Raw genomic sequence first — 55,693 nt, forward strand, 5'->3', positions numbered from 1 at the left:
CTACGCACGCAGCAATCCCGGTAGTGCCGGCCGCTGGCCGGCTCCCGACCCACCCGCACCACGCGATTGCCGGCCAGCGGCCGGCACTACCGAGTTCCGCTTATGCGTCACCGCCTTCCGCTTACGCCTCAGGTTCCCGCGGGGCGGTGGGGTCGCGCACCAAATGGATATCGGTCGGCGAGGACAACGCGATCCCGCCAGCGGCGAATTTCTGCAGCATCGTGAAGTAAAGATCACTGCGCACGCCATACACCGCGCGCGGGCCGGACACGTAGGCGAAGCTGTTGATCGCGATCTGCCCGTTGGCAATCGAATCGATGAACACCGACGGGGCCGGGTCGGACAGCACCGCCACGTGCTCGGCATAGCTGTCCAGCAGGATCTGCCGCACGGCAGCCACGTCGGTACTCAGCGGCAGCGAGAACTGGATCTGGATGCGGCCCTGCGCATTGCCCATCGTCATGTTGCGGATGGTCTTGGTGATCAGTTCGGAGTTGGGCACGATCAGCGTCGACTTGTCGCCCACCTGGATTTCGGTAGAGCGCACGCTGATGCGTTTGATGTCGCCTTCCTGGTCACCCAGCTTGACCCAGTCGCCGATCTTCACCGGCCGCTCGGCCAGCAGGATCAGGCCGGAGACGAAGTTCTGGGTGATCGCCTGCAGACCGAAGCCGATACCCACCGACAACGCGCTGACCACCAGCGCCAGCTTCTCAAAGCCGATGCCCAGGGCGGTCAGGCCCCACAGCACGGCGGTGATGATGCCGAGGTAGCGGGTGACGGTGCTGATCGAATTGCGCGCGCCGGCGTCCAGTTCGGTCTTGGGCAGGTAGGTCTCGGTGAGCCAGTTCTGGAAGGCCTGCATGACCGCCCACACCACCAGGAACGCCAGCACCGCGTAGAGCACGCTGCTGGGCTTGAGCGTGGTGGTGCCGATGGTCAACCCGTTGGACAGCGAATCCAGCCCGCCATAGAACGCATTGAGGTTGCCGAACGGCGCAGCCAGCGCCAGCACCGCCAGCACGATCACGCCGATGCGCAGCACCGCCGACAGCAGCACGCCGGCCTGTTCGACGCGCGCCTCGGTCAGCCCGGTGGTGAGCACGATGCTCTGCCCGACCCGGCTGGTGGGCGACAGTGCCCAGGTGGCCAGGTCGTCGGCGAATTTCAGCAGCAGCGAGGCGGCCAGCAGCACCACCGCGCCCCAGACCAGTTGCTGGGCCACGAACAGCGCGAAATTGAGATAGCCCAGCAGGGTGGCAATGACCGCTGCGGCCACCACCACATGCCCGGCCAGCCGCGCGATCACGATCCAGCCGCTGCGACGCGGCGGCGCCTTCGGTTTGGCGCCCGACTCGGCCTGCGCATCCAGCTTGGCCTGGGCTTCGTCGGTCTGGCGCCGATGCAGGCGCGCCAGCGACACCAGGATGGCGATGATCAACGCCATGTAGGTGATCGCGATCAGCCCGTCCACCGCCACCGTGGTGATGGCACTGGTGCGCGAGGCGCGGTTGATCTCCACCAGCAGGATACTCAGCCAGGTCAGGCCGGCCGCGCCCCAGGCGTACTTGCGCAGGCGCCACGCCGCCGTGTCATCCAGGGTCAGCAGGCGCCACGAGGGCCGACTGGGCACCAGCAGGCACGCGCTGAGCGCGGCGATGAACGCCGCCACGAAGGTGGCCACCTGGAAATGCTGCGCCAACTGCTCCAGCCGCGGCGGGATCGCCCCGATGGATTCCAGCGCGGCCACCAGCACCACGGCCGCGAAACCGGGCAGCAGTGTCCCGACCGCCAGCAGCCATACCGCCAGCCCGGACCGACGCAGGCGGCCGTCCGGCGCGCGCTCGGACGCGGCATAACGGCGCCCGGCCGCGCGCAGCCACAAGCGCAACGGGAAGAACATCAACAGCGCCACACCCAGCCCGGTCAGCGGCGCCGCCCAGCCATGCTCGGCGATCGCCTTGCGCGCGGTGCTTTCCCCCTGCCGATATAGCGACACCAGCCGCCCATAGTCGGCCGGCACATGGGTGGCGAACTGTTTCCACAAGGACGGCGACAGCGGCGAATTGACCTTGCGCGCCAGTTCTTCGCTGAACTGGCTGACGCGCATCTTCTCGATATCCGTGCCCAGCTGCCTGGCATCGCCAGCCAGCAGCTTGGCCCGCGCGATCGCCGAGGCGATGTCGCTGCGCTGCTGGTTCAGGGCCTTGCGCTGCAACGCGATGTCGCGTGCTTCGACGGTGCCTTCGGGCACAACGCCAAGCTGGGCAACGCGCGCGTCCATCTGGTCCAGCTGCGGCTGCAGCGCGTTGCGTGCGGCATCGGCGTCGCGCTGCACGGCCAGCGCACGGTCGGACAGGGTCTTGAGCGTGTCGCGGGTATCGGCATCGTCCAGCGAGGCCTGGATCTGCTTGAGGTCCTTGTCGGCCTGGGCCAGCTGGGCGATGGGATCGGCATCGGTGGCATCATCGGCCTGGGCCATGGCCAGCGGCGCCGTGCCCAGCCAGGCACACAACATCAGCCAGGCCAATGGCCGCCGCAACGATCGGAAAAGACGGGAAGACAAGCCGGTGCACCGCAAGGTTCGCGCGGACCACCGCGCCTGCGCGAACTATAAACCGCGCCCTGTTCACAGCGGGTAGAGGCCCCGCCGGGCCGCCGCCGTCAGTACTTCAGGCGCAGCTCTTTGACCTGTGGCTGCAGCTGGGTGTACCAGTCCTGGAACTCCTCTTCGCTGATTTCCTCCGGTGCATACACCGCCACCGGGTCCCACGCGTGGTCGGTGGGCAACGGCTGGCGCGGGCCGGCGCGCAGCGAGTAGGTCACGCCTTCATGGTCGACCACATCGTCGACCGCTTCCCGGTGCCCGCGCGAAAAACTGCTGTCGCTCTTGAGCAGGATCACCTGATACATCCGCACCTCCCATGCATGGAAAACCGGCGTTGTGCCGACCCACACCATAGCGCCGTCGCCCGTAGCAATGCATGACGCAATGGCAACGCAGCGTTCTCCACGGCGCATTCGCCCGGGCTTCACCCGGCCGTGGCAGCGGACCCGGCATCGTGGCGGCGACCTTCACAAGCTGCCTTCGATGAACACTCACGCCGACCTCAAGACCGTCCCTGACCTCAAGCTGCCGCGCTACCTCGGCACCTGGTACGAAATCGCCCGCCTGCCGATGAAGCATGAGCCGGAGGACTGCACCGATGTTTCGGCGCATTACAGCCTGAAGGAAAACGGTCACGTCGCCGTACTCAACCGTTGCCGGCTCGGCGACGAGATCGAGGAAGCCGAGGGCGAGGCCTGCCCGGTCGACAACGACAGCGCGCGGCTGGAAGTGAGCTTCCTGCCCAAGGGCCTGCGCTGGATCCCCTTCACCAAGGGCGACTACTGGGTGATCCAGGTCGCGCCCGATTACAGCGTGGCGCTGGTCGGCAGCCCGGACCGCAAGTTCCTGTGGTTGCTTGCGCGTACGCCTACGCTGGATACCACCACCCAGGAACATTACCTGGCCCAGGCGCGCCAGCAGGGTTTCGACCTCGCCCCGCTGATCCACACCCCGCACACCGGCCGACCGACGGCCTGAGCGCATGGATCTCAAGAGCGGGTACCCCTTCTGGGCGGTCCGTAACGGGCTGATGCACGCCTTCCCGCCGCTGGAGCAGGACCTGACGTGTGAGGTCCTGGTGGTGGGTGGCGGCATCAGCGGTGCGCTGATCGCCGATGAGCTGTGCGCGAACGGCCACGACGTGGCCGTGATCGAGCAGCGCGACGTCGGCTGGGGCAGCACTGCGGCCAGTACCGCACTGCTGCAGTACGAGATCGACACCCACATGGTCGACCTTGCCGAGCAGTACGGCGAGAAGGCGGCGGTGCTGGCCTACCAGGCCTGCGCCGATGCGATCCCGGCACTGCGCGAGGTGGCCGGTGCGTTCACCGGTGTCGACTGCCATCGCATGCAGAGCCTTTACTACGCCAGCAAGCGGCGCCACCACGCGGTGCTGCACGAGGAATACCTGCTGCGCAAAAAGCATGGCTTCGAGGTGCGCTGGCTGGAAAAGGACGCGGTGGGGCATGAGTTCGGTATCAACGCGCCCGGCGCCATCCTCAGTGCGTTGGCCGCGCGCGTGGACCCGTACCGGCTCGCCTACCGGCTGTTGATGCGGCTGCAGAAGCGCGGCTGCGGGGTGTACGACCGTACCGTGCTGGAGACGCTCACTCCCACCAGCCGCGGGGTCACCGCGCGCACCGCCGACGGCATGCAGATCCACTGCAGGCACGTGGTGATGGCCGCCGGTTACGCCAGCCAGCATTGGCTCAAGCCATCGGTGGCGCGCAACCGCAGCAGCTACGCCTTCATCACCGACCCGATCGACCCGGCGCTGCTCGGGCCGCTGGCCCAGACCATGGTCTGGGAGTCGGCACGGCCCTACCTGTATCTGCGTACTACCGGCGACCATCGGCTGCTGATCGGCGGGGAAGACGATGCCATCGACATCCCGGCCCGGCGCGATCGGCGTGTCCAGTCCAAGACCGGCACCCTGCTCAAGCAGGTGGCCAAGCTGTTCCCGCACCTGCCGCTGCAACCGGCGTTCTCCTGGGGCGGCACCTTCGCCGAGACCAAGGACGGGCTGCCGTTCTTCGGCGCGCACCCACAGTGGGGGCCGCGGGTCCTGTTCGCCATGGCTTACGGCGGCAACGGCATCACCTACTCGATGATCGGCGCCGGCCTGCTCCGCGCCCGGATCGAGCGCCGTCGGCACCCGCTGGCCGCGCTGTTCGGGTTCGGACGGCTGGAGTAAAGTTCCCGGGCAGCCGGTGCCATGACAGGCATCGTTCAAGCAGCCGGTGCTAGCGTCAGCGCTGTCGGCGGCCTGCCTGCTGCCCGCCCGTTCCGGAGCCCCACCATGATCCGCTCGCTATCGCTGCTGCTGTGCCTGCTTGCCCCCGGCGTCGTCCTGGCCCAGTCCGCGGCAGGAGCGACCGGCCCGCAGTCGGCCACCGACCTCAACCTGGCCGTGCCGTCCGCGCCGATGCAGTACCTGGGCGACGGCTCGCTGCGCGGCGACCCGCCCGGCACTTTCTACGGCGACAAGAGCGGCCGCCGCCTGAGCGATCCCGGCGCCGGCAATGGCATCGCCAACGTCACCGATGACAAGCTGCGGGTCAACGGCAGCGTCACCACCGGCATCGGCTATTCCAAGGAGGGCGGCAACTCGCATTACAACGCGGCCGAGTTGAACCTCAACAAAAACTACACCACCGATGAGGGCAAGACCCACAACATGAACCTCAACATCCGGGTCAGCGAAGGCAAGGGTCCCGGGTTCTATGGTCCCTACGGTGGATATGGCGGCTATGGCTACGGCCCGGGCCCGGGCTACTGGGATTACCCGCCGCGCGGCGGCTGGTAAGCGCCCGCGTCACGGGCATGCCGAAACGGCCGGGCAACCGGCCGTTTGCATATCCGCCACCGGCATGACGGGGACTCAGTCCCACCAGCCGTCGCGCTTGCTCGACAGCACCCGGCCGTCATGGCCGCTCATGCGCACGTCAACGCGCTGGTTGCGTGCGTTGCGGGCTTCCAGCTTCCAGGTGGCGCCATCGCGTTCGAACGACTCGATCCGGGTGAAACCGGCCTTGCCGGCCAGGTCCAGGATCTGCCCGGCGTCGAGCAGCGCGCGGCTGCCGCGCGGGTCGAAGATCTCGCCGGTGGCCGGGTCCACGATCACTTCTTCAAAGGTGCCATCGGCTCGGGTCACGTCCGCTTCCCACAGGCCGTCATCGCGCTCCAGTTCGTGCACCTGGGTGTAGCCGGCCGCACGCAGCTTGGCCTGCACATCGGCAGCGGTAAGTTCGGCGGCCATGGCCGGGGTGGACACCAGCGCGGTGGCCAGGGCGGCGGCGAGGATCAGCTTGTTCATCGGGGACTCCAGAAGGGCGCCGGTCGATTCCGGCACCGCCAGTCTGGCAAGCGCGCTTAAGCGGACCATGAGCCCGGCTGTTAGACAATGTTTAGACACGCCGCGTATACCGTTGCCATGACCCTGGCCACCTCCCTCTTGTTTCCCGTGCTGCTGGCGCTCGCCCCGCAGGACCCCGAGCGCGTCCTCGACGGTGGCAGCCACCAGCAGGACGCCGTGCGCCAAGCGGTCCGCCAGGGCCGGCTGGTGCCGTTGCAGCAGGTGGTGGCCGACGCGCTGCGCCGCTACCCGGGCAAGCTGGTGGAGGTGGAGCTGGACGACGGCAAGTACGAGATCGAGATCCTGGGCGCCAACGGCGTGGTGATGGAGCTGGATTACGATGCAGCCACCGGCCGCCTGCTGAAGATGGAAGAAGATTGATGCGGATCCTGCTTGCCGAAGACGATGCGCTGCTCGCCAGCCGCCTGCAGACCCTGCTGGAAGAGGCCGGCTATGTGGTGCTGCACTGCGCCGAAGGCCGCGCCGCCGAGGAACTGGGCCAGATCGAAGACGTCGCTGCGGCGGTGGTGGATCTGGGCCTGCCCGGGCTGGACGGGCTCAGCATCATCGAGCGCTGGCGCCAGGCCGGGCGCGGCTTTCCGGTGCTGGTGCTGACCGCCCGCGCACGCTGGCACGACAAGCTCGCCGGTTTCGATGCCGGCGCCGACGATTACCTCACCAAGCCCTTCCAGCCCGAAGAACTGCTGCTGCGCCTGCGCGCGTTGATCCGGCGCAGCGCCGGCCATGCCAGCCCCCGCCTGCAGTGCGGGCCGCTGCTGCTGGACGTCAACGCCGGCCGCCTGGAACTGGATGGCGAATTGCTGCACCTGAGCCCGCAGGAGTACCGCATCCTCAGCTACTTCATGCATCACCCGGACATCGTGATCAGCCGCTCGCGCCTGGGCGAACATGTCTACGAGGCCGGTTTCGATCCGGACTCCAACACGCTGGACGTGCTGATCGGCCGGATCCGCCGCAAACTCGGCAGCGACCTCATCCACACCCATCGCGGGCAGGGCTTCCGCCTGTCGGCGCAGCCATGAACACCGGCTCGCTGCGCACCCGCCTGCTGCTCGCCGGTGGCGTCGGGCTGGTGCTGGTCTCGGCACTGGCGACCTGGTGGCTGGGCGCGATGTACGAGCGCTCCGCACGTGCGGCGATGGACCAGCGTCTGGGCAATGAACTGATCGCGGTGCTGGCGCTGGCCGAAAGCGATGCGCAGGGCCGCCTGCAGCTGCGCCGGGAATTGTTCGACGAGCGCTACCAGCGCGTGTTCTCCGGCACGTACTGGCAAGTGCAGGACGCCCGCGGGCAGGCGCTGGGGCAATCGCGTTCGTTGTGGGATGAGACCTTGCCCGCCCCGGCGTCGCTGCGCACCGGACCCGCCCAGGCCTTCGACACCACCGGCCCGCTGCATATGCCGCTGCGTGCGCTGGCCCAGCAGGTGACGTTGCCGCGCGTGCCTACGCCGTTGCGGGTCGTAGTGGCCACCGACCGCAGCGACCTGGACGCCCAGGTCAGCGCGTTCCGCCAGCGCACCGCGCTCGGGTTGGCGGTGCTGATCGCATTGTGGTTCGCCGTGCTGGCCACCCAGGTGCATTATGGCCTGCGCCCGCTGGCCGAGCTGGGCCGCATCGCGGGCCAGGTCCGCAACGGCCAGGACGTGCGCTTCCCGCAGCGCGGCCTGGTCAAGGAAGTCGCGCCGCTGGCCGCGCAGCTCAACGACCTGCTCGACCATCACCAGCGCATGGTGGTGCGCGCGCGCCGCAGCGCCGAAGACCTGGCCCATGCGCTGAAGACACCGCTGACCGTACTGGTGACCGAGGCCGAAGGCGATGGCAGCGACTGGCGCCAGACCCTGCGCAGCGAAACCGCGCGCATGCAGCTCAGCATCGACCGCTACCTCGCCGCCGGCATCGGTGCCGACAGCCAACAGCGCACCGTGGTGGCGCCGGTGATCGATGCGCTGTGCACGCTGATGCAGCGCGTGCACAACGAGCGTGGCCTGGTGTTCGACCAGGACCCGGACGCGCATGGCCTGTTTGCCGGCGCCCGCGAAGACCTGGAGGAGATGCTGGGCAACCTGCTCGACAATGCCGGCAAGTGGGCCGCGCACCGCGTGGCGATCCGCCTGCGGCACATCGACAGCACGCTGCGGATCGAGGTGGTGGACGATGGCCCGGGGCTGCCCGAGGCGGACCTGCAGCGCGTGCTGGAACGCGGCGTGCGGCTGGACCAGCGCGCGGCCGGCAGTGGGCTGGGGTTGGCGATCGTGGCCGATATCGCCGAGAGCTACGGCGGCACGTTGGTGCTGGCCAATGCCGGTCCGGGTTTGAGGGCGACGTTGACGTTGCCGGCGGGATGACAAACGCCCGGTAGAGCCGACCGTTGGTCGGCTGGCACGCGCAGCGTGTGTGGTTTTTCGCCAACGGCAGCCGACCAACGGTCGGCTTTACGGGGAGCCAATGGCAGCCGACCGACGGTCGGCTCTACCGGGCGTGGTGCATCCACCAGCAATCGATCGCATCCAGCGCGATGTGGACCATCAACCCGATACCGAACAACCGTGTCTTCTTCGGCACGCACAGTCCCGCATACACGGCGATCGCCGGCGCGGTATGCAGCGGGTGGAACCCGATGCTGCAGCGGTTGGGGACATAGATCGGGTCGGCCAGCAGATGGTCCAGATCGATGATCCAGCCCAGCAGCAGCACCCCCCACGCCGACAGGAACCGCTTGCGCCAGAACAGCCATGCCAGCAGCGCCGGCACCGCCGCATGCAACACGAGATGGAAAATGGCCCGCGCGCTCATGCCAACGGCCAACGCCGAGGCACAACCGCCCGGTAGTGCCGAGCCATGCTCGGCACCGCACTGCACGCCACGCCCAACAAGACGTCGGGCCACAAGGGATGCCCCTCCTTCAAGCGGGCGGCCTCCGCGACACGGCAGGCAGCGTCGGCAACGGCACCCGCCGTCGCCTCCGTCACCTGCCCGCCCCTCACGCCAGCGGCTCGTCGGACAGGTAGGTGTACCCGGTCAACCCCGCTTCCAGCGCCTCGGACAACTCCTGCGCACGCGCCGGCGACAGATCGGCTGCCGCCACGCGCTCGGCGTAGCTGGCACGCAGATCGGCCAGGCTGTAACCCACGTAGTCGAGCATCACATCGGTGGTGTCACCGCGACGCTGCTGGGTGATGGCATAACCATCGGCACCGGCCAGCACTTCCACCGCGTCGGTATCGCCGAACAGGTTGTGGATGTCGCCCAGGATCTCCTGGTACGCACCCACCATGAAGAAACCAATGCGGTAGCTCTCGCCGTGGTTGAGCGCATGCAGCGGCAGCGAGCTGTCCAGGCTTTCGTTTTCGACATACGTCTTGACCATGCCGTCCGAATCGCAGGTCATGTCGGCGATGATGCCGCGACGCTCCGGCTGCTCGTTCAGCCGCTCGATCGGCACGATCGGGAACACCTGGTCGATCGCCCAGGCATCGGGGATCGATTCGAACACGCTGAAGTTGACGAAGTACTTGTCCACCAGCCGCTCGTTCAATTCATCCAGCGCCGGGCGATGGCTCTTCTCGTCGTAGCTCAGGCGCGCACGCACGGCATGGGCGATGGCGTAGAACAGATCGTCGATGCGCGCACGCTGCGGCAGGTCGATCTGGCCGAGCGCGTAGCTGGACAGGCCTTCGGCATGGAAATGCTGCGCTTCCTGGAACAGCTCCACCGCCGGGCGCTCGTCCAGCTCGGCATGGATCTCGCGCAGGTGGCGGATCGCCGCCGGCTCGTCGTCATGCTGGTCGGGCACGCGGCCTTCCTGCGCCTGCTCCACCTCGGACACGTTGGCGATCAGCACCGCGTGGTGGGCGGTCATCGCGCGGCCGCACTCGGTAACGATGCGTGGCGGGGTCAACCCGTGTTCTTCACAGGCGTTGGCCAGCGGCTGCACGATGTTGCTGGCGTAGGAGGCCAACCCGTAGTTGATCGAGCAGAAACTGCGCGAACGGGTGCCTTCGTAATCCACGCCCAGGCCACCGCCCACGTCGACGTGGGTGATCTTCGCGCCCAGCTGGGACAGCTCCACGAAGTAACGCGTGGCCTCGCGCATGCCGTTGGCGATGTCGCGTACGTTGGAGATCTGCGAGCCCATGTGGAAATGCAGCAGGCTCAGGCAGTCGGCGTACTCGGTGTCGCGCAGCGACTTCCACAGGTCCAGCAGCTGGCGCGGGGACAGGCCGAACTTGGCCTTGTCGCCGCCGCTGTTCTGCCACTTGCCCGCGCCCAGCGAGGCCAGGCGCATGCGCACGCCCAGGCCGGGCTTGACGTCCAGCGCCTTGGATTCTTCCAGCACCAGCTTCAGCTCGGAGGGCTTCTCGATGACGATGAAGGTCTGCAGGCCCAGCTTGCGGCCGATCAGGGCCAGGCGGATGTACTCGCGGTCCTTGTAACCATTGCAGACGATCAGCCCGCCCGGGCGCGACAGCGCAAGCACCGCCATCAGTTCGGGCTTGCTGCCCGCTTCCAGGCCGAAGCCTTCGCCGTGGTGGCTGGCCAGGGTGCCGGCCACGCCGCGATGCTGGTTGACCTTGATCGGGTACACGGCGGTGTAGCCGCCCGGATAGTCCCAGTCGGTCTGCGCCTGCGCGAACGCGGCCTGCAGCTTGCCCAGGCGCTGGCCCAGGATGTCCGGGAAGCGCACCAGCAGCGGCAGCTTGGCGCCGGCCGCGCGGGCGGCGTCGACGATCTTGGGCAAGGACACCACCGGGCCGTCCTGGCCAGTCGGTCTCACCACCATGTGTCCTGCCTGATCCACGTCGAAGTAGCCATCCGCCCAATGCGGAATCGAGTAGGTCTTGCGGGCTTGGTCGAGGGACCAATCGGTCATTTCAGTGGGCCTGGTTGGTAAAAAAGGGGGTGCATGATAACGCCTATGTGGCGACAGCTCCGTTATCATGCGCGCCCGCGCCCGTGCTCAGGCTTGAAACCTGAACGGGCCAACCCGTCCGGACGTGGCTTGCGCCACGCGGCACCGCCGCCAGCCCGGCTCCAACACCCTCCGAACAGGATTGCTATTCCATGACTGACAACAACAAGTGGTACATCGAGCATTTCGAGCGCACCGGCTCGGCCATCGGCTACCGCCTGAAGGGCAAGCTCGATGAAGTGCAGTCGCCGTTCCAGAAGATCGAGATCTTCGCGACCACCGATTGGGGCAACCTGATGACCATCGATGGCGCCATCATGCTGACCAGCAAGGACAACTTCTTCTATCACGAGATGATCAGCCACCCGGTGCTGTTCACCCACGCCGCGCCCAAGCGCGTGGTGATCATCGGTGGCGGCGACTGCGGCACCCTGCGCGAAGTGCTCAAGCACACCGGCGTGGAGAGCGTCACCCAGTGCGACATCGACGAGCAGGTCACCGTGATGGCCCGCAAGCACTTCCCGGAACTGTGCGAGTCCAACGACGACCCGCGCGCCGAGTTGATGTTCGACGACGGCGTGGCCTACATGGCCAACTGCCCGGCCGGCAGCGTGGACGTGGTGATCGTGGACTCCACCGACCCGGTCGGCCCCGGCGAAGGCCTGTTCAACAAGGCGTTCTACGAGAGCTGCTTCAAGGCGCTCAAGGACGACGGCATCCTGGTGCAGCAGTCCGAATCGCCGCTGATGCAGCTGGACCTCATCAACGAAATGCGCACCGAGATGGGCAAGGCCGGCTTCGGTGCGTTCAAGACCCTGCCGTTCCCGCAGCCGTGCTACCCGACCGGCTGGTGGAGCGTGACCCTGGCCCGCAAGGGCGAGAGCAGCTTCGACTTCCGCCAGGCCGATTCGGCCGCCAAGTCGTTCGATACCCTGTACTACACCGCCGCGCTGCACACCGGCGTGCTGGTGACCCCGCCGTTCGTGGCTTCAGCCCTGAAGGGCTGATCGGTCGATAGGGGAGGGGTAGAGCCGAGCCATGCTCGGCTGCCTCAAGCTCGGCAAGCCTGGGCCCGATGCATCGCGAGCGCCGCAGCCGAGCATGGCTCGGCGCTACCTTGCAGCCAAGAAAACCCGCGCTGGCAACAGCGCGGGTTTTCTTTGTTCCGGTAGTGCCGGCCGCTGGCCGGCAACCTCATGAAGCCATGCGCTCAAATCGCCCAGATGCCCGCGATCACCGCCACCACCAGACCCCACTTGATCACCTGATACGCCACCACGCTGCGCTCGCGCAGCGCCTTGGCCTTCAGCCGCACCTTGTAGACGCTGCCGAAGGCCTTGTTGACCCCACCGGTGGGATCACCCGGCAGGTTCGGCGAGGCGCCGCCGGCCAGCAGCGTGGAAGCCACCGCGCGGTTGAACAGGCTCGGCAGGCCGAAGCGCAGCGGGCGGGCGATGTCGCAGAACAGGATCACCCGATCGTCCGGGGTCTCGTTGTGCGCATGGTGGATGTAGGTCTCATCGAACATCATCCACTGGCCATCGCGCCAGCTCTTCCGGATGCCGTCCACTTCGATGTAGCAGGCATCATCGTTCGGCGTGGCAAGGCCCAGGTGCAGGCGCAGCGAACCGGCGAAGGGATCGCGGTGCGGGCGCAGCTCGCTGCCCGAGGGCAGCTGGGCGAACATCGCCGCGCGCACGTCCGGCAGCGATTCCAGCAACGCGGTGGTCTGCGGGCACAGCGCTTTGGCCGACGGGTGCGAGGGGCCGTACCACTTCAGGTAGAAGCGCTTCCAGCCACGGCGGAAGAACGAATTGAACCCGGCATCGTTGAACGTGCTGGACGCGGCGATCTTGTCCGCATCGCGCAGGGCCAGGGCTTCGTCGCGGATCATCTGCCAGTTCTGGCGCAGCGGCTCCAACTGCGGGAATTCCTTGCCCGGGTCCAGGAACGGCGTGGTCGGCACTTTGGAAAACGCGTACATGATCACGTTGATCGGAGCCATGAAGCTGGAGTGGTCCAGCAACTGGCGCGACCAGCGCGCGCGGACCTTGCCGCGGTAATGGATGTACAGCACGCAGGCGATGAACAGCACTGCCAGCACGATCTTGATCATCAGTCTTCCTCCGGCAGGGCCGGAACCGAAAAGGTGGGGGCGATGCACGGCAGGAACCGGCATCGATAAGGCGGCAGGGGGCGGGGACGTGCCGGAGTGGGGGGCGGCCGCCGATGGCGCAGATAACGGCATATGGTCGGCAGAGCCCGCCTCCCGGTCAAGCACGGACTGGGGGGTGGCCAGCGCGGCGTGGCTGAACCGAGCGCCTAGACTGTCCCGATGCACGGACCTGCCCACAACGATCCCTACCCTCCCCTCAGCCAGGCCTACCAAGCATTTTTCGATCCGGTCGCCGGTGCGGCAGCCCCTCGCGCGTGCCGCGTCGACAGCCCGTCCGGCGTGCTGCAGCTGGACCGCCATGGCCCCGCCGACGCCGCCCTGAGCGTGGTGCTGGTGCATGGCGCCGGCGGCTACGGACGGATGTTTGCGCCGCTGGCACAGCGGCTGGCGGTGGCCGGCTACGAAGTGTTGGCGCCGGACCTACCGGGCTACGGGCTGAGCCCGGCACGCTGGCCGCAGGTCGATTACGCGGCATGGAAGCACCGCCTGCTCGCACTGATCGAGGCCGAGCATGCACAGCGCGCCCGGCCATTCGTGCTGCTGGGCGCGAGCATCGGCGGCTATCTGGCCTACCTGGTGGCGGCCGAATCGCCCAGAGTGCACGGGCTGGTGGCCACCACCCTGGCCGACCCGCGCGATCCGGTCGTGCAGGCGGCGCTGGTGCGCCAGCCCTGGATGCGCCGCTTGCTGCCTGCCCTGCGTCCCCTGAGCCGGGTGACCCGCGGGCTGCGCATCCCCGTGCGCTGGTTCACGCACATGGACCGGATGTCGCGCAATCCCGCGCTATCGGCGCTGGTATGCCGCGATCGGCTGGGCGGTGGCAACCGGGTACCACTGGGCCTGCTGGCGTCTCTGTTCGACACCCCGCCGGCACGGGAACCAGAACAGTTCACGCGATGCCCGGTGTTGATGGTCCATCCCGCCCGCGACGCGTGGACACCCGTAGAGATCAGCGACCGTTTCTTCAACCGGCTGGCCGTCCCACGCGAGCGGGTGCTGTTGGCCGAATGCGGCCACTTCCCGATCGAGCAGCCCGGCCTGGACCAGTTGCGCGACGCACTCCTTCCGTTCCTCCAGCGCACTGCCCGGACCCCAGTCTGCCCAAGCGCCTGATTGAAAACAAAATTCTTTCAAACGATACAAGATTGTCCGCTTCGGCGTGACGAACTGTTCCACACCGGGCTACGACATTTCTCCGACAAACGCTGGATTGGTGTACCGGCGAGTACTAAAATTAACGAAATCTTAGTAATCACCCTTCAGCAGCACCGGTACGCCTGACGCATTGCGCCGACCGCCGGGTCGCACAGACCCTATGAACACTCTCGTTGCCTCGTGTGTCGATGACACCGCCCCCGCCGAGCTGCTCAAGCGCGGCGAACGCCTGCTTGAACCGGATGTCTATCGCACCTGCCTCAACGGCCAGCCGGCGGTGGTCAAGGACTACACCCGTTACCGCGGCACGCCGCTGTCGCCGCTCGCGCGCCTGCTGGTCCGCCGCGAGGCGCGCATCCTGCAACGCCTGAGCGGCTGGAAGCATGCCCCTGCCCTGCTGGGTACCGTCGGCGGCCTCGCCTTGGGCATGGAGTTCATTCCCGGCCAGACCCTGAGCGCGGCCCAGTCGGTGGGCGTGGAGGTCTTCGAACAGCTGCAGTACGCGCTCACCCGCCTGCATGCGGCCGGCATCACCCACAACGACCTGCACGGCACCAACGTCATGGTCAGCGGCGGGGTGCCGGTGTTGGTGGACTTCACCTCGGCCTGGCGCAGCCCGCGCTGGCTGCCGGTGCACCCGGTCTCGCGCCAGCTGCGCCGCAGCGACATGAAGAACCTGCTCAAGATGCGCCAGCGCCTGACCGGCGAGCGCCCCAGCGCGTCGGAGGCCGCGCAAGTGGCCGACCCGCGCTGGGTGGCGGCCGTGCGCGTGGGCTGGAAGCGCTTCTACCGCTGGTTCAAGGGCCACGCCTGAGCGTGGCCATCCGGCGCGCTTACAGCGCGTCGGCGTCCAGCTCACCGGTGCGGATGCGCACCACGCTGCCCAGGTCGTACACGAACACCTTGCCGTCGCCGATCTTGCCGGTGCCGGCGGCCTTGACGATGGCCTCCACTACTTCCTCGACCTGGCCGTCGGTGACCGCCACCTCGATCTTCACCTTGGGCAGGAAGTCGACCACGTACTCCGCGCCCCGATACAGCTCGGTGTGGCCCTTCTGCCGCCCAAAGCCCTTGACCTCGGTGACCGTGATCCCGGTGACGCCGCGCTCGGCCAGCGCTTCGCGCACGTCGTCGAGCTTGAACGGCTTGAGCACCGCCATGACCATCTTCATCTGCTTGGCTCCTGTAATCGCGCAGCGAGGATAACGCCTGTCGGCCGGTGAACGCGATGCACCCGCCCAGTGCCGGCAGCCGCGCCGGGGATTATCCTTAGCGTATACCCCGCGGAGCACAGCATGATCGACCTCAACCACCTGGATGACCTGGCCCGCCGCCTGAGCGATATGGTCCCGCCGGGCCTGCGCCAGTCGCGCGAAGAACTGCAGGCCACCTTCAAGACCGCCCTGCAGGCCGGTCTGGGCAAGCTGGACCTGGTCACGCGCGAGGAATTCGACGTGCAGCGCGCGGTGCTGCTCAGGACACGCGAGAAGCTGGAGGCGTTGGAAGCGACCGTACGTGAGCTGGAACGTCAAGGGACGACTGACTGACAGCCGTCGCTTGGCCAAAGGGCGAAGCTGCGCTGCTGCCAACGGCCATTCCGCTGGCAGCCATCCCATGTCAGCTTGTTCGGAGATTGGCTACAGGTACATCACGTGACGCTCGCCATGAGGGTATGAAGGCCGCGGCTTGACCCATCAGTAGCACGGCAAGCACGCCAGTAGACAGATAGGGCGCTTCGATCCGGCCCACCTCGAAGTAGCGCGCGATTGCGATGTTAAGACCGACCGCCAGCACAGTGCCAACGATCGCACCGATGACTGAAACGATCAGGTTCTCAATCAGGAAGTGCCTGACGATGTCACGCCGACGCGCGCCGAGGGCACGGCGGATTCCAATCTGTCGATATCGTTTACGGACCCAGAAACTGGCAAGCCCGTAAACCCCAGTTGCGGTCACCACCATGAGTGCCAGCCCGGAGCTGAGGAACATGATCGCCATGGTCTGATCCTGACGGAAGTAGTCGGCGCGCAGATCGCTGAAGGAGCTACTCCGACTGATGGTGCGCTGAGAATCACGCTTGGACAACGCAGCCTCACTCGCCAAAACCACTTCGTCCACGCGCCCTTCCGCTGCGCGAATGGCGAACATCACGCGGCTGCCATCGGGAATGAGCGGCAGAATCAGCGACATGTCATTGTCCCCGCCCTTCTTCAACACAGGCCGGGATAGCGTCTTGACGACGCCAACCACCTGAATCGGGTGCTGCGCGTCAGCGTACAGAAACTTACCGACTGCGCCGCCCTCGGGAAAGAGCTTTGCCGCCAAGGCTTGAGAGATCAACGCCTCGCTGGACTTATACAGACCACCATAGTCTGCATTGGATTCCATGGGAACAAACGATCCCTTGGAAAGATCACGACCTGCAATAACCCTCAATCCAAGCAGTTCTGCCACTGGCGATGATGCCGTGTACACGGTCGGCTCGGCCTCGACAATGCCAGAGGTGTCGTTCCCTCGCAGCGGTCTGTTGGTGAATCCAACAGACCAGTTCCGCTGGGTCAGCGGCAGTGACTCGACAGCGACGACACTCTGAACTCCAGGTTGCTGCCTGATGACTTCAAGATCCGCCGATATCGATGAGGCAGCATTCGCTGCAGCATCACCCAGATACTCGGTCCGGATAACGCCAAGATTCGTCTCTTCCAGGCCTGTCTCATATCTCAGCGTAGCCACCCTCTCGGACAACAGAAACGCAAGATTGGTGACGCACGCTGTTGCAACCAACACCTGAACCCCGAGAATGGCCGCAACAGTATGGTTCCGCATTAGGGCACGGGCTATGACAGGAACGTCTGCAATACTCATTCTGAAGCCTTTATTTGCATATCCAGACGACCGGATGTGGCGAGGAGCGCCGGAAAGAAGGCGGCGAGAATACTTGAGGCGCAAGCCAGAGCCATGGTCGCTGTCGCCGTAGCGAGATCCATGCTGGCCATGGTGGCGTAATCATCGGGTTGCATGCGCACCAGATAAAGCCCGGCCTGGGCGACCATCAGCCCAACTGCTCCACCGAAGCAACCAATGATCAATGCCTCGGTGCAGAGCTGGTAGACGACATCACGCCGTCGAGCCCCAAGCGCTCGACGAGTGGAGATCTCGTGCGAACGGCGAATGAACCTCGCGAATATCAAAGCACTCATGTTGACAAGGCAAACCACCAGAAAGCCCAAACACAGCGCCAACTGCAACTTCACCTCGTTGGGAACGATACGTTGCTCGACGAGATGATCTTTCAGCGACACCATACGAGATGGAGTATCCCGCTCAAATCGCCCAGCTCGACGCTGTGCAACGACGTAATTCTCAAGAAACACCGCGTACTGCTCTACGCTGGATGCGTCGGGCAATTCGGCCCAGTACTGGACCCATGCAGTTCTGGCGTCCTTCAGCCTGTTAGCGGGCGCCTCGTTGCCCCACGAATAGAGGTTATTGGACACATTCATCTTCTTGCTGGCGGCAACGGCAATCGGAATAAAAAAATCTTCCCGCCCACTGAATACGTCCTGCTGGAGATCGGTGTAGAACCGTGGCCGCGGATTCCAATGATCTGAGATCCCCACAACCCTCAGCACTTGCCCGCCCAACAGAACCGTACTTCCAACCAGTTCATCACCCCCCAACTTCTTGGCTAACTCCATGCTCAGCACAACGACCGGCGTCTCAGCCTCGTCGTCCTGCCGCGTCCAGGATGCGCCTTTAGCCATTGAAATACCGAACATGACGAAGGCGTCAGAAGTGACGTACTGTCCGTGCGCGAAGAACGGCAGAACCACTTCTCGCTGCGGCTCTACCAGCAGACGAGCAGAGGCCATGGCCGATTGGCGTAGTGCAGGGCCCTGGCGCAGTAGATTCTGCGCGTCCACCCAGGTAAGCGATACCCGCGGATCCAAATCAGCACGGACTTCATAGGACTCGGGAAGTGCATCGAAGAACGGATGGTAGAGCCTCTGACTTCGATCCGGCAGCGGATCCCAAGTCAATGCACGCACAACAATGAGCATGGTCATGCTCGCGCCAATGCCCAAACCAAGCGCAATAATCAACGCAGCGCTGCTGCCCCTAGTCTCCAGCAATCTCTTGCCTGCAAGAGAAAGGTAGTAACCAAACATATCGAATGCTCCCTTAGTGCAAGAACGGCGCGGACGTTGGGATCACATCCACTGGCTCGATTGAAATCCACGCCGTGCTGTTCTGTGCCCTTTCGCGCGCCTCGACAAGATGCATAAGCCGAAACCTCGACCGCTGGATCTTCGCCACCAACTTAGCCGCGCCTTCATCGTTGTGCCCCTGGATCAAAGCTCGAGGTATCTTGTTTTGGTTCAGTGCACCGATGAGTGATTCCAGCGTCAGGTAGCTCAGCCGTTGCGTGGATGCACTATCGATGAAGATGGACGCGGAGTCGGACATCCTTGGGATAAATGCGGCAAGGAGTGCCTGTATGCTCTGCTGGGAGTGGCTGAAGTCGGAAAACAAGATGTCGATCCCTTCGTCAAATTCCGGCGACTGAGCTATCTCCGATACGCAGATATCTTGCACATTCGCCTTGACCTGATCTTCGACCCCAACCCACGAAAACACGCGCCCCAGGAAGTCCAGATACCCTTGACTCGGCTCCAGAATCGACTCCGCCAACGGCCCGTGAAGTGTTTCGAGGAAGCGTTGGCCGGGAGCACTACAGAAGTGCGAACCGTTGTCGTACGTATGGATGAATCCGAGGCCGCTCTCGCGTAGAGCAATGCCCATCCAAGCCGCAGTCACACCAAATCCTGTCCCAAGCTCTATAACAGTGCGTGGGCGCGCCCGTTTTACCAGGCTGTATAGCAGCACGCACAAGTCTTCACTTCCGTAGACCCAGCCAATTGAGTCGCGCAGTGCACACAGCCGCTCAAACGACATGTTCTTGCCTCTCCGTTCGACCAAAGAGCCAAGCGTCCAGAGGTTCAGATGCAGATGCGCAGCACGAAACAGACCGCAAGAACGGAGAAAACGCATGGAAAGTGACGACGCTGCCCGTGACATAGAGCAGCATCTCACCAATATCCGAACGGAACGCACGCGCAGCCGCACGCGTCATTCGCTCCAGCAGGACCGCATCAATCTCTACGGTGTCTCGTGGGAAGTGCAACCCACGGTGGTCGCCGCCGAAAAACCAGGCGATAGCCGGGATACCTTTGGGCCTGGCGACATGGAACTGATGCTGAGCACGCTCGTCCTCGCCAAGCCGGGTCTCCTTCTTCCAGTCAAACAAGGACCACACCGACTTCTGCATCGGATCCTGCACGTGCGACAGATCTGCCGCCTCATAACCAACTCCATATGCGAACTCAGGCGTTCTCGCATCCTGCATTTCACGCTTGATTTCAAACCACTGTACGTTTAATGGCGCCAAGCTCCGAGACACCCCCAGGCCACCAGTGTCATGACACAGTGACTCGCCGATGGCCAAGAGAGACTGCAGGCGAATGTGAAACCACCGAGTGTCAATGCAGTGCTCGCGCAGGAAGTCAGCAACGCCTGTCCCTTCCAGAATGAATACGCGATTGATCACGCGCGCATTCCTGAAACGTTCTACCGTCTGAATCCCGGGAGAGAGACGGAGATTCTCAGGCCAAGGCCTGGCTTCTAGTGCTGTAATTAGCTCATCAATGTGAATTGACGGCACGCCCGTCGCGTTTGCACGCATTGCGACTACATCCTTTTTATCGGAGTAGATGACTATCGTCTTGCGCATCATTTCCGCTCCCCATAGCGATACTGCAGCTTCATGCAGTCCTGCATCTGGTCGATCATCTGCCCGATATCACTATTTACCCCGCCCATGACCATCACTCGACTGCTCAGCTTTTGTTCGATCAGAAAGCCCGCAGCGCAGACAGAGAGCCTGTTCCGAATATGTGTCTCAGCTTCAGCGGATATACCAGGAGACGACTCGAGATGGTTCTTTAGCAGTCTGTGGCACACGTAGTAGACAAAGACCGCATGAACATATGACGAGTTGGGAATCGGATTTCCGGACCACGGGGAGACGACGCGGTACTTGTAGTCATTGGCGACGAAAAACCCATTGGTCAGCTCCCAGGCAGCCAGGAAGTTGTGCGTACTCTCGTGCATGATGCTCTCCATGCACGCTTCGACCGAAAGTTCGGGGTGATGAGTGTTCAGTAGTCGGATTGAACCTGGCTGCCGAGGCACATGCTCAGAACCGTAGCGGCGGGCGGCATCTGATCCGACTTCCTCGGACTTTCGCACGATGATCCGTCGTACGAAATTCCGGACAACGGAGCCGTACATAGGCTCCGCCCTGTCGATTGCCTCCATCGCTTGGCATAGCTTTTCCGAAACATGGCGGCATTCACCCTCGGTCATCGGCAGTGACCTCTGACTAAGAACTCCTGAACGTGGCTCATGGTGAAGTGCCTGCGGGCTTTCTAGATCCAAGGTGATGCAGCCAGCAATCGTGGGGAGGCGATGCAACGCCCAGCAACCTGCACTGTCCTTCCGAGCTACGTAGTCGCCCATCGGACTGTATGCAGCCCAGTGTCGGCATTCCGACAAATAGCCTGCAGCATTTCCGCAGGACAGTTCGGCGATTGCCTTTTCACGTGCGATGACATCGTGAATCGCGCTTAGCGCTCTGGCACGATGCTCCGTGCGATCCACATCGGTTCCATCCACACCTGGGCGGCCAGCCTTGGTCGACTCATGACTGAGGATGTGCTCACAGAATTCTGAACTCATCAGCACGCGGGCTCTGTGATCGGGCGCCATGCCCTGAAACATCGTGCGAATCGACTCAGCCATCATCCCAGTGGACTCGCAGGCGAGGAGACCATACAGCCTGCTCCGCATCCGTGTTAGCCGAGCCCACAGAATCCTCTCCACTACCTGATCCATGCCTGCGACGGCGTCCGCAATGTCCATCAGGCAACTGGGCCTGCTTACGTCAGATCCTTGCGCCTCGCTTTCTACCCTCATCCTCGCCCCCAGTGACTCATTCATCCTTAAACCTCACCATGCTTTCCATTTGTCCCTCGATCGGCCGACGCTGGCATCCGGAGGCATCTCATGGAAGTGACGTAGTCGAGAGGGGCGGGGAAATCCCCGCCCCCGTCCTTTAGACGTCGAATCGGCCGTCCAGAGCCACACGCAAGGCAGATGCCTGCTGCTTGCTCACGGTGTCGTGATGATGGTGGGAACCAAATGAGTCCGAGTGATGGTGCCCATCGGCGAGAAGGCCTAAGTGTTCTCCTTGGAACTCACTCATGCCAAGAGCATCGACATTCGCCTGAATGGAAGTCGATGCACCAATGTCGTTGCCGAGCATGCTGTCCGGTGCTGCAGCGGAAGCCGAAGCGGCGGCCGCGACACCGGCAATGATCAGCGTAAGAGAGGAAAGAGTCTTTGCAGCAGTACCTTGAGTCATTTTTTTTACTCCATGTAGTTTGGCTTTTTGTATTCTCCTGAGCTTCAAACGTGATCAGTTCTCTGGCTCGATTCGATTGAACGACCTGCCAGCGACCCACCGCAACATCAATGCTGTGCAACGCGCAGCTCTGCTCGGGACGAGCGACGATATGCGATACGCTCGAGGTGTTCGAATGGCCCGCTACGAGCTCTCAGCGCACGCGCCTACAGCTGACCGCTATCGCAAGCGGTCAGGCGCTCAATGTTGCTAACACCTTGTCCAATGATGCACGAAGCAATAGCTTTCCCCGCATTGCAAATGCGCGTCCATCAGCACTTCCAATCACCATTCCACGCAAAAGCCGATACAGTAATCCGACGATCGGAATTAAGCATCAGAGGCTGCGATGCATGTCCGGTGCAAGGCAGCACTGGCGGAGGAATTTATGGAATTTTGTATTGATTCGTTGTCAGCCCGTATCCGCGTTGCGCGCGTGAGCAGCGGGCTTTCGCAAACCGAGCTCTCCAAGGCGTTGAAGGTCAACCGGTCGACAGTGGGTCATTGGGAACGCGAGTTCGGCTTCGTGCCCTCAATTGAACACCTTAGCGAATTGGGCCGCATTACCCGCGTGAGCGTGTCCTGGCTGATTTCAGGCGATTCGGTCGCCGCTGGCGGAATGCCGGAGGGAACGCGTCACCTTCTGGAGGCCAGCATGCTCACTACGTCGCGTAACCTTCCGATCTCATTTCTCAACAGCATCCTTGAGCTGATGAGGTCTGCTGAACGTCATCTCTGACCTCGTGCGCCTGATTGAGCGTTTCGTGCGCTCACGCGGCTGAACCAACCGCTGCTACTTACTACCGCCAAGCACAAGCCGTTCAATCGCCAGAGCCACGCCGTCCTCTGCATTGGTCGCGGTCTCAAAGCGCGCGGTCTGCTTCACCGCCTCGATCGCATTGCCCATCGCCACGCTGGTGCCGGCAAACTGCAGCATGGTCAGGTCGTTTTCCTGGTCGCCGAGCGCCATCACGTTGGCCGCATCCACGCCCAGGTGCTTGGCCAGTTTCTGCAGGCTCGGCCCCTTGCCCGCCCGATGGTCGAACACCTCCAGGAAGAACGGGGCGCTCTTGAGCACCGCGAAGCGATCGGTCAGTTCCGATGGCAGGCGTTTGATTGCCGCGTCCAGCACGTGCGGCTCGTCGATCATCATCAGCTTGATGAACTGCATCGCCGGGTCCATGTCCTCCCCCCGCCGGTAAGACAGGGGCGCATGCGACAGGTGCGAGTCGGCCACGGTGTAGATGCTGATGTCCTGGTTGGGCGTGTAGATGCGCAGTCCATCCATCGCCTGGAAGTGGATGCCCAGATCGCGCGCGATGCGCTCGCAGAACATGAAGTCCTCGAAGCTCAGCGGGTACTCGACCACGCGCTGGCCGCTGCCGAGGTTCTCCACCACCGCGCCGTTGCAGGCGATGCAGAACTCCGCATCGCCCTCGATGCCCAGTTCGCTCAGGAACGGCGCCAGCCCGGACACCGGTCGGCCACTGGCCAGCACAACCCGCACACCCTGCGCGCGGGCTGCGGCAATGGCCTGCTTAACACGCGGCGTAAGCTGGTGGGCCGGGTTGAGCAGGGTGCCGTCCATGTCGATGGCGACGAGGTGGACCGAGTCGGGGCGGTGTTGCATATCCATCAGGTTCAATGTTCGGGCGGTGCAGGGGGATGTCCAGTCTAGCGGCAGCGCATGAACGTCCGCGACCGCAGAAGCCCGACGGCAGGCCGGTGCGAATGCCTACATACCGGCCTGCGCGCAGCCGCCATCATCGCCCCCATCCCAAGCAACCGTGGTAACCGCATGAGCCTGGCGCTCGTCCACAGCCGTGCCCGCGCCGGCGTCAACGCGCCCGCGGTCCGTATCGAAGTGCTGCTCTCCGGCGGGCTGCCGCACACCCAGATGGTGGGCCTGCCGGAAACCGCCGTGCGCGAATCGCGCGACCGCGTGCGCGCGGCCATCGTCTGCTCGCAGTTCGAGTTCCCGCAGCGGCGCATCACCATCAACCTGGCGCCGGCTGACCTGCCCAAGGAAGGTGGACGTTTCGATCTGGCCATCGCACTGGGCATCCTGGCCGCCAGCGGGCAGATCGATGCGCAGGTGTTGTCGCGCTATGAGTTCCTGGGTGAGCTGGCCCTCACCGGTGAACTGCGTGGGGTCAACGGCGTGCTGCCCGCCGCGCTGGCCGCCGCCCGCCTCGACCGCACGCTGATCGTGCCACCGGAGAACGCGGCCGAAGCCGGGCTGGCCGGGCATGCCGACGTGCGCGTGGCGCGCACCCTGCTGGAGGTTTGTGCCGGGTTGGGCGAACGCGAGCTTCCGCGCGCCATGCCGGTGGACATTGCCGGTGCGCCGATGGCGGACCTGCGCGACGTACGCGGCCAGCCGCAGGCGCGGCGGGCATTGGAAGTGGCCGCGGCCGGTGGCCACCATCTGCTGCTGATCGGCACGCCAGGATGCGGCAAGACCCTGCTGGCCTCGCGGCTGCCAGGCATCTTGCCCGACGCCACCGATGCCGAAGCGCTGGAGACGGCCACCGTCACCGCCTGCAGCGGGCACGGCATCGACGCCGCGCGTTGGCGGCAACGGCCTTACCGATCGCCGCATCACACCGCCAGCGCTGCGTCGCTGGTGGGGGGCGGCACCTATCCGCGCCCCGGGGAAATATCGCTGGCCCACAACGGCGTGCTGTTCCTGGACGAATTGCCCGAATGGAGCCGGCACACGCTGGAGGTGCTGCGCGAGCCGCTTGAAAGTGGGCAGGTCGTGGTCGCAAGGGCGTCGCGCACCGAGATCTTCCCTGCACGCTTCCAGTTGGTTGCGGCCATGAATCCGTGTCCCTGCGGTTGGGCCGGCGACCGGAGCGGACGTTGCCGCTGTGCGGCCGACAGCATCCAGCGCTATCGCGGCCGCGTGTCCGGCCCGTTGCTGGACCGCATCGACCTGCACGTGGAGGTACCACGACTGGAACCGCAGGAGCTGCGCGATGAGCAACCGCACGGCGAGGACAGTAAGGCCGTACGTGCGCGCGTGGTTGCCGCGCGCAGCGTGCAGGTGGGGCGCAGCGGGAAACCGAATGCGCAGCTGCTTCCCGCCGAGCTTGCGCAGCACTGCCGGCTGTCCAAGGACGACAGAACGCTGCTGGAAGATGCAGTCGAGCGCCTGCAGCTCTCGGCCCGGTCGATGCACCGTATCCTGCGCGTGGCACGCACCGTGGCCGATCTGGACGGACAGGCCGACATCGCCACATCGCATGTGGCCGAGGCCATCGGCTATCGGCAGCTGGACCGGGGGACGGGGCTCCAGTGTTGATCCAACCGCAAAGGAAATTTGTGGATAGGCCCCTTAGTCGCAATGGTCTACGGAAGATGCCCGGCGATCAGGAAGCCGTCGGGATCACACTGCTCCACCGCGATCTCGCACGGCTCGCCCCCGGCTGATGCCGGATAGCGCCGCGCGGGTGTCTGGGGGTCGTCGCTGAAAAACCGTACAACTCCGGCCTCCTGGCCGGCGGTGCCCACCACGAGTACCAGCAGGCCACGCCACAGACGCTTGCGCGCGTGGAGGCACTGCGCCAAGCCTGCGCCGAGTACCAGGCGCACATCCGCGCTGCAATTCTCGCTGGCCCATCTGGCCGTGGCGGCAGTCATTCCTACGGCGAGCCAGCGCAGCCGCATCGCCAAGAACCCTGCGCTGGCCGCTGAAGTGATCCGGCCGGTTCCTGGCAGAAGCTGCGTAAGCGGGAACTGATCTCAGCGGAAGCGCCGCTGCCGCCGAGAGGGGCGGAGAGCATCCCGCCCTCGGCACCGAGGCCCTGGTAAGGCGTATCGCTGGAGAATTCCCCGATTGAGAATGTGCCTCGTCGTCCCGCTGCGTGATGTCATGTCCATGGTCCATGTAGCATGCAAGACGTGCTTGGAGGTATCTGCAACCGGAGCTCCTGTGTGGCCGAGCGCGTGGCTCTCTCCCCCAGCGCCTGCCTGGCGCGCGTGCGCACCCTGGAGACCAAGGGGCTGATCCGTGGCTATCGCGCGCACGTGGCGGTGGACCGCATCCGCTCGGTCACGGTGGTGCTCGCGCTGGTCACCTTCAAGCAGCATGTGCTGGAAGAATTTACCGCCTTCGACCGCCGCATCCTGGCCATGCCCGAGGTGGTCGAGGCCTGCCGCATCTCCGGCGCGTTGGACTACCTGCTGCGGGTGATCGTCAACGATGTGCACCATTGGAAGGACATCGCCCGGCTGCTGCTCGGCGGCGACTACCGCGTGGAAAAGATCGTGTCGCAGTTCCTGATGGACGAAGTGAAACCCTTCAGCGGCTATCCACTGGTGGATGCGTCGTCGAGCAAACGCAGCGGGTAAATGGTGCGCCGTGCACTGGACCTGCACGCACGTCCGCTGCACCATGCCTGCATGCGTATCGAACACCTGACCCTGCCGGTTTCCGATCTCGCCGCCGTGGCGGCGTACTTCGGCGACGTGCTGCAATTGCCGGTGGACGGTAGTCGCGTGCAGGTGGGCTGGAGCGCCTTGCAGCTTGTTCCAGCGGGCGAACTGCCGGTCGGCGGCGTGCATCTTGCCTTCAACGTGCCGCACAACCGCTTCACCGAAGCCACCGCGTGGCTGGACGCACGCGCCACGCGCCAGCGCAACGCCGAAGGTAAGGAGCACTTCACCTTCGAAGGCCGCTGGGATTCGGAATCGATCTACTTCACCGGCCCCGACGGCCTGATCCTGGAGCTGATCGCACGCCGGCGCCTGCCCGCGTCGGCGCTGCACGGCGCCTTCCACGGCAGCGAGATGACCTGCATCAGCGAGGTCGGCCTGCCGGCAGTGTCCGTTGCTGTCACGCAGGCGCGGATCGAAGCCACGTTCGGCCTGGAACCGCTGTCGCCACCAACGCCCTATTTCGCGCCGATGGGCGATGACGAAGGGCTGTTGATCGTGGCCGACGCCACCCGCCGCTGGTTCCCCGAGCAGCGCTCGCTGCCCAATGCACGGGGCGTGCAGGCGCGGTTGAGCGGCGTTACGGCCGGCGCCGAACTCATCGACGCTGCGCTCGGTTGGCGCATGTATTCGGCCTGATCCGACGCTTACCAGCTTCCCGATGCGCCGCCACCGCCGCTGCGCCCGCCACCACCGGACCAACTGCTGGACGAACTACTGGATGAGCTGCTGGACGAACTACGCTCGTCATTGCGGCGCGAGCCGCCGCCGCGTCGCCGGCCCTTGCCGCCCTTCTGGGGCCGCTGGTGCAGTGCCATCACCAGCGTCCAGGCGAAATACAGAACGAACGTGCCCGCCACCAGCATCACCGTACCGGCGTCACTGCCCATCTTCGCGAAGGTACGCTGCACCAGCCAGACGAAGCCTGCGGTCAGCATCGCCAGAAACACCAGCCGTGCGAAGAAGCCGATGCGCCCCACCCGCCAACTGGAACGCAGCGCGAGCACCAGGAACGTGATCAGCATCGCCACGAAGGCCAGCACGACCACGGCTGCGATGTGTAGCGCCAGGCTGGGCAGCGGGCGACCGGACCAGAGCCATGCGATATCGCCCGCGACACAGGCAACCAGCAGCGCACCCAGCGCCCAGCGCGATGGCCGGTTGTCCCGCCATAGCCAACCGAGCACGGCAGCCATTGGCACCAGGAAACCCATCGCGATGGCCAGCGCAGGGGTCGCACCCGGGGTCAGCAGCGCACAGGCCAGCGCGCCGATCGCCACCGCACCCGCCATCAGCAGCGGCCGCGTCCACCAGCGCCGCGCAGGCGGCTTGGCGTCCACTGCGGGACGTCGCGGCCATAGCCCCAGCAGAAAGCCGGCCAGCAGTGCGAGCGCCACGATGCTGTCGCCCCGCCGCCAGTCCTGCGGCAGCCGGGTCACGTGGGCATCGGCATCGTCGCTGGGCGGCGGCAGCGCCTCGCCATCCACCAGCCGCACCAGCAGCGCACTGCCGTCGAGCAGCCCTTGCCCGGGCTCACCCTCGCGCAGGCGCGGGAGGATGGCTTGGTCGATGATCCGCTGAGCGTAGGCATCCGGAATCGCGCCTTCCAGCCCATAGCCGGTCTGGATGCGCACGCGGCGGTCGCCCATGGCCAGCACCAGCAGCACGCCGTCATCCACGCCCTGGCGGCCAATCTTCCCCTGGTCGAACACCCGTAGCGCGTAGGCTTCGATGCCGTCCTCGCCGGTGCTGTCCACCACCAGGATCTGCAACTGCGCACCGCGCCGTGCCTGCAGGTCCAGCGCCTGCGCGCGCAATTGCGCGGTCTGGCTGGCGTCGAGAACGCCAACCGTGTCCACCACCGGGTCATGCAGCTCGGGAATCGGCGTGGTTGCGGCCAACGCCATTACCGGCAATAGACACAGTACCCAGGCCCATCGCCACAGTCGCTTCATCCTGCTCCCCATCGCCGCGTCCGGTTGCATGCTGGGGCCGATGCTATCGCACGTGAGGCCCCACTGCGGCTTCGTGTCAGCGGTGATCAGCCGATCGAGGGGGTCTGCGCGAGCATTCCGATCAGATGCTCACACGCGGCATCGACCTCGGCGAAGTAGTCATCCCAACTGGCCGCCTCGCGCTTGGACAGGTACAGGTCCACGGCCGGATACTCCCGTTCCCCGCTGTGAACGCTGTGAATCATCAGCGCGGCCTCGATCGCCGGTGAAGGAGGGCAGGCGTTGAATGCAACGGCGACGCCAGTGAAGGCGTCAACGATCCTCTGGTGCTCGGCTTGGTCGCGCCCCACCACCCCGACGTGGCGTTCGTCGGGAGTCCGGTCGTCCAGCCGGTAGTCGTGGCCTTCGCAGCTGGTGTACGTCACCAGGTTGTGGTCGATGGCGATGGCGAACAGGAACGCCTTCACGCCCGGCTCGATGACCGATTCGAAATCCGGATGGAACCGTGATGCCAGGCAGCTGGTTGAAGGAAATGGCGTGCCTGTGTTGTTCATGTTTCCGAACGATGAACTGATCTGCTGGATCGGTGCCACCGTGGCCAGACGCTCAGCGTCCGCGTCAGGCAGTGGGGTATCCCACAGCCGGATGAAGAGGTCGACGCGGGTGGAGTGGTTGTGACCTCGGGACTCAAGGAACCTGACGCTCATGACGGTGCTTTCTCCTGTATCGAAGGATGTGATCGAATCATGCGATGGCAGCGGCTGCACTGATGGATACGCCATTGCCCTGAACCTCCACAACGCGCCCTCCCTCAATGCGAAGCACCTTGTTGGCACGGAGAATGGTCTCTGGGCGGTGGGCGATGGACACACAGGTCACGCCCAGGGCGGCCAGGTTGTCCAGCAACTGGCGCTCGACTGAGACATCCAGATTGGCCGTTCCCTCATCCAGCAGAAGGATCCGAGGCTCGTGGTAGAGCGCCCGTGCCAGCAGGATGCGTTGCTTCTGTCCGCCGGACAAAGCCGAGCCCAGGTCGCCGATGCGGCTGTTGAACTTCATCGGCATGGCATCGATCTCATCGAGGATCATCGCCGTCGCCGCGCACTGCCGCGCCCGGGTCTCGTCCGGACTGGCGTCGAAGAAGGAGATGTTGTCCAGGATCGTGCCGGACAGCAGCATGTCGTCCTGCATGACCACCCCGATCCGCCGCCGGAAGCTCTGCAGCTCGTACTCGGCCATCGGCCTGCCGTTGAAGCGGATCTCGCCCTCGTCCAGGTCCATCAGGCCAAGGATCAGTCGGAACACCGTGGTCTTGCCGCTGCCGGACGGGCCGATCAAGGCCACGAAATCGCCCGCGTTTATCTCGAAACTTGCGCCAGCGATGACTGCCGGATCGATCGGACCGTACCGCGCCGATACGTTGTCCACCTCAAGGCGGAAGTGTTCGAAGTCCGATACCGCCACGTGCTGGGCCTGTGCCCGGTCCTGCTCCGGCGCAGACAGCGCGATTTCGGCAAGCCGGTCCAGGTGGAGGCCCACCATGCGCAACTCCATCGCCTGTTCGGCGAGGGTCATTGACTTGGCGGCGAACTGTGCCTTGTAGACAAACAGCGCAAAGAGCAGCCCGATCGTCAGCGACCCGGACGCCACTTGCGCTGCGCCTACGTAGATGCTGGCTGCGGCGTCCAGCCCCAAGAGCATGACCTTGGCGGCGGACTGCGCCGATGTGGAGAGCCCAAACCCCATTTCCGCGTTGAGCAAACGACTGTAGTGGTTGCGCCAGTTTCCGAGCCTCTCCTGTTCCTTGGCGAAGATCTTGATCGGCTGCATGCCGCGCAGCGTTTCGATCACGTGACCGTTCTCCTCCGAGCGCATCTTCACCACGTTCTCGGCCAGGCGGCGGGTTCGCCGGTGGGACGCGGTGCGCACCAACAGGTACAGCAGGAAGGTCCCCAGCGCGATGGCACCCAGCGCCGGGGAGTAGTGCAGCAGGATGCCGATGAAGATCATCGCCATCAGCCCATCCAGCAGCACGCGTGGGAGCCCACCCACCAGCGTCTGGCGGATCGCGTTGGCCGACTGGTAACGGTCGATCAGGTCACCTACCCGGCGCTTGCTGAAGAACCCCATGGGCAGCCGCAGCATATGGCTGAACAACATCGAGGAGAACTGCGCGTTGAACGAGGACGTAAAGTGCAGCAACACATAGTCCCGCGCGAAGGCGAGCAGGCCGTGCAACACCGCCGCGCCTGCAAAGCCGATCGCCAACGCCGTGATGAAGTCGAAATCGCGATGGGCCAACCCGGTGTCGATCACTGTCTTGAGTACCATCGGACTGAGCAGCGAGAACAGCTCCAGGAACGCGGTGATCCACATCACCTGGGCGATGAAGGCGGCCACTCCGCGGCTGCCGCGGAGCAGGCCACGCAGTGTCAACCTGCCACCCTCGCTGCCCATCTGGAAATCGGGCAGGGGCGTGAACTGCGCGGCGATGCCCGTGAAGTGATTGGAAACTTCCTCGGCACTCAACCTGAGCACGCCAAGTGCCGGATCGTGGATGACATGCACCCCGCGCTGGATGTCGGCCAGCACGACGAAATGCTCGAAGTCCCAGTGCAACAGCGCGGGCAGGCGCAGCTTCGGCAGCCCCCCCAGGTCGCAGCGTACCGAGCGCGTCTCCAGACCGATTCGCCGCGCCAGCTCCACCACATCACGAAGCGTCGCGCCTTTCATCGAAATGGGAAAGCGCTCACGAAGTGCCAGCAACGAGACGTCCAGCCCATGGAAGCCGGCCACCATCGCCAGGCAGGCCAGCGCGCACTCGCTGCTTTCTGCCTGGTAGACCATCGGTGTCTTCGGGCCGAGGCGCATCCGCATGCTCATTCGCCCCTCGAGGACATGAATCCATCAAAGAAGCGGAAATAGCGCGCAGGACGTCCACGCAGCACCGCCACCGCTTCCATCGTCTGGCTGCCATCCAGCGTGGCATCCGGCCTTGCCAGCACCGCCGTGCAGCCGCTTTTCCCCGTGGCTGGACAGGGAACCGGCGCGAGCCCGATAACCGTCGCCGCAGCGATACGACGCCCGCTGCCGGTCTGCAACTCCACAGCATCGCCCCTGGACAGCGACGCGCCGCGCGCCTGCGCCACGACCAGGCGGATCGCTCCCCCTTCCAAGCGCTCGGGGGTGACCACCGGGACCATACGCGTACGCAAGGTAATGCCTGCCGCCATCGCCAACAGAAGCAGTGAGGCAAGAATGGGCAGCAGGAATGCCAGCCGCACCGACATCGGCCGGGCCAGGTCCACTTCGCCCAGGTGGCGGTGGCGCCGGTGGGCCTCCGCCTCCGGGCGGAAGAAGGGGCGGTTGTGCAGCGCGTCGGGGCGGGTCACGTCATTCCTCGGCCACGGCCATCAAGCAGCAGCGCTGGTGGGGGGGCGCCGATGATCCAGCTGTTCGAGTCGCGCATGCAGGGGAGCGAACAACGCCACGCCCAGTTCGCTCAGCTGCGCAGGATCGCGCAGTGGCGTGACCAGCTGATCCATGTACGCGCTCACTGTGCGCCATCGGTCCTGGATCTCGGTGGCCATTCCTTTCCCGGCCAGTCGATCAAACACAATCATGGCATTGCCGAAGGCGTGGTAGCCCAGAAGGATGCGGTCCAGCGGCCGCTCGCACTGCTTCAGCGGCGAGAAGTAGGGCTTGGCATCGGGCACCACGGTCGATCCCATCCAGCTGCACATGTGGTAGTACTGATGCGTGCATTCATGCACCAGCATTTCCACCGTTTCAGTGGCACTGGCGGGCGTGGCCAGATCGATCCCGCCCATCCGCAACGCAGAGGAATTGCTGGCGATCATGTTCGGTGCCGGGCGGCGCAGTGGAGTGATTTCCTTCAAGAGACAGGTGACCCAGTCGTGGTACTCCGGCGCGACATCCCGCAGCAGCGCCAGCGCGTCCTCGATCTGCGCCGCGGCCGCCTCTGCCGGCGCATCATCGCAGGGTTGGCCGATCCAACGGCTGGCGTGCCAATCGCTTCCGACCAGCCGGACAGCCGGGTGCCCATCAATGCTGAGCAGCCGCGTCCGGGAGGCCGACGGCTCGATCCAGACCCGCACATCATCGCGGCCGGCGATGGCGACGAACGTCGTCTCGGCACCGCCAGCGGCGCGCACGCATAACCGGTCGGCGCTGCCGTCGAGGGTCAGTGCACCAACGAAGGTGCGACCGGCGATCAGGATCGGCTCGGCAATGTCGACGCGCATGTGGATCCGATCCAGCACCCCCGTCAGGAATGCTGCGGTGGCGACTTGCGCGGCCACCCAGTCCTGTTTGGTCTCCTCGCATGCATCAGCGCGCATGCCCTGCATCCCGGCATAAATCCAGCTCACCTCGAGCGTCCAGTAGGCAATGCTCGATGGCTGTGCGCCAAGCTGCTGCACGACCTGCTCGACCAGCGGCGCATGCCTACCCTGCTTGACCACTTCCTGAGCACGACTGCAAAAGGCATGGAACTGTATCGTGCACAGCTCGGCCGCCACGCTGCGGAAGTCCCCCACCGAGGGATGGGAGAGATAGCTGAAGATCTCCATCAAGGGCTCCTAGGCGTTGGCGTGGACGGCGTCTGCCGGATTCATGAATTGCGCTGCCTGGTATTGCGGTGGCGCCGACAGGATTCGGGCAACCGGTTCCAGCCCATCGCGACTGACCACGATCTTGGCCAGCACCGCGTGGATGGCATCGAGCGTTTCGCAGAAGACCGACGGCGATGAGAACCCCTCGCCACTCTTGTAGCGATTGAACAGATCCCCGGAGCGGCAGGTCCGGAACCACTCGCAGTCGGCACATTTTTCCGGCGCGGCGTCGACATCACCGACCAGCGAGCGCCACATGGGGCTTGCGAAGAATTCGCGCAGGCTGGTGTTCTCGATCGTCACATCGGACCGGCAGAAGGCATCGTCGAGCGCCATGATGTTGTCATCCGGCCCCAGGTAGCCCTCCGCCGAAATGGTGATGACGTTGTGCCGGTTGGCGCGCCTGAAATCCAGCCGCTGCGCATTGTCCTCGGACATCATCGCCTTCATGATCTCCGAGATCATGTACACCTTGATCGGCTTGTTCTGCGCGGAGTTCATCCAGTAATCGATGATCTCGCCGAAGTAGCGCGTCCATTGCGCCTGGGGCGCCAGCGTGGTGTCGCCATGCCCTTGCCGTGGCAACAGCAGATTGAGTCCGGTAACGTTGAGTTCTTCAGCGAAGTGACGCATGACCTCGCGCCCGTCCAGAGCGGCGTTGGCGACGCACAGCACGCCAGTGGGTGGAATGCGGTGATCGGCACTGGCCGCCTGCAGCAACCGCAGGCCACGCACGGTGTTGTCATAGCTGCCGCGACCGCGCCGATCCGGGCGCGACTGGTCGTGGACGTCCTTGGGCCCGTCGATGCTGACCCCGACCATCACCTGATGCTTGGCGAAGAGATCGATCCACTCCTCGTCGATCAGGGTCCCGTTGGTCTGCATGCCCAGATGCAGTTCGGTCACATCGTCCAGCGCCTCGCGGAGGATCGTGCACAGCCGGTCAAAGCGTTGCTTGGGCAACAAGGTGGGTTCCCCACCGTGAAGCCCCAGGTAGATATGCTTGATATTGAGTTCCACCGCTCCCTTGCGCAGGAATGCGGCAACGGCGTGGACTGTCTTCTCGGGAATCAGCGGGCGGCTTATCTCGGAAAGTTTATTTTCCTGGAAAAAGTAATAGCAGTAGGGACAAGCGAGGTTGCATCGCTCCGCGAGCTTCAGGACGACATCGATCTGATTACCCAACGGACTATTCATAGGCAATGACTTCCTTGTCCCGCATTATCATGCGAGTTTCTTGAGCACGAATGTTCAAAGGTGCCGGCGCGTGGCCGGCACCTGCTCTCACAGCGGAGTGCTTACTGCAGGACTTCCGGGTTCGCGGACAGGTGGCCGGAACCGTGAGCCGAACCGTGGGCAGCGCTCACCAGTTCCAGGTGGGCATCGACCAGGTCGCTCATGCCGTCCAGATCCGAAACAGCCTGCGGGCTGTTCTCGATCTTGGCCTTGAGACGATCTGCCAGACTACGGAGCTTCATATCCATTCAAGACTCCTTTCTTTGCACTATTGAAGTGGAACTACTCAGATTTTTCCTACATGTGAACGACGCATGATAAATGCGTCATGAACGTTTTTACATAATCAATTGTTCGTGTCAACAAGCTTTCCGCAATTAATCGAATCGGTTTTTCATTATCTGACGTGGCCCGCACTTCACCTGCCGCGCGTCGCAACGGCAGGACTGACCCGTGATGCGCGCCGCGCAGGTCCCAGCACTGCGATCTGGCCCAGCAGCCACAGAATGAGCGCGCCCACCGGCAGGAACTGCAAGGGCAACCTTGGCAGCTCATAGGCCTGCATCAGCGCAAGGTTGAGTGCGTAAGCCAGCAACATGCCGATCACGATGCCTGCCGTAGTGATGAGGAAGTTCTCCGTCTGGAAGTAGCGCAGCACATCCACGCGGCGTGCGCCGAGCGCCCGCCGGATGCCGATCTGGCGCGTGCGTTGCTGCACCCAGAAGCTGGCCAACCCCACGATTCCCAGCGCCGTGACCACCAGCAATCCGAGTACGACGACCGACAGCATGATGGCCATCGCCCGGTCTTGGCGGAAGTAGCTGCTGCGCATCTCGCTCATCGTGTCGCTGGCGAAGATGGTGATGCCCGGGTCCATCGCCTTGAGTGCGGCCACGCCTGCCTGCAGTACTTCGGCGCGACGCTCCGGCGTGGTCCGCACCACCAGATGCATCCCGGGCGTGTATTTGCGCACGGGAAGGATCATCGTGTAAGCACCTTCGGCGAATCCGTTCGGGCGGAGGAGCTCATCCACCACGCCCACCACCCGCGTGGGCTGGGAGCCCCAGCTGTAGATCGACTGGCCGACCGCGTTCTGGCCCGGGAACAGCCGCTCTGCCATCTTGCGATTGAGGATGACTGCGGGCACGCCCTGATCGGCATCGGTCCCTTCGATGGTTTCCAGGTCCCGGTACTCATCCGGGGTGAACAGGCGACCTGCAATCAGTCGCGAGCCAAAGACGTCCAAGAGATTGCCGCCATCAAGGTAAACGCTGGCGGTCAGGCTCTCGTCCTTCTGATCAGGTGTCAGCCTGACGCTGCTGGTGCTGCTGGAATTGCCGAAGGGAACCTGCGTGGCCAACGCCGCGCCGGATACACCCGGCAGGCCACGCATGGCGTTGAGATACTCCAGTGACACCGTGCGGTCGATCCCCTCCTCGCCACCTTCCAGCTGACGGGCGGTGGCCGCCTGTATACGTACCAGTTCGGTCTCGGCCAGCCCGCTGTCGATCTGGAGACGCTGGATGCGTTCGTGGATGAGGAACAGCAGGTTGCAGATGATCGCGCAACTGAGGGCAATCTCCAGCACGATCAACGACACGGCAACTTTATGCCGCCGCAATGCGGAAAGTATGGGTGCTACGTCCATGCTCGACTCCCGGAAATTGAATCGCATGAGTGCGGCAGTGCGCGCCGCACCCCTGCAGTGGCGTTACGCCGCGTTACTCGGACTTGAGCTGCGAGGCCGGCTCGAACTTCATCGCCTGCCAGGCCGGCAGCAGCCCGGCCAGCACACTGCTGACCAGTGCCAGCCCGAGCGTCATCAGCAGCATTTTCAGATCCAGGTGCGCCAGTGCAGCGTAGCTGGCAGGCTGCTGGCGAATGGCCCAAAGCCCCACCAATGCCAGGCACAGGCCGGCCACGCCTCCGGCGATGCCGACGGTTCCCGCCTCGACCAGGCATTGCCTGAAAATGTCCAGGCGGCTCGCCCCCAAGGCGCGGCGCAGGCTGATTTCTGGCGCCCGCCGCAGGAACGTTGCCAGCAGCAGGGCAATGGTATTGACCAGGCAGACCGCCAGAAAACCGAACGCCAGCCAGACCTGCAGACGCACATCGCTGGGGATGACCTGCTTGTAAAGCAGATAGTCGGTCACGCTGCGCAGTCTTACGTTCACCGGCCGCGCATAGCGGCCCATCTCGCGCTGCTGCGCCGAGTAGTTGTCCAGATAGCGCAGGTAGTCCGCCCTATCGGCAGGCGCTGCAAGTTCTACCCAGTATTGGAGCCAGGCACACGGCGCGTTGACGTCATACATGTCGGTGCCGCCTTCGCCCCAGCAGGTACTGCTCCCCTGGAACGAGATCTTCAGGTCGCGCGCGGTGGTGAAGGGAAGAAACAGCCCTTCCACCGCGCGGAACCGACCGGTATTGAGGTCATAGAACTTGGGAATGGGCCGCCAGGGCCCCAAGACACCGATGATGCGCAGGTCCTGGCCGTTGACGCGGATGCTCCTGCCCGTGCTGTCCTCGCCAGCGAACAAGGCCGAATTGAGCTCATCGCTGATCACCGCCAATCGCCCGTGCGCCTGGTCTTCCTCCGGCGTCCACGTTCGGCCGTGGCGCAGCGGAACCTGGAACATCGGGAAAAAATCGGCCGTGGTGAATCGCACGTCCGTCTGCTGTGGCGCGCGGCCGGCGATCCCCGCGTCCACCCGTGCCGCACCGCCGGACATCATCGCCTGGCGCTGCGCTTTCCTTTGCGCCAGCAGCGTTTCGGCGTCCAGGCGGGTCAGATGTTCGAGCGGCTCACCGCCAGGCTTGTAGCCCTGCATTGCTTCGGCATCCAGTTGCACGCGGAACACGCGATCACTTTTCCCCGGCAGGGGATCGCCCGACAGCACGTGGAGCACGGTCAATGTCGTCATCGAGGCACCGATGCCCAACCCCACTGCGAGGATCATCAACGCGGTGAGCACCCGGTTTCTCTTCAAACTGTGCAGGGCAAGGCCAAAGTAATAGCCGATCATGACCACCGTCCTTGGTTATTCGCTGGTGGAGGAAACGTACGCATCGCTCGGAACGTCAACCGGTCGCCGCAGGTCGGTGACCTGGCCATCGACAATGTGTACATTGCGACGCGCGCGTGCGGCAAGCTCCTGATCGTGGGTGACCATCACAATGGTCGTACCGGCACCGTTGATCTGTTCCAGCAATTCCATGACGCCACGGGCCATGCCGGTATCCAGGTTTCCGGTAGGTTCGTCTGCAAGAAGTAGCCGCGGACTGCCGGCCAGTGCCCGCGCAATGGCAGCGCGCTGCTGTTGGCCACCGGAAAGCTGCGTGGGATAGTGCTTCATCCGCGATCCCAGACCCACTTGCGTCAGCGCATGCTCGATCCGCTCGCGCCGCTCTGCCGCCCCCATGCGCCGATACCGCAACGGAACATCCACGTTGTCGAACAGGCTGAGGTCGGGGATCAGGTTGAACCCCTGGAAGATGAAACCGATCTTCTCGTTGCGCATCCTGCTTCGCGCTTCATCGCCCAAGGTGGAGACGTCCTCGCCATCCAGGCGATAGCAGCCATCGGTGAAGCCCTCGAGCAGGCCGGCGATATTGAGGAAGGTGGTCTTGCCAGACCCCGACGGGCCGGTGACGGCGACGAATTCACCCTCTTCTACATGCAGGTCCATTGCACGTAATGCGCTGGTCAGGACTTGTTCGCTTCGGAATACCTTTGAAATCCCTTTCATTTCAAGCATGCAGCGTTCCTTCGTCTGGCTTTGCGAGCAGAGAGCTGGCGACATCGCCAACGTCCCTGGCGGTTATCCGATATTCACTCAATGGTTGCGATCCGGCAAGTCACTTCCTGCCTGTGAGATGGCGAACAGGTCACACTCCGAAGGATGAGCGCGCATTACCCCCCCCGCTACCCGCGCTCACCCATCGCATTGAGCCAGGCGTGCTTGAGGAAGTCGCGCACCGCCTGGAAGCGCGGCGTGTCGTACAGCGACCGGTGCGTCCACAGCCACACCTCCTGGCTCAATGCCGGCGCATCGCGCACGCGCACCAGCCCGCCCACGTGCTGCGCCACCGTGCACTCGATGACCCCCAGCCCGCCACCTGCAGTCACGCCATCCAGCACACCCACCGAATAGTTGCAGCGCAGCCACGGGCGGTTGGCGCCGGGCAGGGTGCGCAGCCAGCGCTCCACTTCGAACTCCACGCGCGGTTCGTCCAGGCCCACGAATTCCAGCTCATGCCACGCCTGGTTGGCGATCGCCGCCTGCCGCCGCGCGGCGTAGGCCTGGTTGGCGTACAACGCGTATTCCACACGGCCTACGCGGTCACCGCGCAGATCCGTCGTATCGGGCGGACCGTAGCGCAGCAGCGCGTCGGCCTCGCGGCGGGCCAGGTTGTAAGGCTCGCGCGAGGTGAGCACCTCCACGCCCAGGCCGGGGTGCTGGCGGTTCAGTCCGGGCAACAGGGTAATCAGCAGGAAGCTGGCCCATTCGTCGGCGTTGATCCGCACCGTGCCCACCAGCTCCTTGGGCGTATCGGCTTCGCGGGCGATCTCGTCGGCGGCCTCCTCCATCTGCTCGGCCAGCGCAAACACCCGTTGCCCCAGCTCGGTGGGGATGCAGCCGGTGGACGTGCGCTCCACCACCTTGCCGCCCAGCCGCTCTTCCAGCGCATCCAGCCGGCGCGACAGCGTGGCCGTGCTCATGCGCGCTGCCTTGGCGGCTTCGCGCAGGGTGCCGCCACGGACCACCGCGAGCAGCACCATCAGGTTGTCCCACGGAAAGTGTTTCATATATGAAACGGCCGCCTACGATATTGGGGGTTTTTCACCATTTTTGAAACTTATACCATGGTCCCCGGGCGCGCTACGAGCGTTGATCGCCGCCCCCTCCCCCTCCTTAGATCCGCTCTCCTCTCCGCCTGGCCCTGCCGGCGGCGAACATCAGGTGCTGCACCCATGAAAACCGAAAAGACCCTTTGGGACCGAATTGTCCACGCCGTGCTGTTTGAAGGCATCGCCCTGTGCCTGTGCGCGCCGGTGATGTCCTACGTGCTGGGCAAGTCGCTGTTCGACACCGGCGTACTCACCATCGCCCTGGCCACGTGCGCGATGCTCTGGAACATGCTCTACAACGCGATGTTCGAGCGGGTGGAGAAGAAGTTCGGGTTCAAGCGGACCGTGCCGGTGCGTATCGGGCACGCGGTGGGCTTCGAGGGCGGGCTGGTGCTGGTGGTGGTGCTGCTGGCCGCGTGGTGGCTGTCCATCTCCTACTGGGATGCGTTCCTGTTGGAGATGGGGCTGATCGCGTTCTTCCTGCCTTACACGTATGTGTACAACCTGGTGTACGACAAGGTGCGGGAGCGGTTGGTGCGGCGGGCGGAAGCGGGTCGGGTCAGCGAGGCGCGGTGATGTTCGGCACGCGTGTTGATGGCACGCGCGCCTGGCGCCCGTTCTTCTCACCGCTCCTTCTTCCGGACAGTGTCGGCGCGTTGCGCCTCCCGCGGCGACCTTGCACCCTGAGCCTGACCAACGCTCCAGCCGCTGTCTGTTTGGAGAGGGATGCGCTATATCTGGCGCTGCCGGGCAGAACGCAGGTGCGCTAAGGATGAGGCTGTTCGCTGAAAGGTCTCGCGCTACTCGGCTGTTACTAATGCTCCCGATCACGGAAAAAGGAATTGGCCAATGAGGCATTCTCATTCACGGGCGATCATTGACATGGAGCCCGTGACTACGGCAGCGATAAGGAATATTGTGCGTGGCCTCTTCCATCGCCGTCATGACTATGGTGATTATGATCTGACCGATGTGGCAGCGGAGCTTGAGGAGCTTGGCGTATCCAGCATCAAGCAACTCAAGCTTCTGATGAAGAAGCATCGGCGCGCGATACTCATGGATGAGAGGGGGCGGATGTCCAGGGCCGAGACGTTGTATCTATTGGCTGAGTTTGGCCCACAAGGCGTCGACGCACATACGAACACCTCCTGGTTCGCCATTCCTGGTTTGGTACGGGAGGCGCTTGAGAAGGAATTTGGTTGGGAGAGGGTTATCGGCTTGCATGAGCGCCAATCGGGACAGGACCCTGCTGCGTACGAGCCTGCGGCTAATCCCGGCCGTTGATCGTGGCATAGCGAAACCTTTGCCGCGCGCGATGTCGCCCGGCCGCGCGGAGCATGGTCAGCATCCCTGTTTACAAACGATGTCATCAGGGATGCCTTGCAAAAAAAATGGTGATCGCACTGCCGCGCAAGCACCTGGATAGGTCGGATGATCAATCATTTCACGCCGCATAGGGGACTAGCTTGCTCGTCCCATTTCGGCCAGGCGAGCAGAACTGTGGCATTTTGATTTGCTTGGGCTTTTCTTGACATGCCGCGTTGACTGCATCAGCATTGCTCGCGAAATTTTTAGTACGCTGTAAAGGACTACATGAATCTCAAAGTCATCGGCATTTCTGCCGTTGCTGTGGTGGGCTTGGCCGCTGTGGGGTGGACGCAGCTGGGGGATAGCATGAGACCCGTCAAGCGAAGTGAAGCAAGCGCTTCAAGTCACGCGCCCGGACAAGCTGGTGCCGAGCTTCAAGCGCCCGATTCGGATATGGCAGCAGGGTCCTCACGCCAGCCTCTTTCAGCGCCTCGTCATCCATTCCCGGAAGTGCCGCTTACGCGCGCAGGCATGGATTTGGAGGATGACCCGGGTTTTGCAGAGAGTGTGGCTGAGCAGCAGTGGCTTGATCTGCATGGTTACCCGAACATCAGGCAGTGGGAAACATACACTGCTGCTCCCGATGAGAGATTGCGAGAAGCAGCAGCTGCCGGTGACGCAGTCGCGGGCGTGATGCTCGATGGAAGACTATTGAGAACTGACCCCAAGGCTCAGGAGCGCTTGGTGGAAGCGGGCGTTGACGGCAATTTGTTCGCACTCCAGTTGTTGGCCGCTTATCAAGCAGGAAGCAGAAACGGCGACCCTGTGGCTGCCTACGCAGTTTCGCGAGTCAGCGAAATGCGTGGGGACTTACGTGCCGCCATAGGGCGAGAGGTGATGATGCCCGCGCCGCTGACGCCGGAGCAGCGTCTGCTGGGAGAGGCAGAAGCATTGCGGTTGAATGAGACGATGAACAAGCTCTATTTCGACAAATACGGCGCGCCTGCGGAGTTCATCCCGCGGCCGATAGGGCACTCTTGAAGAGCAAATGGATCAACACAGAAGAGAATGGATTCATGAAGATAAGTAAGAAGATTTCGCTTTCCGTCATCGGTCTTGGAGCAGTTGTCGGTGTTGCGCTTGCCTGTGAAGTTCTTCCGATGCCGCCTATGGCACCGCTGAAGGTCACGCTGTCCGATATGCCAAAAGCCAACGATTACAGCAACCCGGCGAATGCGGCCTTCATGAAAAAGCTGGATGGGGCGGCCGAAAAGCTTGTAGGTTCAGCGAACTGGCGGGCAAATGCGTTTCACGGTTACGTCGCATATTCATTCAAGCTGATGATGGTTACTGGAGCCGCCAATATCTACATCGAGAAGCCTTGCGACAGCTCAGCTGAAGAGATGGCGCAGAAGGCTGCCCAGTCGGTCGGCTCGAACGGCGGTGGCGGCGGCGGTGGCAGCGGAGGTAGTGGCGGGGGCGGTGGCGTGCTGATCGGCGGCGGCTGCTACGGTAGCTGCGGTGGCAAAATGCCTATCGTTGACGTGGGTCCGCCTCAGCAGATCAGCTGAAGACGGATTTCTTCCAGCACCTCTGGCTGCCCTTCTAGGTCGCCAGGGGTTAAAGTGGGGAGCGGCGCAACGTTCTCGGTATAGGCCGGAGCCGCGCACATGGCTATGAGCGACAGGGCCGCCGCAATCGACGTCAGACTCATCTGGAGCATGCCTCCCAAGGCCTCAATGCGCTGGCCGGGATTCAACGACTGCCTCCCGCTAGGCCGTCAGTTCTCTAGAATTCCGCTTCCTTGCTAGCAGAAGGTTGCAGCACTTGCTGCCCTAGATCATTGCCGATGTTGAGGAACCCGATCCCCCCCGACAGCCCTTGTGCTCGCATAGCCTGCGTTTGCACGACCGAAGAGTAATCCGCAAAGAAATCGGGCTTGCGCCATTGCGCGGAAATCGAATCGCGACTGCCGCCCAGGTCGTTGTTCCAGGTCACGGCCCTCTGCGAACCTGGCGAGCCGAACTTGCGCTTGAGCAGCTCCATCACGCGCGGCTCCGCCTCGAACCCCGTGGTGTTGAAGCGCAAGGCGATCACACGCCCGTTGTGCAGCAAAACCAGGCCGCCCGCACCTTCCAGAGAGAAAGCGTCACCTGCGCCCGCGCCGATCGACATGCCGATGGGCGCGACCCACGCCGGGGCCTCAGCCTTGGCGAAGACCAGGTAACCGTATTCGCCTGGCCCGAACTCGGTATTGCCTGCGGCCATCTTTGTCGTGCCGGGTGCGACGCACAACCCTGTTGCCGGTGGCAGAGCCTTCAGCGGCTCCGGCGGCGGGGCCGTCAGCTTGTTGAACGCCCTAGCCCCCAATCCGATGTTGCTCCTGCGGGCAGCTGGAGCGGGTGAGGATAGTTCGCAAACAGGCAGCGTTAGGGGTGCCCCTAACTTGATGCCGAATATGTCAGCTTCCGCCGCAGATACCGAGACGGTGGACGACATGGTCAGTAAAAACGACAAGAGAACCGGCGGCTGCAGTGAAACGCATGGGGCTGTAATCCAAGCTGGATCATGGTTGTGGCGGAGTATATGCCCCGTTGCTGCTCGGCGCTGCGCTCGGCTGCCAGGGCGTGGCCGACGACCCTCACGGAGTGTCCGCTACCGGCCAGAACAGACGTCTGCTAGACCAACGGCTAGCTGCTTGCCGGTGCATTCTGATGTGGTTGTCTACGCCTACCGGGTCGCCGCCTTCGTACGGGGCTGTGGAAACTGACGGGCTCAGGACAACAACCAGTGCCTTTCCGTTGTCCACCCCTTGAAAACCCGCGCCCCGTCCTCGCCGGGTGCATGCTGAGGCAAGCTCCGGCCGGCTGCGGCCTGCCGTAGTCCCTTCATGGCGGGCCCGAAGCGAAACTTGAAGGTATGCGGCTGCTCCTGGAAATGGGCTTCAATGCGCGCGATCACCGCATGCCTACGGGCATTGTCGAGCATCGACAGGAAGAAGATCATCTGTCTCCATGCATACGCGGTGTTTTTGAGCATGATCAGCCGGCCATGCCAGTGCGGAACAGGCATCTGCTGACGTTTGCAGATCCACTGATAGCAACGCAATGCCATCGCATCCAGCGACGGATCCAGCAACGCTCGGAGCCCGGCTCCCTCGAACAGCACTGCAAGATTGTGGGTGGTCAGGATCTGTGACTGTTCGAGGATGGCGCCGTTCGTCGCGGGGGACCGAGCGGCCGATTGCACGTCTGCACGCAGAGCAGCCAGTGTCGAAAGCGCGTCCGCACCGTCAGTGGACCTACCCCAAAGTCGACGCATGGTTCCCGCGTTCCGCTTGTCCGGCAGTGCCGCCAGCGCATCGGTATCGATGTCGTAATAGCTGGCGTACAGCGTTCCGGCGACAACGCGGGCCGCGCAGCGCGAAGCCTCAACGAACGTGTTGGTGAACACCCCCATGAAGATGTCGGCCGCAATCTCATCCACCAATGGAAGCTGTAGCTTGGCGCTGTCGGCGAGGGCGCGGAACTCACTCACCAGCTTGTTGGGCGTGATCGCGTGGGGAAATGCTTCAATTGCGACCAACGCCGACTCAGTCAGCGCAAGACGTGCGCTCTCGTTGCTGGCGGCGTCTGGTGCGCGCTCGCCGTCGATAGCGGCGATCCAAGGCAGCTCCCTAAGACGCACCTGGCTTTCCAGGTTGAGCAACAGAAGAGAGCGCCGTCTGCGGAACGCACGATACGTTGAGGCGTACAAGCGGCGCAGCGTGGGATTGGCCAGCGCGCTGCCTCGGATCTCGGCGGTCAACGCAGGAAGCACGCGAGCGATTGTCTCACCGGAGGTGACGATGCCAGCATCCACCAGTTCAGCAATGGTGCCGCGACGGCAACGTTCCAGACGCTTGCGAATCGCGTCCGGCAACGGCTGTCCCTGTTGGATTGAATGCGTGGTGGCCTCGCCTTCAGTAATTGAACAGGTCAACGTGGAAAAGTCACGGATGCCCTCTGATTCGGGATACCCCGCAAGTCGCGCCGCAACGGCGTGCCCGATCCGGCGGTGTGGTGCTGAGGAAACGTCGCGCCGTTGTCGCTGCCGGAAGGCGACGTGCTGCGGGGATTCGGGCCTGCCGTGGGCGGCAACGAAATCATCGACAATTCTCCGAATTCGCCCGACTTGACGTCCGGTAAGCGTGCTCGAATCGTCGCAACAGGCGGCCAGGAGCTGGAGCAGTTCGCTCGCCCGGTCCTTCTTGCGCACGATCTCACCGGGGAATGTGACGCGAGCACTGTCGATCTGCATCAACAACGCCTTCGCTGCAGCGTGCCAGCCTGCCGGGTATCGGCGGCACGGCCATCCGTCCACGTAGGTCTCGAGGAACAGCGAGATCGCGGCGTCATATAGCGGCAAGCGGATGCTGATCACCCGCGCCTGCTCCGCCAGCCGGCGTTGCCCTTTGAGCTCCGACAGCCGCCTGCGAACATCGCCAGCGGTGAAGACACTGACCTCGGCAGTCAGGGGCGAGGCATTGTCGGTAGGTGCCGGGAAAAACCTCAGCCTGTCAAAGAAAGGTGCGATCGCTTCGATGATCGCCTGCGATTGCTCGATTCGCCCCTGACTGACAAGCCACGCCACCACCAGCAGGGCCGCCTCTTCAGGTACGTCGATACGGTAGCGACCTTCCGCGAGCAGTTGGTGAAGGTGACCCAGGCCGTCATCGGTCAGATGCCAAAGATTCAGATCCATCCGCGCACGCTCGGTGCGGACGCCCGTCACCCTGTGGCAAAGCTCGCGCTCGTAGGCGGTTAGCTCACCCCCGGCGAGCAGGGCTCCCGTGGCAAAGCCACCAGTGGCTACCTCCAGCGTCGCCCAAGCAGGAACCCCCTCGAACGGCGTGCGCGAGCCATAGTCCGCGGTCCCGTCCAGGGAATGCTCGAGTATCTGCTGCCAGCGCTCCGATCGCGCCTTCGCGCGCGCCCGCGCCTGCGCATCCGGGTTCTGCTCGCTGCTGATCAGCGCTTTGGCCAGCTGGAACTGCGCGTAGGCCAAGCCCGGCGCGATAATGGGACCGCCACTACGATCTGAAGTCATCCGTGATGTCGATATCGCGAAGAGATGGGTCCGGAGGCTGGAGTCGAACCAGCGCCCTCCCGGTTAAGAGCCGAGGGTTCTGCCACTGAACTATTCCGGAATATAGGTGGAATTTCGCACGGTGCGAGTGCAGGCGCAATAGACCACTAGGGGCTGCTTTCGGCCAGAAACAGACGCATGAGAATTCGAGTCCCATACGTCTGTGCAAACAGCCCTAATTTCCGCCCTTCGTCAATCGACAGACGCTTCATGCGAAGCTTCCGCGCGGATGCCTTCGGCACTCTTCTTCGCTAGTGTTTTCGCGTTTTTTGAGAGCGCCTTCCGTATTCGCTGCTGCGCATCCTTGACCTTCTCCCCATCAAGCACCTCTCGCTTGAGTATCTCGTTGTTGAGAAGCTCGAGAATCGCCTCAGACTCAATCTTTAGCTCAGGGAACATACGACGCAGCTCACGACGCACGACCGAGACAACCGACTCACCCAGAATGACCTGGGCCACAGTGAATTTATTGAGCACGGAGATGTGCTGATGGTAGAGACCCATGGCATCTGACGTAATGCCCTCCCTGCAAAGAAGGAAGAGTCGACGTTGATCCTCTTCGTTCTTCAGATTGATGTCTGCGATGCAGAATGAAGATACAAGCTCATACTCTATGGGCTGGCCAAACTTGATCCGATACAGCCGCCACTCAAGCGCGTTTGTAAGCACGATCCACTCAATTCCTTCGTGCGCTCCATAGTTGATGGCCTGCCGAAGGTGTGTCTCGTTGAGGGCGATTGCAGCAGCTTTTACCTCAATAAGGACGCGAATCTTGCCGTCTATCTTGACCGCGAGGTCGCAGAAGGTCCCGCGAATCTGCTGTTCACTGGTCAGCTCGTTGTATTTGTCATAGCCGAACACCTCGGCGAGCATATCTTTGACCAGAGTCACCGTGTCGGCCTCCGACACATCTCTGGTTTTATGCGATACCGCGACAGCGACTAGCGACTTCACCGTAGCCGGCCAACGATCCATCACCTTCTTTGGAATCTTCAACATAGCTCCCCCGTTCCTTGGCTGTTTCCCCATATTGGCGACTTGCCGGGCTTCTCGCAACGGCCACGTGGGAAATCGAGCCAGTCCACGGCCGAGAGCGATGTTTTGGCATCGGGAGCGCGACACCCCTCCCGCGCTGCAACAAGGCCCGCGGCCGGCACGGCCTTAGGAAGAGGTGGCTCTACCTTGCTAGCGCTGAGAAATATCGGAATTTTGCATATAGAAAATTGCGCCGTACGGTTTCCCCGCAAAGGAGAACCCTCATGTCCATCACGAGCGTCGGTTCGGCTGTCTCATCACCCGCCCAGTCGGTAGATATCTACACGCGCGCCAATGTAACAATCTCTGTGGCCATCGCAAGCATGGCGTTTATACGTTTGCGAATTCGCACCAGGGCCACATCAGTTAGAAGGGCCGCGCAACGATCCTCAACCACCACCAACGTGCGCAACTACCACTCCTCCATCACCCCCACCTCTCCAAACCCCCAACTCCAGTTGACGCCATCGTTCGCACCAGCTGCGACCCCCTGCGAGTTTCATCCCACTTCCGCACATCCACCGCACTCCATTTCGCATCATTGCAAATGCTGCCCACCTGCTCGGTTGACCCTCCCCCACCCCGAAAGCATGGTGCACGCATGAACACTCTCACGCGCATCGCCCTGCTTGGCGACGTGGCCAGCATCCGCCAGGGCCACCCCTTTCGCGGTGCCATCGGCGCCGTACCGGGAGGCCCAGTGCAGGTCATCCAATTGAAGAACCTCTGCGCCGATGGCCTGCGGGAGCGCGAGCACTTGCTGCGTACCGTGCTGCGCGCACGCAAGCCGCCGGACTGGGTGCAGGATCAGGATGTCCTGATCGCGGCACGCGGCAATCACCCACTGGCGATGTTGCTGCGTGCGCCGCCAGAATCCACCGTGTGCAGTCCGCACATGTACATGGTGAGGGTGAGCACGGCCGACCTGCTGCCGGCGTTTCTGGCATGGCAGTTGAACCAGCGCGCGGCCCAGGCCTACCTGCACCAGCAGGCGGCGGGATCGCGCCAACAGAGCCTGCGCAAGACGGTGGTGGCGCAGTTGCCGCTGCGCATTCCGCCGCTGCCACAGCAGCAGCGCATCGTGGCGATCGCCCAGGCGGTGCAGTCCGAGCAGCGCTGCCTGGAAGCGCTGATCCACAACCGCCAACAGGAGATCGCCGTTGTGGCCGAGCAGTTTCTGCAGGGAGGTGCCGCATGAACCTGATTGCCGCGTTGCCGGGCGCGCATGCCACGCTGGCCGCGCTCACCGCCGCCCGCGAGGTGCTGGTGGACGCCGCCGAGGGCGAGGCCGCCACGCACCTGCTGCTGGCTTTGCTGTTGCTCAAGATCGCCAGCGATACCGAGGCCGCCGCGCACGATCCGAGCGGCGCGTATGGGTCACCGCTTACCTGGCCGCCCGGCGCTCCCGGCGCACAGCTGCTGGCGGTACCGGCCGATGCCCGCTTTGAGGCGCTGCATCACCATCGCTTCGCAGTAGGCAACGACCTGCGCATCATGACCGCCCTGCAGCGCCTGGCCCAATCCAATCCGGCCACGCTGGGCGAGGTGTTCGATGTGCTGCGCCTGCACGATGGCTGGCCGCGCGATGCCGACCGGCGCGAGGTGGCCCTGTCGCGGCTGCTGGGGCGGTTGTCAGTGCCTGCGTTGGATTTCCGCAGCCTGCGCGGCGCCTATCGCAGCGACATCGGCGAGGCGGTGGATCGGTTGCTGGAGCGTAATCAACCGCGGCGGAGCAAACTGCCGCTTGCACATGTGCCCGATGCGCTGGGCTGGCTGATGGCCGCGTTGATGGACCCGTCAGAGGACGAGGGCATCTGTGATCCGTCCTGCCACAGCGGCAGCCTGCTGCTGGCCGCCAGCCGCTGGGCGCGAACGCGGCATGGTGCCCGCCGCCACCGGCTGGCCGGCCAGGAGGACATGGACGACGGCTGGGCGCGAACCCGCCTGCGCCTGTTGCTGCACGGCGAAGACAATCATGCCGTACACGGGGGGACGCCGTTGCGGCACGACATGCTGGTGCAGCCGGACGGGACGCTGCAGCGTTTTCACGTGCAGCTGTCGCGGCCGCCGTTTGCGCTGGCGTGGGCGCCCGAGCGCGCGCCTCGTGATCCGCACCGGCGCTTCGTGCACGGCCTGCCCCCGCGCCAGTGGGGACATCTGGCGCTGTTGCAGCACATGCTCAAGGCGATGGACCCGCAGCGCGGGCGCATCGCCCTCGTGGTGCCACACGGCGTGCTGTTCCGCGCCGGCGATGAGGCGCTCATCCGCCGACGCCTGCTGGACGCCAACCTGATCGAGGCGGTGATCGGCCTGCCCGACCGGCTGTTTGCCGGCACCCCGGTCGCCACGGCGCTGCTGGTCCTGCGCAGCGTGCGCAATGACGAAGCGGTGCTGTTCATCGATGCGCGCCAGCTGCAGTCCAGTGGCAGGCGCTCCGCCAAGCTGGACCGTGCCGGCGCCGAGCAGCTGCTGGCGCTCTGCCAGGCGCGCAAGGATGTGCCCGGGCTGGCCTGCCGCGCCGATCCGGCGCTGATTGCACGCCACGATGGCAACCTGAGCGTTGCCCGCTACGTGCACCCGGAATCCACAGACGCGTCGCCATCGCTGGACGCCGTTCGCCGCGAGCGGGCGACGTTGCGGTCGCGGTTGAATGCGCTGGAGCAGGCGCTGGACGTGGATCTGCGCACGCTGGAACAACCGTATGCGGCGGCCTCTGAGCGTGGCGCGGCATGACCGGCACGGCCAGAACGGCTGATCGACGGGTGCTATCTGCTTGTTGGAAAGCATCAAAACTATGCAGCGCCCGCGTCATGCGGTGATCAGGAAACGGAATGATGCACACGGTGTGGGCGAAGGCCGCTGCGCCAGACTGCAGGTATGTCGCATCTCCGTTCCCTTACTGTCTCGTCCGCCTGCGTACACGTGCGCAGGTCATCTCGCCGGCCCAGCCATCGCACACATGACGCGGCTGGGAGTCGCGCATGAAACCTGCGACTACCGTGAAGCACTCGGCACTGGGCTGGCTGCGCCGGTTGGGCTGGCAGTACCTGTCGCCGGTCGACCATGCGGCGTACCAGAGCGAAAGTGCCAATGGCATCCTGTTGCCAAGGTTGCGGCAGCGGCTGCAGGCAATACGGTTTGCGGCGCGCGGACAGACCTGGGCCCTGGACGAAAGTGGCATGGCCCAGGTGTTGGCGGCACTGGGCCGGGTGGTGCAACGGCGCGGGGTCCGCGAAGGCAATGACGCGCTGCTTCGGCTGTTGCTGGACGGCATCGACATCGAGCAGCACTTGCCGGACGGCCAACGGGTACACGCCTGTGTACAGGTGATCGACTGGGACCACGTGGAGCGCAACGGCTGGGATGTTGCGGAATCTCCGGGTGGACAGGTAGCCCGCGATGCCGTCGCCCGTGTGGATGCGTTGGCTGGCTACGTCAACGGGCTGCCGCTGCTGGGTGTGCTGTGTGTGGAGCGCGATGGCCAGTGGCGCTGGGGAAGCGACGCGGAGGCGATTGCGTTACTGCAGCGGCAGCGTCCCGGGCCGGCACTTTCTTCTGCACAGGTGCTGATGGCATTGGATCGTCGCGGCGGGCGATACGCCACCCACGGCTCGCCGCCTGAAGACTGGGTGCACTGGCGCGAACAGGGTTGGGCGCCCGCAGGCCTGCAGCAACTGCGCATGGCGCTGCCCACACCGACGGATAACGACCGTGGCAAGGAGCTTGCCGATCTACGCGCCGTACACGCCCCGCTGCTGGCAGGGGTAATGGCACCGGAGCGGGTGCTGGCCCTGCTGCGCGGTTTCATCGATGTCGCCGCCGATGGACGGCGCCGCATCGCGCGCTCGGCGCAGTTTTTTGCGGTGCAGGCGGCACTGGATCAGCTGCGGCGCGTCGATGTGCAGGGGCGACGCTGCGGCGGACAGCTGTGTCTGGCGCCCGGCAGCGGGATGGAGCTGACGCGGCACTGGCTGCTGCACCACCTGCGACGCGATCCCTGGTTGCGTCATTGCCGGCTGCTGCGGGTGCAGTCGCCCGCGTCTCTGTCTGCGGCGATGCGCGACGCGCCGTCGCCGCTGTCGCCGGGACGGCGTCTGGCCGCCTTCCTGGCCGACGGGCGCGGCACCACGCTTCACACTTCCCTGGTGACGCTGCAGGCATGGCTGCGCCGACTCGATGCACAGTACGCTGGCGACGACCTGGTCCTGCTGGTGGACGCCGACCTGCAGCACGGCCATCCCGCCTGGCTGCAACGTGCACACGAGCGCCTGCCGCGCGCGGCGTGGTTGTGGCTGACATCGACGCCGGCCCCCTGCGTGGGCGAAGGCGGACAGGACGCCCCGCTGCTGTATGCCTATCCGCCCGCGCACGGCGTGGCGGACGGTGTACTGGCGCCGGTGTATCAGCAGACGTTGCAGTCTTCGCCGGTAGCCGCCATCGTGCACGATACCCAGCCGGATTCACCAGATACCCGCGTGGCTGCACTGGCTGCGGCGATCTGCCAGCACGTTGCCGACAGCCTCCTGCGCACCGAACGCGACCTGCAGGCACTGCTGCTGGTGGCCAGCAACGAAGACGCGCGGCACTATCAGCGCGCCTTCGTGCGGGAAGGCACGTTGCGCAGTGCGCTCGTACCGGCCACCGCGCGGTGCGTGGCCAGCCGTCGCCATGGTGATCTCGGGCAGATACAGCTGTTGATCGCTGCTGCCGGCGTGGCACTGCCCTCGTTCGATGCGCGTCTGGCGGTGGTGTATCTGGACCGCGAGTTGTCTGGCACTCCGCTGGCGGGCGCCGTGGCCCTGCTCAGCCGCCCACACCAGGACAAGCGCTGCGCGTGGCTGGTGAACCTGCGCGCCTCGGGTTGCCCCCTACCGGGGCCGGACGCGTGGGCACCGGGCCCACGACAAGACCTGGACGCCGCCCTGCCCCGCCACCATCAACGCCTGCGCGCCCTGCTACCGGCCGCAAGCGGCAGCAACTTCCACGCCTGTCGCACGCACCTGGCGCCGCGCTGGGCACTGGACACGCACGGCGAGCCACGTGACCTGCACCGCCAGCGTCGGCGCTGCCTGCACCGACGGGTGACCACGTTCGGCCAGCAGCTCCAGGCCGCGTTGCTCACCGCCGATGATCAGCAGGACATGGCCGAGGGCAGCCAGCGCTGGCGCTACCAGTACGACCTGCACTTCTGTTCATTGTTGCGCGATGCCGTCACCGTGGACGCGCAGGAACAGCCGCTGTATGTGGCCGAGGACGTGCGCATCCGGCACTGGGCGCGCGAGCGGGCACCGCAGGTGCAGGAACCTGCGTGGGAGTACCTCAGCCTGCAGGCCATGGACACGGCGGATGTCCGGCATGAGGCGGACGCGCTGCACAGCCAACTGCGCGTCCAGCTGGACGTCGATACGGTCGCCCCGGAGATGCGACGTCGCACGCACCATCAGCTGCGTGCGCTGCTGGCCCAGCCTGCCACGCCGGCCCGACGCTTGAAGGGCCTGCGGGCGCTGCACGCAACCCTAGACCGTGATGGGTCCGGCGCTGAGTACGCTGCGTCGCCACTGCTGCAAGCCTGCCACGGGCTGCTTACCCGTCATTTGGGCGCTGCCGGTGGCCGGGCGCAGCTGCGGCTGCGGCAGGCGCTGGCCGCGCAGCTTGAAGCGGCGTTGATTGATGTCCGCGTAGCGCACGCGGGCGCCCCGCATCTGATAGCGATGGCGCTGCGCCGACGATTGACGCCCGCCTGGCCGATGCAGCTCACGCCGCAGCAGCGCGACGCCGTGCTGGACGGCCTGCCCGCGCTGATCGGCCGGGCGGCGCTGTTCGCGGCGGTGCCATTGGACTGAGCGCTCGAGGTGGGCTCAGGGCATTACCGGCGGCACGTAGGTCAGGGTCATGCCCAGCAGCCACAGCAGGCCCAGTACCAGCGGGATGTGCACCAGCAGCTGGATGAAGGTGAAGCCGACGATGTCGCGCGCCTTCAGCCCCAGCACGCCCAGCAGCGGCAGCATCCAGAACGGGTTGATCAGGTTGGGCAGCGCCTCGGCGGCGTTGTAGACCTGTACCGCCCAGCCCAGGTGCGCGCGCAGTTCGTTGGCTGCCTGCATCACATAGGGCGCCTCGATGATCCACTTGCCGCCGCCGGAGGGCACGAAGAAGCCCAGCACCGCCGAGTACACGCCCATTACCAGGGCGAAGCTGTCGGTGGTGGCGATATGCACGAACAGGCTGGAGAGCCGATGCGCCAACGTTTCATCGCCGCTGCCCACCGCATGGGTGAGGATCATCGCGATGCCGCCGTACAGCGGGAATTGGATCAGCACGCCTGTGGTGCTGGGCACGGCCTTGGCCACTGCGTTGAGGAAGCTGCGCGGCCGCCAGTGCAGCAGCAGGCCCAGCGAGATGAACAGAAAGTTGTAGGTGTTGAGGTTGGCAATCGCACTTACCAGCGGCTTGCTGGCGAACTCCCCGAACAGCCATCCGAAGGCCAGTAGGGAGAGCAGCACGGTCAACAGCGGGCTGTATTCCAGCCATTCGCCGGGGCGGGTGCGCGGTTGCAGCGGCTGCGGCTCGGCTTGGGCGGCACCGTCGAATTCGCGGGCGGTGCGGGCCGTGGCCGGGCCCGGCGCGGTGAGCCAGGCGATGAGCAGCGAGACCAGGATGAGCGCGGTGGTGAGGGCGATGGACTGCCACAGGAAGATGGTTTCGGTGAAGGGCAACACGCCGGTGATCTCCACCAGCCCCGGCGGCATGCTGGCCGGGTTGGCCTGCAGCTGCGCGGCCGAGGAACTCAGGCCCATCGCCCACACCGCGCCCAAGCCGAGGTAGGCCGAGGCGCCGGCGGCGCGGTAATCCATCTTGAGGTCTTCGCGGCGCGCCAGCGCGCGTACCAGCAGCCCGCCGAACACCAGCGAGAAGCCCCAGCTGAGCAGCGAGGCCAGCATGCTGACCAGGCCCACGTACACCACCGCGCCGCGGCCGGTGCGCGGCACCCGCGCCAGTTGGTCGATGAAGCGCGCCACGACCGGGGCGGTGGCCAATGCGTAGCCACCGATGACCACGAACGCCATCTGCATGGTGAAGGGGATCAGGCTCCAGAAGCCCTCGCCGAAGGCGCTGGCGGTGGCCTGTGGGGTGGCGCCGAAGCCCATGGCGGCACCGGCCACGATGATGACGCCGAGGACGGCGAAGACGTAGGCATCGGGGAACCATTTTTCGGCCCATGCGGCCGAGCGCAGGGCTGCGCGCGCCATGAAGCCGTCCCGAATCGTTGTCGACGTGGCCATTGGCTTTCTCCCGGAGCATTCAATGGGAGGATTCTGTGGGTTGGCGGCGGCGGTGTCAGTCGCCTATTGGTCTTAGGGGGCGGTGTTGGGTACGTGGGAATGGCGCTTGGGCGGCGCCTGAGCAGGGTCGGGAGCCGGCCAGCGGCCGGCACTACCGGTCATGGATCTGCTGGGTTATGGGCTGCCGAGCGTGGCTCGGCACTACCGGGTCAGGGTGCTGCTGGGTTATGGGCTGCCGAGCGTGGCTCGGCACTACCGGGGCATGACCGGTTGGCGTTGGCCTGCCTTCAATGGAACGCCAGGGCGGCGGCGATGCCGGCGAACAGGGTGGCGCCTACCCAGTTGTTGTGCAGGAAGGCCTTGAAGCAGCGGTCGCGTTCGCGCTTCTGGCACAGCATGAACTCGTAGACGATCAGAAGGGCAGCCACGCCCAGTGACAGCCAGTACGCCGCGCCCAGTCCGGCGTGGACGCCGACCAGGGCCATCGTGCCCAGGAACAGTGCGTAGAGGATGCCCTGGATGACCAAGTCCAGATCCCCGAACAGGATCGCGGTGGAGTGCGAGCCCATCTTCAGGTCGTCGTCGCGGTCGACCATGGCATACCAGGTGTCATACGCGGTGGACCACAGGATGTTGGCGCCATACAGCAGCCAGCCGATCACCGGCACCTCGCCCTGCACGGCGGCGAAGGCCATCGGGATGCCCCAGCCGAAGGCCATGCCCAGGTAGACCTGCGGCAGGTGGGTGTAGCGCTTGAGGTAGGGGTAGCTGGCGGCCAGGAAGATGCCGATGAAGCTCAGCCCGATGGTCAGCGCGTTCAGGGTGAGCACCAGGGCGAAGGCGACCAGCATCAGCACCGCGAACAGCACCAGCGCCTCGCGCCCGGACACCCGCCCACTGGCCAGCGGGCGGTCCTTGGTGCGCTTGACGTGCGGGTCCAGCCAGCGGTCGGCGTAATCGTTGATGACGCAGCCGGCCGACCGCGTCAGCCATACCCCGGCGCTGAACACGAACAGGGTCCACAGCGACGGCAGGCCGCCGGTGGCCAGCCACAACGCCCACCAGGTGGGCCACAGCAGCAGCAAGGTGCCGATCGGGCGATCGGCGCGCATCAGTTTCCAGTACTGGCCCCAGCGCGACGGCGCACCGCCGGCGGGGACTTCAAAACGTTCATAAGCCATGCGCAAAGGATACCGCCAAGCCCCGCAGCCGGCGTTGCCGGGGCAGGCGTTTGTGCGGGGGGCAGACCTGCGCGGCGTTTCCCGCTAGAATGCTCCTCCCGCGCCACCAAGGCGTCAGGCGGCCAGCATCGGCGCCCGGGAACGCAGGACACAACGCGCTCGTAGCTCAGCCGGATAGAGTAGTGGCTTCCGAAGCCATTGGTCGGGGGTTCGAATCCCTCCGGGCGCACCATCTCCGCCATTGCATGGCGACCCCAGCCTCCCCGTTTCTCCAAGTCGCCGCCGGCGGCATGGCTGTGCATCCGTGGCACGCGCCGCGTGCGCTGGACGCCCTCCCCTCCCATCATCAACACTGCCGGCATGACTCCACCGGATCTGTTGAACCTGGCGGCGGGTGCCGCGACGCTTGGGCTGGCTGCGTTGAGTGCGGGCATGGGGTGCGGGCTGCAGACGCGTGCGGCCCGGTATATCACCGCGTTCTTCGCCTGCTTTGCGTTGGCCAATCTGTTCGGCACCTTCCTGCTGGGCGGCGATGCGTGGCTGACGGCCGCAGCGGTGCGCTGGCTGCGCGTGATTGAAGTGCCGCTGGTCTACCTGCTGGGACCGTTGCTGTATGGCTATGCGCGTGCAGTGACCCGCCCTGGCCATACGCCCACGCGCGCGCGCCTGCGCTGGCACCTGCTGCCGGCGGGGATGGCCTTCGTCGTCTCGCTGGCCAACGCAGTGGCACCGTTCGATACCGCCGCGGCAGGTGAAACGGTCTTCCTGCTCAGCTTCCATGCGTGGCTGCTGCAGGGCACCCCGTATCTGCTGGCCGCGCTATGGCATGCCTTTCACCCGCACCTGCCGCAGGAACACGACGCGGCGCGCCAGCTCGGCTGGCTGCGCGGCCTGCTGGCG

The 55,693-nt window shown here is 64.5% G+C and carries 54 protein-coding genes and 2 tRNA genes (1 of these 56 only partly in view); 23 read left to right on the forward strand and 33 right to left on the reverse strand.

The genetic code is table 11. The annotated features are described in order from the left end of the window. Positions 1–121 precede the first annotated feature (121 nt). Both NR101_RS07910 and NR101_RS07915 read right to left on the reverse strand, forming a co-directional pair. The gene (locus tag NR101_RS07910; protein WP_256774880.1) at positions 122–2,518 is read right to left on the reverse strand and encodes a DUF3772 domain-containing protein; all 2,397 of its coding nucleotides are present in this window, start codon (positions 2,516–2,518) and stop codon (positions 122–124) included. A gap of 146 nt (positions 2,519–2,664) precedes the next feature. Next, positions 2,665–2,913 carry a hypothetical protein gene (locus NR101_RS07915; protein WP_256774738.1) on the reverse strand — a complete coding sequence of 83 codons (249 nt, stop codon included), beginning with the start codon at positions 2,911–2,913 and terminating at the stop codon, positions 2,665–2,667. Positions 2,914–3,091: 178 nt separating this feature from the next. On the opposite strand from NR101_RS07915, the gene NR101_RS07920 reads away from it, so the two are divergent. The 3 genes from NR101_RS07920 (at position 3,092) to NR101_RS07930 (ending at position 5,414) form a co-directional block, all read left to right on the forward strand. Beyond that, positions 3,092–3,586: a lipocalin family protein gene (locus tag NR101_RS07920; protein ID WP_256774739.1), complete on the forward strand. Its 495-nt coding sequence runs from the start codon at positions 3,092–3,094 to the stop codon at positions 3,584–3,586. 4 nt (positions 3,587–3,590) lie between these two features. Next, on the forward strand, positions 3,591–4,802 hold the full coding sequence (locus NR101_RS07925; protein ID WP_256774740.1) for an FAD-dependent oxidoreductase: 1,212 nt from the start codon (positions 3,591–3,593) through the stop codon (positions 4,800–4,802). A 105-nt stretch (positions 4,803–4,907) separates the two neighbouring features. Continuing rightward, complete coding sequence (locus tag NR101_RS07930; protein ID WP_256774741.1) at positions 4,908–5,414, forward strand: hypothetical protein; 507 nt, start codon at positions 4,908–4,910, stop codon at positions 5,412–5,414. Between the two features lie 75 nt (positions 5,415–5,489). Here the strand turns inward: NR101_RS07930 and NR101_RS07935 are convergent, their stop codons facing one another. Then, positions 5,490–5,924 (reverse strand): PepSY domain-containing protein, encoded by a 435-nt coding sequence (locus NR101_RS07935; protein ID WP_256774742.1) that lies wholly within the window; start codon positions 5,922–5,924, stop codon positions 5,490–5,492. An 87-nt stretch (positions 5,925–6,011) separates the two neighbouring features. Between NR101_RS07935 and NR101_RS07940 the strand changes: the two genes are divergently transcribed. From NR101_RS07940 to NR101_RS07950, 3 genes are read left to right on the forward strand one after another with little or no spacing between them, the layout of a single operon-like run. After that, entirely contained in the window at positions 6,012–6,344 is a 333-nt protein-coding gene (locus tag NR101_RS07940; protein ID WP_256774743.1) for a PepSY domain-containing protein, read from the forward strand. Continuing rightward, complete coding sequence (locus NR101_RS07945) at positions 6,344–7,006, forward strand: response regulator transcription factor (protein ID WP_256774744.1); 663 nt, start codon at positions 6,344–6,346, stop codon at positions 7,004–7,006. Before NR101_RS07940 ends, NR101_RS07945 begins: the two co-directional genes overlap by 1 nt. After that, positions 7,003–8,328, forward strand: coding sequence for a HAMP domain-containing sensor histidine kinase (locus tag NR101_RS07950; RefSeq protein WP_256774745.1), 1,326 nt, complete (start codon positions 7,003–7,005; stop codon positions 8,326–8,328). The genes NR101_RS07945 and NR101_RS07950 overlap by 4 nt, the downstream gene beginning before the upstream one ends. Positions 8,329–8,452: 124 nt before the next feature. Here NR101_RS07950 and NR101_RS07955 read toward each other — a convergent pair whose 3' ends face one another. Together NR101_RS07955 and speA are read right to left on the reverse strand one after the other, a co-directional pair. Further along, a complete protein-coding gene (locus NR101_RS07955) occupies positions 8,453–8,776 on the reverse strand; it encodes a DUF6122 family protein (RefSeq protein ID WP_256774746.1) in 324 nt (107 codons plus the stop codon). Between the two features lie 187 nt (positions 8,777–8,963). Beyond that, positions 8,964–10,853: an arginine decarboxylase gene (gene speA, locus NR101_RS07960; RefSeq protein ID WP_256774747.1), complete on the reverse strand. Its 1,890-nt coding sequence runs from the start codon at positions 10,851–10,853 to the stop codon at positions 8,964–8,966. Between the two features lie 191 nt (positions 10,854–11,044). Here speA and speE point away from each other — a divergent pair, with 191 nt between their 5' ends. Beyond that, positions 11,045–11,899, forward strand: a complete 855-nt coding sequence (gene speE / locus NR101_RS07965; RefSeq protein ID WP_256774748.1) for a polyamine aminopropyltransferase — start codon at positions 11,045–11,047, stop codon at positions 11,897–11,899. Between the two features lie 203 nt (positions 11,900–12,102). Here speE and NR101_RS07970 read toward each other — a convergent pair whose 3' ends face one another. Beyond that, positions 12,103–13,008: an aspartyl/asparaginyl beta-hydroxylase domain-containing protein gene (locus tag NR101_RS07970; protein WP_256774749.1), complete on the reverse strand. Its 906-nt coding sequence runs from the start codon at positions 13,006–13,008 to the stop codon at positions 12,103–12,105. A gap of 219 nt (positions 13,009–13,227) precedes the next feature. On the opposite strand from NR101_RS07970, the gene NR101_RS07975 reads away from it, so the two are divergent. Both NR101_RS07975 and NR101_RS07980 read left to right on the forward strand, forming a co-directional pair. Continuing rightward, positions 13,228–14,181, forward strand: a complete 954-nt coding sequence (locus tag NR101_RS07975) for an alpha/beta hydrolase (protein ID WP_256774750.1) — start codon at positions 13,228–13,230, stop codon at positions 14,179–14,181. A 202-nt stretch (positions 14,182–14,383) separates the two neighbouring features. Beyond that, the gene (locus NR101_RS07980) at positions 14,384–15,037 is read left to right on the forward strand and encodes an RIO1 family regulatory kinase/ATPase (RefSeq protein ID WP_256774751.1); all 654 of its coding nucleotides are present in this window, start codon (positions 14,384–14,386) and stop codon (positions 15,035–15,037) included. Positions 15,038–15,056: 19 nt separating this feature from the next. Here NR101_RS07980 and NR101_RS07985 read toward each other — a convergent pair whose 3' ends face one another. Further along, the gene (locus tag NR101_RS07985; RefSeq protein WP_038685739.1) at positions 15,057–15,395 is read right to left on the reverse strand and encodes a P-II family nitrogen regulator; all 339 of its coding nucleotides are present in this window, start codon (positions 15,393–15,395) and stop codon (positions 15,057–15,059) included. Positions 15,396–15,518: 123 nt separating this feature from the next. On the opposite strand from NR101_RS07985, the gene NR101_RS07990 reads away from it, so the two are divergent. Continuing rightward, the gene (locus NR101_RS07990; RefSeq protein WP_256774752.1) at positions 15,519–15,770 is read left to right on the forward strand and encodes an accessory factor UbiK family protein; all 252 of its coding nucleotides are present in this window, start codon (positions 15,519–15,521) and stop codon (positions 15,768–15,770) included. Positions 15,771–15,840: 70 nt separating this feature from the next. Here the strand turns inward: NR101_RS07990 and NR101_RS07995 are convergent, their stop codons facing one another. The 6 genes from NR101_RS07995 to NR101_RS08020 all read right to left on the reverse strand — a co-directional run bounded on the left by NR101_RS07995 (position 15,841) and on the right by NR101_RS08020 (position 21,706). Next, the gene (locus tag NR101_RS07995; RefSeq protein ID WP_256774754.1) at positions 15,841–17,088 is read right to left on the reverse strand and encodes an FtsX-like permease family protein; all 1,248 of its coding nucleotides are present in this window, start codon (positions 17,086–17,088) and stop codon (positions 15,841–15,843) included. Then, a complete protein-coding gene (locus NR101_RS08000) occupies positions 17,085–18,392 on the reverse strand; it encodes an ABC transporter permease (RefSeq protein ID WP_256774755.1) in 1,308 nt (435 codons plus the stop codon). Before NR101_RS08000 ends, NR101_RS07995 begins: the two co-directional genes overlap by 4 nt. A gap of 13 nt (positions 18,393–18,405) precedes the next feature. Then, on the reverse strand, positions 18,406–19,179 hold the full coding sequence (locus tag NR101_RS08005; RefSeq protein ID WP_256774756.1) for a class I SAM-dependent methyltransferase: 774 nt from the start codon (positions 19,177–19,179) through the stop codon (positions 18,406–18,408). Then, a complete protein-coding gene (locus tag NR101_RS08010; RefSeq protein ID WP_256774757.1) occupies positions 19,169–20,017 on the reverse strand; it encodes a hypothetical protein in 849 nt (282 codons plus the stop codon). The genes NR101_RS08005 and NR101_RS08010 overlap by 11 nt, the downstream gene beginning before the upstream one ends. Continuing rightward, positions 20,014–21,021, reverse strand: coding sequence for a hypothetical protein (locus NR101_RS08015; RefSeq protein WP_256774758.1), 1,008 nt, complete (start codon positions 21,019–21,021; stop codon positions 20,014–20,016). The genes NR101_RS08010 and NR101_RS08015 overlap by 4 nt, the downstream gene beginning before the upstream one ends. 376 nt (positions 21,022–21,397) lie before the next feature. Then, on the reverse strand, positions 21,398–21,706 hold the full coding sequence (locus tag NR101_RS08020; protein ID WP_256774759.1) for a hypothetical protein: 309 nt from the start codon (positions 21,704–21,706) through the stop codon (positions 21,398–21,400). A 427-nt stretch (positions 21,707–22,133) separates the two neighbouring features. On the opposite strand from NR101_RS08020, the gene NR101_RS08025 reads away from it, so the two are divergent. Next, the gene (locus tag NR101_RS08025) at positions 22,134–22,484 is read left to right on the forward strand and encodes a helix-turn-helix transcriptional regulator (protein ID WP_256774760.1); all 351 of its coding nucleotides are present in this window, start codon (positions 22,134–22,136) and stop codon (positions 22,482–22,484) included. A gap of 54 nt (positions 22,485–22,538) precedes the next feature. Here the strand turns inward: NR101_RS08025 and yidA are convergent, their stop codons facing one another. Then, complete coding sequence (gene yidA / locus NR101_RS08030; protein ID WP_256777726.1) at positions 22,539–23,381, reverse strand: sugar-phosphatase; 843 nt, start codon at positions 23,379–23,381, stop codon at positions 22,539–22,541. Positions 23,382–23,543: 162 nt separating this feature from the next. On the opposite strand from yidA, the gene NR101_RS08035 reads away from it, so the two are divergent. Continuing rightward, positions 23,544–25,052 (forward strand): YifB family Mg chelatase-like AAA ATPase, encoded by a 1,509-nt coding sequence (locus NR101_RS08035; protein ID WP_256774762.1) that lies wholly within the window; start codon positions 23,544–23,546, stop codon positions 25,050–25,052. Between the two features lie 47 nt (positions 25,053–25,099). On the opposite strand, the gene NR101_RS08040 is transcribed toward NR101_RS08035, so the two are convergent. Next, positions 25,100–25,390: a hypothetical protein gene (locus NR101_RS08040; protein ID WP_256774763.1), complete on the reverse strand. Its 291-nt coding sequence runs from the start codon at positions 25,388–25,390 to the stop codon at positions 25,100–25,102. A gap of 306 nt (positions 25,391–25,696) precedes the next feature. Here NR101_RS08040 and NR101_RS08045 point away from each other — a divergent pair, with 306 nt between their 5' ends. Together NR101_RS08045 and NR101_RS08050 are read left to right on the forward strand one after the other, a co-directional pair. Beyond that, on the forward strand, positions 25,697–26,101 hold the full coding sequence (locus NR101_RS08045) for an Lrp/AsnC family transcriptional regulator (RefSeq protein ID WP_256774764.1): 405 nt from the start codon (positions 25,697–25,699) through the stop codon (positions 26,099–26,101). Between the two features lie 51 nt (positions 26,102–26,152). After that, positions 26,153–26,824, forward strand: a complete 672-nt coding sequence (locus NR101_RS08050) for a VOC family protein (protein ID WP_256774881.1) — start codon at positions 26,153–26,155, stop codon at positions 26,822–26,824. Between the two features lie 8 nt (positions 26,825–26,832). On the opposite strand, the gene NR101_RS08055 is transcribed toward NR101_RS08050, so the two are convergent. The 11 genes from NR101_RS08055 to NR101_RS08105 all read right to left on the reverse strand — a co-directional run bounded on the left by NR101_RS08055 (position 26,833) and on the right by NR101_RS08105 (position 38,817). After that, positions 26,833–28,140, reverse strand: a complete 1,308-nt coding sequence (locus tag NR101_RS08055; protein WP_256774765.1) for a TPM domain-containing protein — start codon at positions 28,138–28,140, stop codon at positions 26,833–26,835. 86 nt (positions 28,141–28,226) lie between these two features. Beyond that, positions 28,227–28,847, reverse strand: a complete 621-nt coding sequence (locus NR101_RS08060; protein WP_256774766.1) for a hypothetical protein — start codon at positions 28,845–28,847, stop codon at positions 28,227–28,229. Positions 28,848–28,884: 37 nt separating this feature from the next. Then, positions 28,885–31,011 (reverse strand): peptidase domain-containing ABC transporter, encoded by a 2,127-nt coding sequence (locus NR101_RS08065; protein WP_256777727.1) that lies wholly within the window; start codon positions 31,009–31,011, stop codon positions 28,885–28,887. Positions 31,012–31,019: 8 nt separating this feature from the next. Then, positions 31,020–31,532: a hypothetical protein gene (locus NR101_RS08070; protein WP_256774767.1), complete on the reverse strand. Its 513-nt coding sequence runs from the start codon at positions 31,530–31,532 to the stop codon at positions 31,020–31,022. A gap of 21 nt (positions 31,533–31,553) precedes the next feature. Then, positions 31,554–32,732 (reverse strand): HEXXH motif-containing putative peptide modification protein, encoded by a 1,179-nt coding sequence (locus NR101_RS08075; protein WP_256774768.1) that lies wholly within the window; start codon positions 32,730–32,732, stop codon positions 31,554–31,556. A 9-nt stretch (positions 32,733–32,741) separates the two neighbouring features. Next, positions 32,742–33,971 (reverse strand): radical SAM protein, encoded by a 1,230-nt coding sequence (locus tag NR101_RS08080; protein ID WP_256774769.1) that lies wholly within the window; start codon positions 33,969–33,971, stop codon positions 32,742–32,744. Between the two features lie 101 nt (positions 33,972–34,072). Next, the gene (locus NR101_RS08085; RefSeq protein ID WP_256774770.1) at positions 34,073–34,258 is read right to left on the reverse strand and encodes a hypothetical protein; all 186 of its coding nucleotides are present in this window, start codon (positions 34,256–34,258) and stop codon (positions 34,073–34,075) included. 170 nt (positions 34,259–34,428) lie between these two features. Continuing rightward, on the reverse strand, positions 34,429–35,658 hold the full coding sequence (locus NR101_RS08090) for an FtsX-like permease family protein (protein ID WP_256774771.1): 1,230 nt from the start codon (positions 35,656–35,658) through the stop codon (positions 34,429–34,431). 73 nt (positions 35,659–35,731) lie between these two features. After that, the gene (locus NR101_RS08095) at positions 35,732–37,033 is read right to left on the reverse strand and encodes an ABC transporter permease (RefSeq protein ID WP_256774772.1); all 1,302 of its coding nucleotides are present in this window, start codon (positions 37,031–37,033) and stop codon (positions 35,732–35,734) included. A 15-nt stretch (positions 37,034–37,048) separates the two neighbouring features. Continuing rightward, the gene (locus tag NR101_RS08100; protein WP_256774773.1) at positions 37,049–37,765 is read right to left on the reverse strand and encodes an ABC transporter ATP-binding protein; all 717 of its coding nucleotides are present in this window, start codon (positions 37,763–37,765) and stop codon (positions 37,049–37,051) included. 167 nt (positions 37,766–37,932) lie between these two features. Next, positions 37,933–38,817 (reverse strand): LysR family transcriptional regulator, encoded by an 885-nt coding sequence (locus NR101_RS08105; RefSeq protein WP_256774774.1) that lies wholly within the window; start codon positions 38,815–38,817, stop codon positions 37,933–37,935. 165 nt (positions 38,818–38,982) lie between these two features. Here NR101_RS08105 and NR101_RS08110 point away from each other — a divergent pair, with 165 nt between their 5' ends. The 4 genes from NR101_RS08110 to NR101_RS08125 all read left to right on the forward strand — a co-directional run bounded on the left by NR101_RS08110 (position 38,983) and on the right by NR101_RS08125 (position 41,738). Then, the gene (locus NR101_RS08110; protein WP_256774775.1) at positions 38,983–39,435 is read left to right on the forward strand and encodes a multidrug/biocide efflux PACE transporter; all 453 of its coding nucleotides are present in this window, start codon (positions 38,983–38,985) and stop codon (positions 39,433–39,435) included. A 273-nt stretch (positions 39,436–39,708) separates the two neighbouring features. Beyond that, on the forward strand, positions 39,709–40,143 hold the full coding sequence (locus NR101_RS08115) for a hypothetical protein (RefSeq protein ID WP_256774776.1): 435 nt from the start codon (positions 39,709–39,711) through the stop codon (positions 40,141–40,143). Positions 40,144–40,452: 309 nt separating this feature from the next. Beyond that, positions 40,453–41,208, forward strand: a complete 756-nt coding sequence (locus NR101_RS08120; RefSeq protein WP_256774777.1) for a hypothetical protein — start codon at positions 40,453–40,455, stop codon at positions 41,206–41,208. Next, positions 41,205–41,738, forward strand: a complete 534-nt coding sequence (locus NR101_RS08125) for a hypothetical protein (RefSeq protein WP_306175459.1) — start codon at positions 41,205–41,207, stop codon at positions 41,736–41,738. Before NR101_RS08120 ends, NR101_RS08125 begins: the two co-directional genes overlap by 4 nt. Here NR101_RS08125 and NR101_RS08130 read toward each other — a convergent pair. The 5 genes from NR101_RS08130 to NR101_RS08150 all read right to left on the reverse strand — a co-directional run bounded on the left by NR101_RS08130 (position 41,723) and on the right by NR101_RS08150 (position 46,293). Next, positions 41,723–41,926: a hypothetical protein gene (locus NR101_RS08130; protein WP_256774778.1), complete on the reverse strand. Its 204-nt coding sequence runs from the start codon at positions 41,924–41,926 to the stop codon at positions 41,723–41,725. The genes NR101_RS08125 and NR101_RS08130 overlap by 16 nt on opposite strands. Before the next feature lie 29 nt (positions 41,927–41,955). After that, complete coding sequence (locus NR101_RS08135; protein WP_256774779.1) at positions 41,956–42,435, reverse strand: hypothetical protein; 480 nt, start codon at positions 42,433–42,435, stop codon at positions 41,956–41,958. 507 nt (positions 42,436–42,942) lie between these two features. After that, positions 42,943–45,255 carry a hypothetical protein gene (locus NR101_RS08140; RefSeq protein ID WP_256774780.1) on the reverse strand — a complete coding sequence of 771 codons (2,313 nt, stop codon included), beginning with the start codon at positions 45,253–45,255 and terminating at the stop codon, positions 42,943–42,945. 25 nt (positions 45,256–45,280) lie between these two features. Then, positions 45,281–45,355: transfer RNA gene (locus NR101_RS08145), tRNA-Lys, on the reverse strand. Between the two features lie 131 nt (positions 45,356–45,486). Beyond that, positions 45,487–46,293 carry a type I restriction enzyme HsdR N-terminal domain-containing protein gene (locus NR101_RS08150; RefSeq protein WP_256774781.1) on the reverse strand — a complete coding sequence of 269 codons (807 nt, stop codon included), beginning with the start codon at positions 46,291–46,293 and terminating at the stop codon, positions 45,487–45,489. A 637-nt stretch (positions 46,294–46,930) separates the two neighbouring features. Between NR101_RS08150 and NR101_RS08155 the strand changes: the two genes are divergently transcribed. The 3 genes from NR101_RS08155 (at position 46,931) to NR101_RS08165 (ending at position 52,172) form a co-directional block, all read left to right on the forward strand. Beyond that, the gene (locus NR101_RS08155) at positions 46,931–47,527 is read left to right on the forward strand and encodes a restriction endonuclease subunit S (protein WP_256774782.1); all 597 of its coding nucleotides are present in this window, start codon (positions 46,931–46,933) and stop codon (positions 47,525–47,527) included. Continuing rightward, on the forward strand, positions 47,524–49,062 hold the full coding sequence (locus NR101_RS08160; RefSeq protein ID WP_256774783.1) for an N-6 DNA methylase: 1,539 nt from the start codon (positions 47,524–47,526) through the stop codon (positions 49,060–49,062). The genes NR101_RS08155 and NR101_RS08160 overlap by 4 nt, the downstream gene beginning before the upstream one ends. A gap of 248 nt (positions 49,063–49,310) precedes the next feature. Next, the gene (locus NR101_RS08165) at positions 49,311–52,172 is read left to right on the forward strand and encodes a type I restriction endonuclease (protein ID WP_256774784.1); all 2,862 of its coding nucleotides are present in this window, start codon (positions 49,311–49,313) and stop codon (positions 52,170–52,172) included. A gap of 15 nt (positions 52,173–52,187) precedes the next feature. Here the strand turns inward: NR101_RS08165 and NR101_RS08170 are convergent, their stop codons facing one another. Further along, the gene (locus tag NR101_RS08170; protein ID WP_256774785.1) at positions 52,188–53,612 is read right to left on the reverse strand and encodes a TIGR00366 family protein; all 1,425 of its coding nucleotides are present in this window, start codon (positions 53,610–53,612) and stop codon (positions 52,188–52,190) included. 287 nt (positions 53,613–53,899) lie between these two features. After that, entirely contained in the window at positions 53,900–54,793 is an 894-nt protein-coding gene (ubiA, locus tag NR101_RS08175; RefSeq protein WP_256774786.1) for a 4-hydroxybenzoate octaprenyltransferase, read from the reverse strand. Between the two features lie 155 nt (positions 54,794–54,948). Between ubiA and NR101_RS08180 the strand changes: the two genes are divergently transcribed. Both NR101_RS08180 and NR101_RS08185 read left to right on the forward strand, forming a co-directional pair. Then, positions 54,949–55,025 (forward strand) — tRNA-Arg (locus tag NR101_RS08180). A gap of 128 nt (positions 55,026–55,153) precedes the next feature. Then, a protein-coding gene (locus NR101_RS08185) for a helix-turn-helix domain-containing protein (RefSeq protein ID WP_256774787.1) crosses the window boundary here: on the forward strand, positions 55,154–55,693 show its 5' portion. It continues 621 nt past the right edge of the window; the window shows 540 of its 1,161 coding nt (coding positions 1–540); it begins with the start codon at positions 55,154–55,156; its stop codon lies off the right edge, out of view.

The organism is Stenotrophomonas sp. Ste86 (assembly GCF_024519465.1).
In the GTDB taxonomy this organism is placed as follows: domain Bacteria; phylum Pseudomonadota; class Gammaproteobacteria; order Xanthomonadales; family Xanthomonadaceae; genus Stenotrophomonas.

Coding starts and splice junctions, on each gene's coding strand:
- NR101_RS08065 (WP_256777727.1), bottom strand. CDS start 31,011: ATGCGCCTCGGCCCGAAGACACCGATGGTCTACCAGGCAGAAAGCAGC.
- NR101_RS08100 (WP_256774773.1), bottom strand. CDS start 37,765: ATGCTTGAAATGAAAGGGATTTCAAAGGTATTCCGAAGCGAACAAGTC.
- NR101_RS08050 (WP_256774881.1), top strand. CDS start 26,153: ATGCGTATCGAACACCTGACCCTGCCGGTTTCCGATCTCGCCGCCGTG.
- NR101_RS08095 (WP_256774772.1), bottom strand. CDS start 37,033: ATGATCGGCTATTACTTTGGCCTTGCCCTGCACAGTTTGAAGAGAAAC.
- NR101_RS07915 (WP_256774738.1), bottom strand. CDS start 2,913: ATGTATCAGGTGATCCTGCTCAAGAGCGACAGCAGTTTTTCGCGCGGG.
- NR101_RS07955 (WP_256774746.1), bottom strand. CDS start 8,776: ATGAGCGCGCGGGCCATTTTCCATCTCGTGTTGCATGCGGCGGTGCCG.
- NR101_RS08080 (WP_256774769.1), bottom strand. CDS start 33,971: ATGAATAGTCCGTTGGGTAATCAGATCGATGTCGTCCTGAAGCTCGCG.
- NR101_RS08035 (WP_256774762.1), top strand. CDS start 23,544: ATGAGCCTGGCGCTCGTCCACAGCCGTGCCCGCGCCGGCGTCAACGCG.
- NR101_RS07930 (WP_256774741.1), top strand. CDS start 4,908: ATGATCCGCTCGCTATCGCTGCTGCTGTGCCTGCTTGCCCCCGGCGTC.
- NR101_RS07910 (WP_256774880.1), bottom strand. CDS start 2,518: ATGTTGTGTGCCTGGCTGGGCACGGCGCCGCTGGCCATGGCCCAGGCC.
- NR101_RS08110 (WP_256774775.1), top strand. CDS start 38,983: ATGAAAACCGAAAAGACCCTTTGGGACCGAATTGTCCACGCCGTGCTG.
- NR101_RS08060 (WP_256774766.1), bottom strand. CDS start 28,847: ATGAGCGTCAGGTTCCTTGAGTCCCGAGGTCACAACCACTCCACCCGC.
- NR101_RS08075 (WP_256774768.1), bottom strand. CDS start 32,732: ATGGAGATCTTCAGCTATCTCTCCCATCCCTCGGTGGGGGACTTCCGC.
- NR101_RS07975 (WP_256774750.1), top strand. CDS start 13,228: ATGCACGGACCTGCCCACAACGATCCCTACCCTCCCCTCAGCCAGGCC.
- yidA (WP_256777726.1), bottom strand. CDS start 23,381: ATGGATATGCAACACCGCCCCGACTCGGTCCACCTCGTCGCCATCGAC.
- NR101_RS08025 (WP_256774760.1), top strand. CDS start 22,134: ATGGAATTTTGTATTGATTCGTTGTCAGCCCGTATCCGCGTTGCGCGC.
- NR101_RS08005 (WP_256774756.1), bottom strand. CDS start 19,179: ATGTCGTTTGAGCGGCTGTGTGCACTGCGCGACTCAATTGGCTGGGTC.
- NR101_RS08010 (WP_256774757.1), bottom strand. CDS start 20,017: ATGATGCGCAAGACGATAGTCATCTACTCCGATAAAAAGGATGTAGTC.
- NR101_RS07945 (WP_256774744.1), top strand. CDS start 6,344: ATGCGGATCCTGCTTGCCGAAGACGATGCGCTGCTCGCCAGCCGCCTG.
- NR101_RS08120 (WP_256774777.1), top strand. CDS start 40,453: ATGAATCTCAAAGTCATCGGCATTTCTGCCGTTGCTGTGGTGGGCTTG.
- NR101_RS08155 (WP_256774782.1), top strand. CDS start 46,931: ATGAACACTCTCACGCGCATCGCCCTGCTTGGCGACGTGGCCAGCATC.
- NR101_RS08105 (WP_256774774.1), bottom strand. CDS start 38,817: ATGAAACACTTTCCGTGGGACAACCTGATGGTGCTGCTCGCGGTGGTC.
- NR101_RS08090 (WP_256774771.1), bottom strand. CDS start 35,658: ATGGACGTAGCACCCATACTTTCCGCATTGCGGCGGCATAAAGTTGCC.
- NR101_RS07980 (WP_256774751.1), top strand. CDS start 14,384: ATGAACACTCTCGTTGCCTCGTGTGTCGATGACACCGCCCCCGCCGAG.
- NR101_RS07990 (WP_256774752.1), top strand. CDS start 15,519: ATGATCGACCTCAACCACCTGGATGACCTGGCCCGCCGCCTGAGCGAT.
- NR101_RS07950 (WP_256774745.1), top strand. CDS start 7,003: ATGAACACCGGCTCGCTGCGCACCCGCCTGCTGCTCGCCGGTGGCGTC.
- NR101_RS08115 (WP_256774776.1), top strand. CDS start 39,709: ATGAGGCATTCTCATTCACGGGCGATCATTGACATGGAGCCCGTGACT.
- NR101_RS08015 (WP_256774758.1), bottom strand. CDS start 21,021: ATGAGTTCAGAATTCTGTGAGCACATCCTCAGTCATGAGTCGACCAAG.
- NR101_RS08165 (WP_256774784.1), top strand. CDS start 49,311: ATGAAACCTGCGACTACCGTGAAGCACTCGGCACTGGGCTGGCTGCGC.
- NR101_RS08040 (WP_256774763.1), bottom strand. CDS start 25,390: ATGACTGCCGCCACGGCCAGATGGGCCAGCGAGAATTGCAGCGCGGAT.
- speE (WP_256774748.1), top strand. CDS start 11,045: ATGACTGACAACAACAAGTGGTACATCGAGCATTTCGAGCGCACCGGC.
- NR101_RS08160 (WP_256774783.1), top strand. CDS start 47,524: ATGAACCTGATTGCCGCGTTGCCGGGCGCGCATGCCACGCTGGCCGCG.
- NR101_RS08085 (WP_256774770.1), bottom strand. CDS start 34,258: ATGGATATGAAGCTCCGTAGTCTGGCAGATCGTCTCAAGGCCAAGATC.
- NR101_RS07935 (WP_256774742.1), bottom strand. CDS start 5,924: ATGAACAAGCTGATCCTCGCCGCCGCCCTGGCCACCGCGCTGGTGTCC.
- NR101_RS07985 (WP_038685739.1), bottom strand. CDS start 15,395: ATGAAGATGGTCATGGCGGTGCTCAAGCCGTTCAAGCTCGACGACGTG.
- NR101_RS07995 (WP_256774754.1), bottom strand. CDS start 17,088: ATGAGTATTGCAGACGTTCCTGTCATAGCCCGTGCCCTAATGCGGAAC.
- NR101_RS08055 (WP_256774765.1), bottom strand. CDS start 28,140: ATGAAGCGACTGTGGCGATGGGCCTGGGTACTGTGTCTATTGCCGGTA.
- NR101_RS08020 (WP_256774759.1), bottom strand. CDS start 21,706: ATGACTCAAGGTACTGCTGCAAAGACTCTTTCCTCTCTTACGCTGATC.
- NR101_RS08170 (WP_256774785.1), bottom strand. CDS start 53,612: ATGGCCACGTCGACAACGATTCGGGACGGCTTCATGGCGCGCGCAGCC.
- NR101_RS07925 (WP_256774740.1), top strand. CDS start 3,591: ATGGATCTCAAGAGCGGGTACCCCTTCTGGGCGGTCCGTAACGGGCTG.
- NR101_RS07920 (WP_256774739.1), top strand. CDS start 3,092: ATGAACACTCACGCCGACCTCAAGACCGTCCCTGACCTCAAGCTGCCG.
- NR101_RS08000 (WP_256774755.1), bottom strand. CDS start 18,392: ATGTTTGGTTACTACCTTTCTCTTGCAGGCAAGAGATTGCTGGAGACT.
- NR101_RS08135 (WP_256774779.1), bottom strand. CDS start 42,435: ATGGCCGCAGGCAATACCGAGTTCGGGCCAGGCGAATACGGTTACCTG.
- NR101_RS08150 (WP_256774781.1), bottom strand. CDS start 46,293: ATGTTGAAGATTCCAAAGAAGGTGATGGATCGTTGGCCGGCTACGGTG.
- speA (WP_256774747.1), bottom strand. CDS start 10,853: ATGACCGATTGGTCCCTCGACCAAGCCCGCAAGACCTACTCGATTCCG.
- NR101_RS07970 (WP_256774749.1), bottom strand. CDS start 13,008: ATGATCAAGATCGTGCTGGCAGTGCTGTTCATCGCCTGCGTGCTGTAC.
- ubiA (WP_256774786.1), bottom strand. CDS start 54,793: ATGGCTTATGAACGTTTTGAAGTCCCCGCCGGCGGTGCGCCGTCGCGC.
- NR101_RS07940 (WP_256774743.1), top strand. CDS start 6,012: ATGTTTAGACACGCCGCGTATACCGTTGCCATGACCCTGGCCACCTCC.
- NR101_RS08140 (WP_256774780.1), bottom strand. CDS start 45,255: ATGACTTCAGATCGTAGTGGCGGTCCCATTATCGCGCCGGGCTTGGCC.